A 57,671-nucleotide genomic window follows, 5' to 3' on the forward strand; every position below is an offset into this window, starting at 1 on the left:
GGACCAGTCGACGGTCGTGATGTCGCCCAGGTTGGGCACCCCGGGCCAGTGCCGGGCCAGGATGCGCGAGGCGCCCGGATCGACCTCCGCGTGCCAGGCCAGGCTGCCGCCGAGCACGGACTGCACCCCGAGGTCCAGCCCGCCGTACCCGGAGCAGAGCGAGCCGATCAACGGCGGGCGCACGCTGCTGGTCCCCATGTCACCGCCCCCGCACGATCCGGCCCGGTGCAGCCGCTGTCGGCGTGGCAGGGGGAGGCGCGGGTTGGGGAGCGGGAGCTGTGGTCGTGGACCGGCTACGGGCGGCTCGGAGCCGTACGGACGGAGGCGAAACCGTCGCCGATGCGGCGTGAAGGGAGTCGGCGGCTTCGCGCAGGGCCGTGTCCGCCGAACCGAGAGCGTCTTCCATCACCCGCACTGCTGCCTCCCGGGCCTCCTGTGCGTCGGGCCGGTTACGGAGATGCTCGGTCTGGTTCAGGAAGGCGAGCTGGTGAGCCGTCTCCCCGAGGGCGGATGCCGCCTCGCCAGCAGGTCGCGCAGCGGCAGCGAAGCCCGCGATGACCCGGGCCGTGTGAACTTCGTGGTCCTGGGCCGCGGCACGGAGGAAGACCTCATTGCCCAGGTCGGTGATCAGCTCGCCGAGTTCGGATATCTGCCCGGCGACGGCGACGATGCCGGGCAAGCGGCGGTAGTTCCCAGCGACCGGGAGCTTGCCGCGCTGGGCGTCGAAGGCCGAGGCCATGGCACTCAGGGCAGAGATGTCAGAGCTGGGAGTGTTGTTCACGGTGAATCCCAAAGGAGAGGACGAACAGAGGACGGGGGCTTTCAGCTGTGGCCGCGCGAGGGAGACCGCACGGCAGCAGGGCCGGGCGCAGAGCGAGTTCGGGCCGAGGACGGCGACACCGGGTGTGGCGTGCTGCGAGCGAGAGCGGCGTGCACCCGCGCAGGAGGAGGTCCGTTCGACGAAGAAGCCGGGGCCGGCGACAGCGGAGAGTGACCGTTCGCCGTCCGGCAGCGGGTACGTACGTCGTCGAGTGGACCGAGCGTGTGCAGGGCGTGATTGATGAGCTGCCCGGGGGACAGGGACTCGTTCTCCGCCAAGCCTCGAATGGTGCGAGCAGAGGCGACAGCGGTGCGGATGATCGAGGAGCGGATCACCTGCTCACCGAGCCATTCGGCGCTGCCCGGGCCCACGCCGTCACACAGCGCGGTGACCTGATCGCCGGACAGCGTGCCGTCGGCCAGCAGACCGCGCCGCTGCGCCTCCCAGAGCAGGGTGATCTGGTCGATGGGCTCACCCCTGTGGTGCAGCGCGCCGAGGCACCGGTAGAGCTGCCCGTGGGCCGGGTCGGCGAAGTCGACCGGCCGCAGCCAGCCCACCACCTCGTCCATGGCCCTCGGCCGCTCAACAAGGACGGCCAGCAGGAACCGTTCGTCCTCGGCGACCTGACCGGCCCGAACCGGCGGCTGCGCGGAGGGAGCGGTGGCCGGCGGCGTAGCGGGCGGGACCGGGCGCGGTTCGGTACCCCACCGCCGTGCGAGATCGTCGAGAACCCGGGTCAGAACGTCAGCGTGGTGCAGGGCTCCCTCGACCTCGCCCCGCAGGGCGTCGGCGCGAGCCGCCTGGTGAAGGCGGATCGCGTGCGCGGTGACGCTGCGATGGATCGCCCCCTCCAGCACCATGCGGCCGTACGCCGGAGCGTGTTCGGGACGCGGGCAGGCAGAGACCAGGGTGTGGGCGTAGACCGCGCTCAGCCCCCGTACGTGGTGGCCGGCCTCCTCGACCGCATCGGTCACCCACGACAGCGGCACCGATGTATCGGCTGCCAGTCCGGGGTGGCCATCGGCCCGGAGTTTCCGCAGCGCGGCGAACAGCGCCTGGTGGACCGGCCGGTCGAAGTGATCCGGCGCGAGCCAGTCAAGATGCGAGAGCTGGCCCGGGTCGAGCAGCACGGAGCCCAGTACTGCCTGCTCCGCGCGCAGCAGCGGGTTCATCGTCGCCCTCCGGCGTCGGAGGAGGGATGTTCACCCTGCCGGGCGCGGAGATCGGCGACTGCCTGGTCGGCAGCGGCCATCGCCTCGGCGAAGCCGTCCAGCACCCCGGTGAACACAGGGTCGGTGGCTAGGACCGAGCCGGCCCCGCTGACCAGCCACCACCGGCCGTCGCGCAGAACGACCGGCGAGCGTACGAGCCGCCCGGGACGCGGCGTGGGCGCACTCATGCTGACAGTCCGAAGCCGTCACGGCTGTGGGCTTTCGAGAGGGCCCGCTCGGTGATGGCTTTCGTCGCACGCGCCGAGGCTGGGCCGACCACCTTCGCGGACGGCTCCCTGTACCAAGGCCGCAGATCGAGCATCGCCACCCGGATACCCGTGGCCAGGAGCAGCGCCTTGCCCTTGGGCAGGGCACGGATCGCGTCCGGCGGCAGGATCCGCTCGCTGCGCATGCTGATAGAGGTGGACTTGCCGCCGTCGCTGGTGGACACCGACGTGGTCTGCACGTCGTGGTCGCCGACCTGCCGGCTGAGCCGGTCGGCGAAGTCGGCGTCATCGATGCCCGATCCGATGATCTTGATGGTGGCGGCGGACCAGAGTGCGTCCATTCCGGCCTCGCCCCAGCACCGCTGGCCCTGCCGGTAGGACTGCAGGATCGTCATCGGGATGACACCACGACTGCCCAAGTGGCTGTAGAGGTCGGGGAGGTCGGAGATTTTGCAGACGTTCGCGGCCTCGTCCAGGACGCACAGGGCGGGCGGGTCGAGCCGTCCGCCGGATCGCTCGGCGACGATGACGGCCGCCCGCATCACGGCGTCGGCCGCCGCGGCAATGATCGCGGACGCGCTGCCGCCGCCGTCTTTGCTGAGGAGGTACAGAGTGTCGCGGGACGTGGAGAAGGCGAAGGGCTTGAACTCGGGCAGGCCCTTGGCGGGGGTGACCCAGGCGGCGACGTCCGGGTCGAGCAGGCAACTCGCGTACTGCCGCGCTGTCTCGTAGATGCCGTCGCGGGTCTCGGTGGCGCCGGAGACGGTGCCCTGGAGCTGGGCGGCGACCGCGTCGTGGCCGGCATCGGTGAGGAGATCGACCGGGGTCCGGTCGGCGGGGGAGGCGAGCCAGGCCAAGACATCGGTGATCGGCCGCCGGTGGCAGGCGGCGGCGAGGAACAGAGCGCCGAGCGTGTTGGACGCGGCGGTGGACCAGAAGTCGGAGCCTTTCGACTCGTCCACGCTGGCGGCGACGAAGTGCCCGGCAAGACGCTTCGCCCCGGCCAGGTTGCGGGCGTCGGCCAGGATGTCCCACCACATCTCGCGCGGATGGTGGGCGATCTGCTGCGGGTCCAGGGTCCAGATCGTGCCGACCTCGGCACGGGCATCGACCGTCGCGGTGAACATCGTTCGCTGCCTTGTTCGACGTCAGCAACACCGGACCGGGAGCCGCGAGAATTGCGGGGATCGCCAGCCCGGAGGTCTTGCCGCTTCGCGGAGCCATGATCGCGACGATCACGTCCTCCCAGGACGCGCGGACGCGGGCCCGCCCGGGGGAGAGGGTGCCGAGCAGGATGCCGTGGTCAGCAGGGGTGACCTCTTTTACACCCCTGTCGGCTCAGGGACGGCCGCAGGTTCCGGGCCTTGGCGGTGATCTCCTTGCCCAGCAGCGGGGCGAGGTCCGCCTTCCGGGCAAGGCCGTTCTTCGCGCATCCGCGCAGCCGCATCCACAGCGCCAGGCCGAGTATGGCGAGGCAGGAGGACAGCAGGCCGGGGATGATCCGCGCGCTGATGAGCAGGGCGGTGGGGCTCAGGTGCGGCCACAGCACCTCGGGGTGCAGCAACGCGTCGGTGGCCGTATACGGGGCCCAAGGCCCGGTACCGAAGAGGGAGTTGCTGAGGTTGCCGGTCAGCCAGGCCAGTGAACCGAAGGCGAGCGCGATGCCGAGTATGCCGAAGAGGAGATAGAGGAGCGCATCCGACCCGGTGGTGGTCGAGGGCGCGCTGGTACGCGGTGCGGGCATGGTGGGTCCTGGGTGTGAGCGCAGGCGAGTCATGGGGCGGGGCGCGCGGCGCTCTTCTGCTGCTGATCATCGAAGAAGTTCCAGTTCTGGCACACATCGGCGGCCGGAGCTATCGGGTGCGGGGAGCACGCGGCGGGGGTGCTCTTCTGCCTACCGCCTTCGCCCGGCGTACAAGTCGCGGCGGTGTTGCTGGCGCTCTACAGGTGGGGATCACAGTGCCTTCCTTGAAGGGGGGTGGCGAGGAGAGCCCCGGTCTTCGGGCTGTCAGGGAAAGAGAATCCGCAGAATCTGCGATTTGGCGCGGCCGGATATCACTGGTAAACGCCACCGCTCACCCCGGGGCGGCGGAGCCGTGGTCGTAGGTGAAGTTCGCACGGGCGGCGGGCGAAGTAGGCGTCGCTGTGTAAGCCGGCCCAGCGACCGTCCCGGCGGATGACGGTCGCGACGATGTTGAGCCCGCTGGTCTGGTTGCGCCCATCGGCAGTTCTCCGGTTGGAGGCCGGTATAAGCCGCGAACTGGCTACGATTAGCCTGCCGAGGCTGATCGGCGCCTGGTCATAGAGAAGGGGCTCATGCGCGCCGACGAAATCAAGCCCGGCATTCGCCTGACCGGGCTGTCTTCAGGGACGGTTACAGTCGTGGCTGTCACAGAGATCGGTCACGCCCTGCAAGTTACGATCCGGGACGACATCGGGCAGCTGTCCGATCAAGTGCTCTTCCCCAGTGACATTGCTTCGCTGCGGGCAGATGCGCCGAGGTCTCGGTGGTCGTTCGACGCCGACCCCGGGCAGTTCCGTCTGGCCGCCGAGGCGCTGCGCATGCGGCACGCGGGCCTGTCGGACCCGATGCTGGCAGTAGAGACCAGCGACATCGATCCGCTGCCGCACCAGATCCGAGCCGTCTACGGGTCCATGCTGGCCCAGGCCGGCTCCCTGCGCTTCCTGCTCGCGGACGATCCGGGCGCCGGTAAGACGATCATGGCCGGCCTGTACCTCAAGGAGCTGCTGCTGCGCGGCGACGTGCAGCGTTGTCTGATCGTCGCTCCGGGCGGGCTGGTCGAGCAGTGGCAGGCTGAACTCGCGGAGAAGTTCGGGATCGAGATGACGATCTTGACACGCGACCTCGCTGAGGCTGACCGTGACGGCGACCCGTTCCGACACAACCCGATGCTGATCGCGCGCATGGACCAGCTGGCCCGCAACGACGAGTGGCAGTCCATACTCGGCGAGTCGGAATGGGACCTCATCGTCGTGGACGAGGCCCACCGCATGAGCGCATCCTGGTTCGGAAACGAACTCAAGCGCACGCGCCGCTACGAACTGGGCCAGCTGCTCGGCAAGATCACCCGGCACTTCCTGCTCATGACCGCGACACCGCATTCCGGTTCGGAAGCCAACTTCCAGACCTTCCTCGCCCTGCTGGACCCCGACAGGTACGACGGCCAGTACCGCCAGGGCGTGCATTCCACCGACACCACCGGACTGATGCGCCGGATGATCAAGGAGGACCTGCTCACCTTCGAGGGTAAGCCGCTCTTCCCTGAGCGCGTGGCTGAGACCGTCGAGTACACCCTCTCCCCGCAGGAAATGCTTCTGTACGAAGAGGTCACCGAGTACGTACGCACGGAGATGAACAGGGCCGAGCAGGCCGACGGCAAGCGCCGCACGGTCGGCTTCGCCCTCACGGTCATGCAGCGACGTCTCGCATCCAGTCCCGAGGCGATCTACCGGTCGATCCGGCGCCGCATCGCCCGGCTGCGCACCCACCGTGAGCAGACGCTGGCGGGCCCGTTCGTTCCCCCGCCCGAGACCTTGTCGTTCGATCCTGAGGACTTCGACTCCGACGAGCTGGGAGCCGCCGAGCTGGAGCAGCTGGAGAGCGAGGTCCTGGACGCCGCTACCGCCGCGCGCACCGCAGCCGAGCTGGACGCCGAGCTCGCGGTCCTGGCACGTCTGGAGGAGATCGCCCAGCAGGTGCGTGCTTCGGGTGAGGACCGCAAGTGGCAGGAGTTGCGGTCCCTCGTCCTCAAGGCCCGCGAGGATGGCCTGAGCGGCGCCCACCACACGCCGCGCAAGATCATCATCTTCACCGAGCACCGCGACACCCTCGACTACCTCGCAGGCCGCATTACCACCCTGCTGGGCGGCGATGGGGATGCCGTGCGCACGATCCACGGCGGCACCGCGCGACAGGCGCGTCGGGAGATCCGCACCAAGTTCACCAACGACCCGCGCTGCCACGTCCTGATCGCCACCGATGCAGCCGGCGAAGGACTGAACCTTCAGGCCGCGCATCTGATGGTCAACTACGACCTCCCCTGGAACCCCAACCGGATCGAGCAGCGCTTCGGGCGTATTCACCGCATCGGCCAGCGCGAGGTCTGCCGACTGTGGAACCTCGTGGCCTCCCAGACCAGAGAAGGCCAGGTCTTCCAGCGCCTGCTGACCAAGATCGAGCAGCAGCGCCGTGCCTACGGCGGCAAGGTCTTCGACGTCCTGGGGGAGAACGCCTTCGCGGACGAGCCGCTGCGCGACCTGCTCATGCGAGCCATCCGCTACGGCGAGCAGCCCGAGGTCCGGGCCCACCTGGACCGGGTCATCGACAACTCTGTGGCCGACGGGCTGCAAGAGATGATCAAGGAACGTGCCCTGGCCACCCCGGACATCGGGCTGGAAGAGCTGGCCGAACTGCGTCGAAAGATGGACGAGGCCCGCGCCCGGCGTATGCAGCCCCACTTCGTGCAGGCATTCGTCATGGAGTCCCTGCGTGCTTTGGGCGGGCGGGCGTCCAAGAGGGAGAAGGACCGGTTCGAGCTGACCCAAGTGCCCGCTGCCCTGCGCGAAGGTCGGCGTACAGTCAGTCCGCGCTACGCACGCATCACCTTCGAGCCCTCGGCCGTGGTGATACCCGGCCGACCGGACGCCGAGCTCGTAGCGCCCGGTCATCCGCTGATGGACGCGATCATCGCCGAGATCCTGAACAGGTACGGCGACGCCCTGACCCGCGGAGCCACCTTCCTCGACCGGACCATCACCACCCCCCAGCTCGTGTTCGCCCTCCTGGAAGAGCTCTCGGACGGACGCGGCACCGCGATCAGTAAGAGGTTCGAGTACGTCTCCGTGCTGCCAGACGGAACCGCACAGCCGGCAGGCGCCGCCCCGTACCTCGACCTGTCCCTGCCGGCAGGTCTGAACCTCGAGCAGCACACCGCGCTGGCCCTTGCCATCAACTCCGAGCTGTCCACGGCCTGGCTAGCCGAAGGCGTGGAGAAGATCGCCCAGACCTGGGCGATCCAGCACGGTCTCCCCGAGCATCGCGCCGACGTCGCCGCTCGCGTCGTCCCGGCCGTCGAGCGCACACGCAAACTTGTACGTCAGCGGCTGCTGGCGCAGATGAACTACTGGGACGGCGAGTCGATCAAGCTCGCCGAGGCGCAAGCGGCCGGCAAGAAGATCCGCATCTCGCCGGCCACCGCACGTGACCGCGCCCGATCGCTGGAGGCCCGGCTCGATCACCGTCAAGGCGAACTCGACCTCGAAACCCAGGTCAACGTGCATCCGCCACAGATCATCAGCGCTGCGCTCGTCCTGCCCGCTACGGTCATCCCGGGAGCCGACGGCGAACAGCCGACACCTGGCAGCTTCGCTCTGGACACCACCGTCACCGAGCGTCGGGCCGTGGACGTGGTTCTGGCCGCCGAGCGTCGGCTGGGCCGGGACCCTGAGGAGATGGCGCACTCCAACAAGGGCTTCGATATCCGTTCCCTCAAGCCCGACGGCCACCTGGTCTTCATCGAGGTCAAGGGGCGAGTGCTGGGCGCTGACAACTTCACTGTCACCACCAGCGAGGTCGGCTACGCCAAGAATGCCGAGCCCGACTACCGGCTCGCCCTGGTCGCAGTCGACCCTGATACCCCTGACGGGTCGAACGACCGGGTCCGCTACGTGCTCAACCCCTTCGCCGACCTCGTCCTGGACAGGTACGTCGACGACCTGCGCCGTAAGTGGAGAGCCGAGTGGGACCGTGGGGTCGATCCCCTCTGACACACAAGATCCACACGTGTCATCCGCTCGAATGCCACCCGAGGCACGGTTCGAGCGTCTCGGAATCTAAAGTGAGCAGGTGAACACCGTAGTGCAGCCCGGAACGCCGTCAGGTTCTGTCCCCCGACGCAAGCTCATCGAGGTCTCCCTCCCGCTGGAGGACATCAACGCCGAGTCGGCCCGAGAGAAGTCGATTCGACACGGGCATCCCTCCACGCTGCACCTGTGGTGGGCTCGCCGCCCCCTTGCCGCGGCTCGCGCCGTGCTGTTCGCCCAGCTTGTCGACGACCCGTCTTCGCATCCCGAGTTGTTCCCCACAGAGGAGGAACAAAAGCAGGAGCGCGAGCGCCTGCACGGGATCATCCGACGGCTGGTGGTCTGGGAGAACATCAACGACGAGGGCCTGTATCGGGAAGCCCGCGAGGAGATCCTCAAAAGCACGGGAGGGAACCCGCCTGCCATCCTGGACCCGTTTGCAGGCGGTGGAACGATCCCGTTGGAAGCTCAGCGCCTGGGCTTGGAGGCTCACGCCAGCGACCTCAACCCGGTGCCTGTACTGATCAACAAGGCCCTCATTGAGATCCCGCCGAAGTTCGCGGGGGAGCCGCCCGTATTTCCCGGAGCTGCGGAGAGCCAATTGGGGCCTTGGCCGCGGGCTACAGGTCTGGCGGAGGACGTGCGACGCTACGGCGACTGGATGCGCGACCGCGCGCAGGAGCGCATCGGGCACCTGTACCCCAAGGCGCAGGTGCCGGTGCTTGGACTCGACGGCGAGCCCACGGGGAAGACCACCGAAGCCACCGTCATCGCGTGGATCTGGGCCCGGACGGTGACCTGCCCGAACCCTGCGTGCGGCATTCGTATGCCGTTGGTGCGTTCCTGGTGGCTAGGCAAGAAGAAGGGCAAAGAAGCCTACGTCGTCCCCTCGCTGGTGAGCGATGCCGAGGCCCCAGGCGGTCGGCGGGTGACATTCGCGATTGCCCACGACCCGAAGCAAGCACCGACGAGTTCGAACGACGGAACAGTCAGCAAGACCGGAGCAATCTGTGTGGCTTGTGGAGCCACTGCTGAACTTGCATACGTCCGAACAGAGGGAAAGGCGTCGCGCATATCAGCTCAGCTAATGAGTGTGGTGGCCCAGAGGCAGAGGCGACGCATTTATCTCTCACCCACAGCCGAGCATGAGCAGGCCGCCAATATTCCGTTCCCAGATGGTGCGCCCCTGGGGTCACTTCCTGATGCCGCACTCGGGTTCCGCGTGCAAGGCTATGGCATGAGCGAGTGGGCGGACATGTTTACTAACCGACAGCTGGCTGCTCTGACTGCATTCAGCGATCTGGTTGTGGATGCGCGCGAGAGGGTGCTGGCCGACGCCATTGCCTCAGGTCTTCCCAGTGGTGAGCGCCTCGCTAATGGTGGTTCTGGTGCGCAAGCCTATGCGGATGCCGTGGCAACCTATCTAACATTCGCTCTGAGCAAGCTTGCCGCACGCAACAACACGATGTGCACCTGGGAATCTCGAATGGACCGACTTCGCGGGTCGTTCCAGCGTCAGGCTATTCAAATGACTTGGGATTTCGCCGAAGCGCCCCCACTGGAAGCGTATGGTGGAGGATTTACCTCTGTAGTGATGTCCGAAACCGAAGTAATTGATGGTATGACTGCTGCGCGAGTCGCCGGATCGGCACTGCAGGCAGATGCTGCAGGTCGTACTTACGAGGGCCTTCTCATTTCTACGGACCCTCCGTACTACGACAATATCGGCTACTCGGACCTCTCCGACTTCTTTTATGTCTGGCTCCGTCGATCTCTCCGTAGCATTCATCCGAATCTTTTCGAGACGATGCTCGTCCCTAAGGCGGAGGAGCTCGTCGCGAACCCGCACCGACACGGCAATATGGAGAAGGCTGAGAAATTCTTCGAGAGCGGGTTCCGGCACGTATTCGCCCAGGCGCGCCAGACGGCGATTTCCGACTACCCCATTGCTGTCTTCTATGCGTTCAAGCAGGCGGAACTGGAGAAGGAGGGCGTCGCGTCGACTGGGTGGTCGACGTTCCTGGAGGGCATGGTCCAGAGCGGATGGACTATCACCGCAACCTGGCCCATGCGCTCTGAACTTAGTAGCCGCATGCGAGCAGTTGGCTCCAACGCTCTCGCATCCTCCATCGTTCTGGCGCTGCGACCGCGCGAAGCCGCCGCTCCGGCGACAGATCGCACCGGATTCCTTGTCGCGTTGCACTCTGAACTGGAAGAGTCGCTACCGCGGATCCGTGAGGGCGCAATCGCCCCAGCAGACCTGCGGCAGACGATCCTGGGGCCCGGCATGGCGGTGTTCTCCCGCTTCTCCCGGGTGCTGGAGGACGACGGCTCCACCATGTCCGTGAAGACCGCGCTGGCGCTGATCAACCAGACCTTCGATTCTCTGCAGAACGAGCACGACGCCGAACTCGACGCCGACACCCGGTTCTGCCTGGATTGGTTCCGTTCCTACGGCTGGGACACACGCCCCTACGGTGATGCGGAGTCGCTAGCTGTGCCGCTGGGCCTGTCGGTGGACGGGATCGCCCGCGGTGGAACCCTCACCTCCGGCGCCGGCAAGGTCGCGCTGATCAAGCCGCAGGACCTCGACCCCCGGTGGGATCCGGCTCACGACGACCGGCTGTCGCTGTGGGAGGTCACCTGCCACCTGGCGCGCGCGTATGCGACCGAGGGGCGCGAGGAGGCCGCCAGGCTCATGGCTGAGGTGAAGGGGAGGGTGGACATGGACGAGGTCAACCGCCTGGCCACCCGCCTATACGAGCTGATGGAGTCTCAGGACTCCTCGACCGCTGGTCTGTTCAATGGACTCGGTGGTGCGTGGGCCGATGTCTCCGCGACGTCGGCCACGATCCGCCCGGCCGCTGTGGCCGAGATGCTCTTCGGGGAGGAGATCTGATGGCGCTGACGAACAATGAGAAGGTACTGCGCAGCTTCGACCAGCTGCTTGAGGGCATGCGGCCGTGGGTCGACATGCGTATGTCCGCGCAGGCTCCGACCGGCAAGGACTGGATGGAGCTGATCGCCGCTGAGGACGTGGCGAAGTTCGGCACGACCAAGACGTACTCGCGGGACGACGTGCGGTTTCTGCTGCGCATCGTGACGGAGAGATGGAAGGTCTTCGAGAAAGACCTCTCGCGCCCGCAGTCCGCGTTGGCTTCTGAGCTGCGGGAGACTGCAAACGCGGCCCACCATGGGCAGAAGTTCTCCTCGGACGACACCTACCGCGCGCTGGACACGATCGAACGTCTCCTGACGGTGATCGGTGCTGGGGACGAGGTCGATGTGGTCGCGAAGATGCGCATGGAGCACCAGCGGGAGGTCTTCGAAAAGCAGACCCGCAACCGGCTGATGCGTGAGGCGCAGGCGGTCAAGGTCGCCGGCGTGCAGGCTGGTACGACGATCAAGCCGTGGCGTGAGGTCATCCGGCCGCACACCGACGTGATCCGTGGGCAGTTCTCCGCCGCTGAGTTCGCTGCCGACCTGTACGCGGTGGCCCATGGTCACTCCGCAGCGCCGGAGTATCTGAACCCGGCTGAGTTCTTCGCTCGTACCTATCTCACCAGTGGTCTCTCCGACCTGCTGACCCGTGCGCTCAAGCGCCTCTCCGGGGACGCTGGGGCGAGCCCGGTGATAAATCTGCAGACTCAGTTCGGTGGCGGTAAGACGCACTCGATGCTAGCTCTGTACCACCTGTTCTCCGAGGGTCTGGCGGCGAGCGCGCTGTCTCAGACCGTGCAGGATGTCGTGCATGCCTCCCTGCCCACGGCCGACGGCGACCCGCTGAGGTCGCTGGACGTGAAGCGGGTCACGTTGGTGGGCACAAAGCTCTCCCCGAGCCAGCCGATCGTCAAGGACGACGGCACGCAGGTGCGCACGATCTGGGGGGAGCTGGCCTGGCAGCTCGGTGGCCGCAAGGCGTTCGACCGCGTCGCGATGGCGGATGCGACCGGTACTGATCCCGGTGACGCGCTGGACGCCGTCGTACGCGAGGTCGTCGCCGGCGGCGAGAGCGTGCTGATCCTGATCGACGAGTGGGTGGCCTACGCCCGCCAGCTCGTGGGGCGCGACGACCTGCCTGGCGGATCCTTCGCCACGCAGCAAACCTTCGCCCAGCACCTGACCGAGATGGCCAAGTCCATCCCGGGCGTCATGCTCGTGGTCTCTATTCCCGCCTCTGATTCCCTGGACAACGGCGGCGGCGGCTCGGCGCTGGAGGTGGGTGGCCCCAACGGGCACGTCGCTCTGGAGATCCTGCAACACACCATCGGTCGCAACGCCGATGACTGGCGGCCGGCCAACAACATCGAGTCCTTCGAGATCGTGCGCCGGCGCCTGTTCGAAGAACCCGATGCCGTGGCCCTGGCGGACATCTCCGCGGTGGCCAAGCAGTACGTGAAGTACTACCAGGACAACACCGGGTTCTTCCCGCGTGAGACGACCACCGGCGAGTACGAGCAGCGCATCCGGGCGGCGTACCCGATCCACCCGGAGTTGTTCGACCGGCTCTACGAAGACTGGTCGACGCTGCCGAAGTTCCAGCGCACCCGCGGTGTGCTGCGTCTTATGAGCGTGGTCATCAACTCGTTGTGGGCCGCCAATGACACCACGCCGCTCATCACGCCCGGCGCGGTGCCCGTCCACGACACTCAGGTCTTCAGCGAGATCACCAAGTATCTCGACGACAACTGGAAGCCGGTCGTGGACAAGGACGTCGACGGCGAGGGCGCCACACCGGTTCAGATCGACCGTGAGCGTCCGTCGTTCGGGCAGCGAGCGCTCACCAGGCGTGTCGCCCGGTCGGTGTTCATCGCGACCGTTCCGACGCTGCGCTCGGCGCACAAGGGTGTGGACATCCAGCAGCTCCGCCTGGGCGCTGCGGTACCCGGCGACGTCCTTAACCACATCGGTGACGCCCGTGCACTGCTGGGGCAGCGTGCCACGTACTTCTACGAAGACGGCGACCGCTCCTGGTACGACCTCGCGGCGTCGGTCTCCCGAGTGGCAGCCGACCGGGCCGCCGGCTACAGCGAGGCCGACGTGCACGCCACGATCGTCGAACGCCTCAAGGCTGCGGGGAAGGCGCTCAAGGCTTCCTTCGGTGCCGTGCATGCTGCGCCTCTCGACACCGGGGACATCCCCGATTCCGAGGTCCTCAAGCTCGTGGTCATGCACCCGAAGTTCACCTGGGGCAAGGACGCCTCCACAGCCATGGCCTTTGCCGAGCGTCTCCTGCGAGAGGCCGGTAACGGGCAGCGACAGCGGCGCAACATGATGGTCATGGTCGCCGCCGATCGCGAAACCTACCCCGAGCTCGACGGCGTAGTACGCGAGTATCGGGCCTGGCAGTCCATCGCCGACGAGGCCGACGAGCTCGAGCTCAGCGCCCAGCAACGCAAGCAGTCCATCACCCGCGCCCGCCAGTTGGACGCGGCCGTTGACGACCGTGTCCGTGCCGCCTTCACCGCAGCGCTGATTCCGACCGAGCTGCCCGGTCAGAAGCCGACCATCTCCTTCACCCGTGTCGCCAAGGACGGCGGTTCCCTGGCCGAGCGCGTCACCGCGGCGCTCAAGGCCAAGGGCTGGATCACTCCCGTCCTGGGAGCCACGCTCGTACGCATGGCTCTCGAAGGCGCTCTGGCCAACGCCTGGAGCAAGGGGCACGTGCGGTTCGGTGACCTTTGGTCCTGGTACACCCAGTACCCGTACCTGAAGCGCCTGCCCAACCGGCAGGTGCTTGAACAGGCCGTACTCAGTGCCGCCGATGTGCTCCTGTGGCAGCAGGATGCCTTCGCCCTCGCCGATGGCTACGACGAAGCGACCGACGAATACCAGAACCTATGGATCCACGGTGACAAGCCCGAGCCCGGGTTCGCCAGCGACGACATGCTCCTCGTCCAGCCGGGACGAGCGGTCGCCCAGCGTGCACGGGTCGTCGCCACCCTGTCGGCTGAGCCGGAGATCCCGGCAGAAGATGCCAGCAGCAGCGAAGACAGCACCCCGCAGCCCAGCATCGTCACCCCTCTCCCGGGCGCCGACTCTCAGCCTTCGACGCCGATGGCCAGGAAGGTCGTGCGGAGGTTCTGGGGCGTCAAGACTCTTAACCCCAACCGCCCTGCCGCCGACTTCGCCAACGTTCAGCAGGAAGTCCTCGCACACCTTGAGGCTGCCGACGGCGTCCGACTCGAGGTCCGCATCGAGATCACCGCAACCACCACTGACGGTTTCACCGAGCAGCAGGTGCGAACGGTCCGTGAGAATGCTGTTCAACTGAGGTTCGAGGACAGTGGGTTCGAGGAAAGCTGAACGGCGCACGCGCCGGGTCATAGATCTCACAAGCGACGGGTCCCCCCTTCGATACGGGGTGAGGTAACCGCCTCATCCCGAGCTCAGGAGACCAGGATGTATGCCGTCGTTGACCGGGAACGAGAGCGTAGGAGTGAGGTAGGTCGAGCTTCCGAAGCGACTTGATCGGTAGCCCCCGGCCAGGGCCTACGGTGAGCGGCTCTTCGGCTGGGCGATCCAGCTACTCACGCGACCGTTCCTATGTTGGACTCCTTGGGCGCTCGCTACGGGAGGTGGGGTCAGCGGTTGAGGGCGAAGGCGATGCGAGGGTCGACCGGCCGGGTCGCCGGAGCGGAGGCGGTGGGAGCGGGAACCGGCACCATGGCCGGGAGGCCGTCGCGGACTGGGCTGACCGCGAGAGCGGCGGCGCTGACGCGGGAGGCACAGGTAAAGCCTCGGTCGTGGTGGGGGCGCGCGGTTGCTGTGGGCGTAGGAGGGCGGCGAGCCGCTACGTCCTGGGCGAGGGAGGGCTGGACCGCGACCTGGAGATCGGATCGATGCATCGACAGCGTGGCGCCGGCGACCTTCCCCAGGGCTTCGCTGCGGTCGATGGTGAGGGGCAGCGTGTAGATGTCCAGGTCCGGGATATGGTGCCAGCCGTGTTCCTCCAGGATGAGGCGGCCGCCGAGCGCGGAGGAGTGGTCATCGGTGGCCGCGATGATGCCGAGCTGCGAATGTTCGGCGAACGCGACGTCGGGAACTGCGCCCGGAGACCGGCCACGGACGGAGCCCGCTTCGGAGGCCAGTGATGGGTCGAACGCGGCATCTACGTCGACCTGGTAGCCGGCGTTGCGCAGCAGTGTGACAGCCCGGGTGACGCGGCCCTGTCCGTCACGTTGCTGGTCGGCCAGTGCGTACAGCGTCGGCTGGTCCGGGACGGGGTGGAAGTCGAAGCCCTTCAGCATCCATGCGCTGGCTGGGAGGTGTTTCGGGTTCGCGGCGACGATGCCGTAGGCGGGGTGGTGGCCGATCGCGACGTCGGGAAGCGAGTCGTAGTGGGTGGGCATGGCTGATCCATCCGATGCAGGCTCGGGGAGCGCGGTGGTCGAGGGCCGGAATGGTTCTGCTGGCGAGGGGCACGGGGTACTCCGAGGCGGAAAGCGGTCAGCGACCGGGCGCGGACGGGACACGGGCAGGCGGCGGTACGGGGCGTACGGCCGAAGCCGCAGACCTCGGTGCCGCGGGCGTGTACTGGGCCGTCGGTGAGAGTGCGCGGGCGGCACTCACTCGCGACGAGGCGGCGTCCGGTCGTGGAGGAAGACCGAGCTGATCGAGGTGCCCGTCGATGGCGTCCAGCAGGCTGACCGCGCTGCCGCCGTGCCGGGCATGGGGGCCGCCTGGCTCCGAGTCGTAGATCACTTCATGGACTGTGTAGTCGTCGGGATGCCCGCGGGTCACCAGCCAGCTTTCGGGGCGCCCGGGTGGGTGGTCGGTCGGCGGTTCCTGGGGCGGCGAGATGCTCAGCGAGCTGCCGTCTGGGAGGGCGATGCGGACGATGTAGTCGCTGAGCCCGTACTCGACAGTGCACTCCCGGCCGCGCTGCCGGAGGGGCGCGGCGAGGTGGCCGTACCCGTGCGCAGGTCCCGGCATGTCGGCAGTCGCCTGTTGGGGGAGCAGTTCGCTGGGGTGAGCGGTGATGGGCGGGTCCTCCTGCTGGAGTGGAACCAGGGGTGGATCGGAATGCATAGGGCTTCTCCCCGGCTGGGTGCCCCGGCGGCCGACGGCGCGAGCCGCAGGCACGTGCAGCTGGTAGGGGCGAGGGGCGAGGGGCGTGGCGTTCCACGAGGATGCGGCGATCGGCCGGTTGGTCCCGCCGGAACTCGGTGCTATCGACGTCAGCGGGAATGACGTGGGGGCTTCGGGTGCGACGCCGGTGGTGCGGGAGGCGAAGCGGGCGAGGCCTCGCGGTTGCCGAGAGCGGAGCGAGCGAGGGCCACCTGGGCTCGGTCGTTCTGCGAGGGCCGATCGGGATCCGCCTGCTCGGCCAAGTAGCTGGCAGCCCGAGCGAGTGCCGGGCCTTGAAGGGACAACTCGTCGGCGTAGTGCCAGCCTTCGGAGTTGCGGATCTCCTGCGCATGGCTTGCATAGATCTCCCGTGAGTCAGGGAGCGAGTCGTCCATGAGCGCCATGACCTGGTCCCACTCGTGCCGGACCTGGCCTGCCCGTTCCAGAGTGGTGTCGATCCCGCGCAGCTGCCGGAGGTCCTCGCTGACCGGCCCCTCGACGTAGTCGGCACCGTGGGCGGTGGCACGGACTCCCGCCAGGACCTCGGGGCCGTAGGTGAGGAAGACCTCGACGTGTTTCCAGGCCTCTGCGTCACGGGTCACCTTGCCGTCCGCGTAGCCCTTCTCGTCGATGGACCAGCCGTCCTCGTCGCAGAAGGAGTCCGAGACCGCGTCCCAGGCGTCGGATGCCTGCCTGATGCCGGCGGCGGCGGAGGCGAGCGCCGGGATGTGCTGCCTCCATGCCAGTTGATCGGTGGCCGTCAGGGGCTGGCCTTCATGAGAAGCGGGATAAATGGGCATGATTGGTCCTCGTTCTTGTGCTGGCGCCTGCCGGGAGGGTGTTAGCGAGCAGACGAACCCACGGGCTTATGCCGACATGCGGGCGTCGGTGTCGAAGAGTTCGCGCTCGGCCGGGTGCAGGATGTGCTGCGTGATGAAGGAGCGGCCTGCGACTTTCCACAGGCCTCGGCCCTTGGTCAGGGCGGAGACTGCCTGGGTCTCGACGCCGGTCAGACCGAGCAGTGAAGCGGCTGCGGCGAGTTGGTCGGGTTCCTGGCGGTAGATGATGCGGGTGGAGCAGTCGGCGAGGAGGCCCTCCGCCAGCACCCGGCCGCGTGAGCCGGCATCGCCTGCCGAGAGCAGATCCGACAACCGGTGGATGACCATGAGGTTGGCGATGCCGAGGCCGCGGGAGAGTTTCCACTGGGACTGCATGCGTTCCAGCAGGCCGACGTGCCGCATCACGCGCCACGCTTCGTCGTAGATCATCCAGCGTCGGCCACCGTTAGGGTCGGCGAGTGCGGATTCCATCCACGCCGAGGCGCAGGTCATGGCCAGGACCAGGGCGGTGTCGTCGCCGGAGCCGCTGAGGCGGGAGAGGTCGATGGACAGCATCGGGGTGGCCGGGTCGAAGGTCACGGTCGAGGGGGCGTCGAACATGCCGCTCAGGTCGCCGTGCACCAGGCGGCGCAGGGCGTGTGCGAGGTCCTGTGCGGCGGGTCCCATGTGTCCGGCCTGGTCGCCTAGGGCCCGGTCGAGGCGCTCGGGCGAGCCGAGGGCGTGCGCGATCTCGCCGAGCAGCGGCACCGTGCCGACGGCGTTGGCCTCGGCGACGACCAGGTCGAGCGCGAGGTCCAGGGCCGTGTGCTCCATGGGCAGGAGGTCGCGCATGAGGACGGTGCGGGCGAGGCTGGCCAGGAGCAGGAGGCGGCGCTTTCGGACCTCGGTTACCCAGTCGCTCTCGCTCACTGAGACGGGCCGGGCCGGGGCATCCAGCGGGTTCAGCCTGCCGGGGAGGCCCGGCCCCAGCGCGATGCTGTAGCCGCCGAGAGCCTGTGAGACGGCCGTCCACTCGCCCTTGGGGTCGCAGGGGACGTAGACCCGGTAGCCGTGGGCGATCGCCCGGGTGGCTATCGACTTGGCCAGCGCACTCTTGCCCATGCCGATGATCCCGGCCAGGACGGCGTTCGGGTTGGTGAAGCCCTCGATCCTGCCGCTGCTGTACAGCGAGAACGGGTCGTAACAGAAAGCTGCTTCGGCGTGTACGTCGCGGCCGATGAAGATGCCCTCCGCGCCCAGGCCGCCCTCCGCGAGGAAGGGGTAGGCCCCGGACACGGTGGCGGTGGTCATCCGGTGGGCGGGCAGGCGCAGTTTGCCGCCCCGAGCCGAGGAGGAGCCGGGGCGCCCGGACGACGGGAAGACCGGGCGCAGCTCCGGATCGAGGAATTCCGCGGCACGGTGCTTGGGCGCGGCGCCGGCCAGGCGCGCCTGACGACGGGCCTCGGCGAAACCGCTTCGGGCGGCCCGCTGCTCGGCACGGGTCGCCTTGCGGGGGACGAACAGGTGGGAGGCGCAGGCGCGGGTGCGGGGCATGAACGTTCTCCAAGTGGAAGGCGGGGTCAGTGGCGTACGAGGCCGGTGAACGGTGCGTGCAGGTCGGCAGGGGTGGTGCGGCGGCGCACGATGCGCGCGGTGCGCTGGTGGCGCTGGCAGACGGTCAGCTCGGGCGCCCCTTCGGGCAGGGCGGCCCGGCACGCCTCGGGTTCGGTCACTTCGCCGGAGTCCGGCCGGGGCGCCGCGTGGTAGGCGGTGTGGATGTGGTCGGCGGCCTGCCAGGCCCTGGTGCGGGCGGCACGGAGGGCGTCGCCCTCGACAGGGACGAGCTGTCCCGTGCGGGAGGCGTGGGCGTCGAGCAGTTCGTACAGCGAGACGAGATGGGCGTGCAGGGCGTCCAGCTCGGGTCGGGTGGTGACGAGCGGACCGCCCGGGATGTTGAGCGCGCGGTGGAAGTCGAGCGCGGCGGTGGCGAAGGGCACGAAGTCCTGCGCGGTCGTACTGGCGGTGCGGGACATGCGGGCGCTCTTTCACAGGAGAGAAGGGGACGAAGGCCGGTTTCAGACGGTGCGGGCGAGCGGCATGGCGGCGGCGGTGAACGCCTCGGCCTGCTGCCAGGTGAGCGGCCGCAGATCGAGCTGCGCGCCGACGGCTGCGGTTTCCACGACCGCGCAGGCGGAACGCAGTTCCTCCTCGGAGTCGGCCGAGACGGTCAGCAGCCCGGTCAACGCGACGTCCGCGTGCCCCGCGATGAGCTGGCGTTCACGGGACTTGATGTCCTGGTACTCGATCGAGTCCGCCTCGGAGTCGACCTGCCCACGCCGCGTCCGTTCCGCAGCATCCGCGATCACGCTGGCCTTCCTGCGCTGGACGTCACGCAGAGCGGCGTCCAGACCCTTCGGCTCGTACGACAGCGACAGCGTGCGCCGTACCCCGGCGGTGAACAGGAGCTGGTGCAGGAAGCCGGCCGAGGTTTCGGTGCGGGGCCAGTTCTCTATCCAGTACGTGGCGTGGACGGCCGAGTCGGTAGCGATGTGGTCCGCCTTCTCGACGACCACGACCGGGCCGGCGGCAGCGGGCTCTGCCTCGGGGCGGCCGCTGACCGACCAACGGGCCAGTGCGGAGAGCGCCTTGGGATCGTACGCGGTTCGAACGACAGCCGCGATCTCGCGAGCGGTGAGCCAACCCGTGGGGTTGAGCCCGGCGGTCCGTGCGGCCTGGTCGAACGTCGAGGTCAGTTGGCCCAGGACGTTGAAGGATCCGGTGAGGCCGCCTCCGGCCTGGTTGATCAGGCGGCGTGCGGCCTTGGCGTCCAGCGACACGGCGACGTACGCCTCGTGCGGTGCCGCGGCCGGGCCCGCGCTCCGGATCAGTTCGCCATAGATCGCACCGGCCATGGGGGTGTCGGGCCGGCCGTTCTCCTCCCAGTACCGGCGCAGCGCGTCGCCGGAGTCCGGGACGGTGCGCTCGATCACCTGGATCCTGGCTACCTGGCCGGTACGGGCCAGAGCGGCAAGGGCGCGTCCCCAGCCGCTGACGTTGGCGTTCTGCGTACCGGGGTCGAGCAGAGCGTAGGCGCGGGAGGAGACCTTGACGACGGCGGTCAGCGTGCCCGTGTGCGGGTCGTGGACCGCGCCGTAGCGGCGGTCGGGTGCGGTGACGACACGCAGACTGGCCGCTGTGCCGGGCAGGTGGAGGAGCCCTTCGCGGACCGGGCGGTGCGAGGGGCGGGTGAGCCAGACCAACTGCTTGCGCAGCCGGCGGACCACGTATCGGGTGACGATCGGAGTCCAGTCGGCCAGGGCACGGCCTCGGTGGCGGACGAAGACGAGAAGGGCGACGGCGGCCCATACCGGAATGAGTTCGAGAGCGCCGACCACTCCGCGGGCGAGGATCACGGCGAGCAGGAGCAGACCGGCGAGGCCGACGATGATCAGCTGCGGGGCGGTCAGGCCGAGCAGGATGCCGCGCCTGCTGCGGTGCGGGAACTTCACGGTGGCCGTGGTGGTTTCGGCCGGGGGTTTGACGGACATGGCGGTTCCAGACGGTGGGAGCGGACTGAGGGCGAGGTGTGCGGTGCTCTTCTACTGGAGGACACGGCGAGGCTCCGTTTCTCCTGGCCGGTGGTGCGAGGGGAGCGGGGGCGGGCTGTGAGTGCAGCCCGCCCCCGGTTGTGGTTGGTCAGGAACCCGAGGGCGGCCAGGTGGGTTGCTGTATCCAGCTCGTCGGCGTCGGGGAACCGGTCGCCGACGGCTCCGTCGAGGACGGTGGCGGTGAGGCAGGGCTGCTCGGTCCCTCCCCGGGCGCAGGGCCGGCGGGGGACGCGGCACCGGCACGGACGACGCTGCTGACCGGAGCCGACGTGCCGGCGAACCGCGCACCCGGGGCGCATCCTTCGCCCCCCTCCGTTTCACCCTCGCTGGGCCGGGTGATGAGCGGCGGGATGCCGGAGCGCTGGATCAGGGCGCGGCCCTTGTCGCCGGTGGCGTTCGGGTCCTCGCCGTAGCGGAAGCTGGTCTGCGGCTTGGGCGGGCCGGAGTCGATGCCCTCCTTGCTGAGGTTGCCACCGGCGGGGTTGATGCCGGAGGCGACACCGTCGGTGCCTGCGCCCGGTACCTGGCTCGGACCCTGCGGCGAAGGGGCGCCTGCGCCGACCCGCATCGCCATGCTGCCCGCGGTCTTCGCGGCCCCCGCGGCGACCGCCATGCCGGCGACGCCGGTGCGGTGCAGGTCGTCATGGCCGCCGCCGTCGCTCGCCCAGTGGACGAACTTGTACGTCGCGTACGGGCACAGCAGGACCAGGACCATCACGACGATGCCGGCCATCGCGTCGGACAGGGCGGCCATCCCGTCGTGGGGGTCCGACTTGCCCATCGCCGAGACGCCGATGAGGAAGACCACGGTCATCAGTAGCTTCGAGACGACCAGGGTGGCGGTGGCCTCGATCCAGCCACGCCGCCACCGCTTGGCGACCTCCCAGCCTCCGCCGGCTCCGGCGAAGACGGCGAGGGAGACCATGACGAGGACGCCGACCTTGCGGGCGACCATGACGCCCCAGTACAGGAACGCGCCGATCGCGCATCCGAGGGCGACCAGGGATGGGACTCCCCAGCCGAGGCCATACATCGCCCCCAGCTCGGTGACCTTCACCACTCGGCGGATCGCGTCGTCGACCGAGCTGTTGGCCGCTTGGAACAGGCCGTCGGACAAGGCGTCGACCACGGTGATGGCGACGGAGGTGAAGGCGATGGCACAGAAGCTGAACAGAACACCGGTCATGGTGCCGATCGCTGCCTGGGCCAAGGCTCGATCGTCGCGTCGCCAGGCCGCGAGCATCAACTGGATGCAGAACGTGCCGACGGTCAGCGCGAGCCCGATGGGCAGCAGCAGTTCGTAGTTCTCCCGGAACCACGACGCGTTGAGGTCGATGGCGGTGGTCGCGTTGACGGTCCTGGCGGCGAGATCAGCCGCGCTGGCGGCCAGTTCACCCATGGACTTCGCGATCCATGCCCCGATGCCGTCGGTGACGGCCCCGGCGGGGTTGGTGGCGAAGTCGACAGCGCCGCAGACCTTGTCCATCAGCGGAAGGTCGCAGACTCCCATGGTGGTACCTCCTTTCCGGGCTGGGGATCAGGGCGCGACGGACGGCATGACGCCGGCCAGGGCGCAGGGACGGTCGGGCCGGCACTGGACCGCGAGGGTGGTGACGCGGTTCTCCGCACCACCGGCGGGCGAGCCGTTCCAGGCGATCGACTGCTTGCCGGAGACGGTCACCGCGTAGACGTACGCCTGCGTGATCGTCCCGGGGGCCGCCTGAAGGGCCTGGGTGAACGCGTCCGGGAAGTGCCCCTCGTTCACGGTCGCAGTGGCGAACTGGCCGTTGACGGCCATGTTCTTCCACAGCACGGGCGAGGGAACGACCGCGTCGACCGAGTCGCGGTCGGCGTACTTGCTCTCGGTGGTCAGCCACCCGTGCAGAGAGGTCAGCAACTCCGCCTGGGAGTACGCGCGGGTGTCGTAGGACCACAGAGCTGTGGCGGCTGCCTTCCCGAACGCGATCGGATCGTGCGTGTCCGGTGGGACCGGGAGGGCGGCGGAGCTTGTGATCGGCGACGGCGACCCGGCCGGCGAAACGGCCGGGACAGAGGGGGAGACCGAAGTTGCCTGAGTTGCAGGGGGCTTGGCGGGTTCCCTGCCGTCGCGGGTGAGGTAGGCGGCCAGACCGGCCAGGGCGACGAGCACCACCAGGACGGCGGTGCCGAGCAGCGCCCGGCGGCGCACGCTCGATGCGCCGCCGGGGTTCGAGGAGCGGGAGGACATCAGCGGACCTGCGTCCCCAGCGTGCTGAAGAACGCCACCACACCATTCGCGGCACCCAACAGGAGCGCCGCACCGGCGCTGACCAGCACACCCTTCTTGCCGTTGGCCTCGGCCTGGTGGCCGCCGGAGTGATGGCCCCACGCCCACACGCCCGCACTGACGGCGAGCGCGCCGACCACGGCGATGATGCCGAAGAGGTTGATGGAGCCCATCACCTGCTTGAGGACGGCGAGGCCGGGCAGCCCGCCCTCGTTCGGCTTGATCCCGGGGTCGTAGGCGAGCTGGACGACCTTGTCCGCGAGATACATGTAAGAACTCCAGTTCGATTCAATACGCGTCAAAGCCCGAGCGGGCGGAGCGACGGTGCGAGAGCGGAAGGGGGGTGGAGGAAGGGCAGATCAGGCGACTCGGCGGGCCGCGAGGATCTGCGGCTTCCAGGACGCGAGGGTCGTGATGCGAACCACGTCACCGGTGTGGGGGGCGTGAATGATCAGGCCCTGGCCGATGAACATGCCGACGTGCTCAGGAGTGCTGACCGACCCCTCGGTGAAGAGGAGGTCTCCTGGCCGGAGAGCATCGGCCGATATCGACTTGCCGTCCTTGACCTGCGTGTACGTCGTCCGAGTCAGGGTGACCCCGGCAGCCTTGTACGCCTGCTGCATCAGCGAGGAGCAGTCGCACCGGCCCATGGGGTCCGGCCCATGGGCGTCGGTGCAGCTGCCGCCCCACTGATACGGGGTGTCGAGCTGGCCGAGTGCCCAGCGGATCGCTGTCTGGACCTCGCGCGGAGCGTCCGCGGGAATCTCGTACCCGTCAGGCACCGCGCCCGCCGGAATGGTCCCGAAGCCGGTGCCGTCCCCGTCCGTCGTGCAGCCGCCCGCAAGGCCGGTGGGACTAGCCGAACCGGACGGCGAAGGAGCCGTTGATGCTCCGTCGGCCTTCGGCAGCAGGGGCTCGATCGCCTGCTGCAACGCGGTGGCCAGTGGCTCCCACTTGGCGTAAGCCTCCGGGAAGCCGGACCTCTGCACCGCCTGAGCGGCCTGGGTGACAGAGAGGGACTGCCAGCCCGAGACCTTCTTCAGCCCCTCGTAGAACTTGGTCGAGGCGTGCACCGGGTCGAGGATCTCGTTCGCGGTGCCCCACCCCTGCGACGGACGCTGCTGGAACAGTCCCAGCGAATCGCGGTCGCCGTAGGTCAGGTTCCGCAGTCCGCTCTCCTGCAAGGCCGTCGCCAGGGCCACGACCTGCCCACGGGCCGGAACGTTCATCGCGACGCCGGTGGCCTGGATCGTCTTGGCGTTGGGCACCTGCTCCGCCGGATCACCCAGTCCCGGCACGGAGACCGCTTCCTTTCCGCTGCCGTCCAGGATCGCCTTCACCTGAGCGGCGACGGCCGAGGTAGCCACAGGCGGTGTACCGCCTGCAGAGCAGGAGGCCGAAGCCGCCCCAGCGCCGAGGGCGAGGATCGGAACCGCCAGCAGTAGCGGACCGGCCGCGAAGAGACCGACGACGGCTCCGGTGGTCTTCTTCATCGGAGACACCGCTCACCGAGACGGTGATACCGGCCGGACAGCGTTGTTGGGTCGGGACGCGGGGGTATCAGTCCATGCTGCATCGCAGCGGCTCCTCGATGTTCGTAGGAGGCGTGGTGCCGGCTTCTCGTGCAAAGCCGCCGGCACCACGCCGATGTGAATCCGCCTCACAGGGCAGGCCCAGGCCACAGGAGTTGGTAGCTCCCGGATGCTGGTCGCAATTGATGGGCGGCAGCCGGCCGCGCTCGTAATCTCAGGCGGTACACCGGATCTCCTCACGGCTTCAGGAAAGAAGGGCCAACGGGATTGCCACGTTGCTCGCCCGAACGAGACAACACGGATAAGCGCAGGTCAACGGGTGCGAAACGAGGTTCCGACCTGGTGATGTGGCGAGACAGTAGACCGGGATTCCGGCCGCACCAAACGGCTCCCGGGCCCGACCCAGGTGCGTGAAGCGGCTCGTTAGGTGCGGCCGGAACTCGCGGTTAACCTCCGGCGCAACCCCGCTCGAAGCGACTGCTGTTGAACGCCGTCCGGAGCGGGCGCAGTCCCGCCGCGCACTGAAAGAGGTCCCGCACATGAGCTACACGCTGCACCGAGGCGACGCCCTCACCGTGCTGAAGTCCCTCCCGGACGAGAGCGTCGACGCCGTCATCACCGACCCGCCGTACAACTCCGGCGGACGCACCAGCTCTGACCGCACCGGCCGCACCGCCCGGGCGAAGTACGTCACCAGCGGATCCGCGCACGACCTGCAGAACTTCCCTGGCGAGAACCGGGACCAGCGGAGCTATCGGAGTTGGCTCACCGCCCTGCTCACCGAGGCATACCGGGCCTCCACCGAGCACTCGGTGGCCCTCGTCTTCTCGGACTGGCGCCAGGAGCCGACCACATCCGACGCTCTCCAGATGGCGGGCTGGACATGGAGCGGAACGATCCCGTGGATCAAGCCCGCCAGCCGGCCACGCAAGGGTGGGTTCAAGCAGTCGGCCGAGTTCATCACGTGGGGCGTCAAGGGCAGCCTGGCCAAGGATCGGGACCTCTACCTGCCCGGCCACTTCGTCGCCTCCCAGCCACGCAAGGACCGGGTGCACATTACTCAGAAGCCCGTGGAGATCATGCAGCAGCTCGTACAGATCTGCCCCGAGGGTGGCACTGTCCTCGACCCCTTCACCGGCAGCGGCTCTACTGGCATCGCCGCCCTGCGCGAGGGACGGCAGTTCGTTGGCGTCGAGCTGTCCGCGCACTACGCCGACGTAGCTGAGCAGCGGCTCCGCGCGGAGCTGACCAAGAGCGACTTCACTCTGGCCGGACCGGAGGCCTGAACATGAGAGCGAAGAGAGCCCTGGGCTGGCGGGACGCAGAGGCCGAAGGGCGGCTGGAGCATCGAGGAAGCGATGCTCCAGCTGCCCTTCTTGTTCAGTGCGTTGTGGCAAAGGGAGTCCCTGCTCATGTGCGACATCCCGCGAGTTCCCCTGAGCCCCGTTGAGTCCCCAACCTCGTGGCCAGGGGGTTCGTCCTCTCTCTGATGGCTCCTCGCGCCCTGACGTAATCTCGGGATTCCTGAAGCGTTCTCACTGTGTCTGACCGCTCGACGGTTAGCGTGAAGCGAGGGGTCTTCGGACTCGACGAGAAGACCGCGATGCGCTGCGCGGACTCTGCACCGGCGCTGCTGGAACAGGCCGCCGAACAAACCCGCGAGAGCCGACAACGCCCATCTGCCATTCTGCTTGCCATGTCCGCACGAAATCGAAGACTGCCCCGGCACCGTGCCTGGCCCCTGACCACCACCGACATCAACGAGTGTCTCGGCCCTTACATGAGCCGCGTCACGGACCTGCGGTTCCTCACGGGGCATGACCGCGGGACCATTGTCCTGGGAGCAGAATGGATCGCTCCGATGCTCCGCAACTACGGCCGCAGCATGCACCCGGACATGGTCGGCTTCCGCATAGACGTCCACCCCGTCGATGCCACTGAACGTGCTGCCACCCGCGCTGTTCTACGGGCGCAGGCCCTCCCGCAACTCCACGAATGGATCACGCAGGCAATCACCGCCGACGAGACCTGGCAACTGACTCCTCACCAGCACTACTGGCGGCTCACCGACGGCCACCTCACTCACCGCGACGAAGCGTGAAACCGGGCCCGCACGACACGCACACCCCCACATCAGCGAGTTCACGCGGGCGGGTTCACAACGAATTCAAGGGTCGTACCCGGGGACCGGGACACCCCACCCGCGGGTTCCCGCCGAAAAACCTTCAGTTCCCTTGAACTCACGGGACTCTTGGCCCGGTTCTCGTATAGCTTCGGCAGACAGGCATGTAGCGAAGAGTGACAGGGCATCCGGACCTATCGCGATAAATGCGTACATCTCACCAGCGGAAACGTGTGCCGGCGGCCATGTCTTAAAACGTGTACCTGACAGCCTGGATCGCGCAGCCTATTCTCTTGGCCACGTCTACTTAGAGGGGGAAGTAATGCGACGTCGTGTCACTGCGATTGTGACGGCCGCTGCTGCTGCGTGCGGTGCGATCATGGCAGCAGCTCCATCTGCTTCGGCATCGTCGATGGACATACTCCAAGTGTATGAGTACAGCCTTGGCAACGACAAGTTCGGCTACGGCGAGGCCACACTCAACTTCCCTTACAGCTATCTTGACGTATGTGACAGGGGAGCACCGGACGGCCGTCGGGCCGTAGCCCGAGTAAGCTGGACTGGAATGGTGGGTTCCCCTATCGAAGTCCAGGACGCGAATGGATCCAATAATGGCTGCAGCGGAGACGTGACCTTCCCTGGCCCTGCGAGAGGAACCGCCTATACCTTCCAGGTCTGCTTGCGCGACGGAACGGGTCCACTCCAGCAATGCGGCGACCTCCATAAGGGTTCCTGGTTTATCAGCTGAGGTCTGTGCAGCTTCGGCTGGTGAACCCGGGGCTGACACGCACACTGCTCAGTCCACCCTGCGCGCGTGCCCCGACCGGACAGCGCCAGGTTCATTGGCCGGATTGAGGTCAGCGGCCCACGTCGCTCGGCACCTGCCTGCCATGCATGGACGGTGCGGGCCTCGCCGCCTGATCAACACCGGAGCCCCTCGCCATCCGGCGGGGGGGCTCTTGTCGTTTCCGGGCTCGGACCGGTGCGACTCGAGGCGTGAAGAAGGTGGGCGTATCTCCTCCGCCCACCAGGTGTGTGCGACATCCCGTGAGTTCTCCTGAGTCTCACTGAGCGCCTGTCCTCGTGGCCAGGGCGTTCTTCCTCATTGGGGTGCTCTTCCATCTTGTGACGTAACTTCGGGATTTTTGAAGCGTTCTCATCTCGTCCGACCGTCTCGCAGTCGGGGTGAAGGTGAGGAGGCTCGGGTTGGCGCTGGCAGCCGTACGCGACCTACGCGAGTTCCGCGATCCGGTCTCAGCGGAGGAACTGGAGCAGTTCGAGACCGACGTGCTGGCCGGCTTCGTGCTCGCGCGGGCCTTTGCGGGGCTGACGGACGGCACGATCCGCGGTGATGTCGGGCACCTGGATCAGATGCGAGCCTGGTTCGGCCGACCGCTGTGGGAGATGGAGCCGGCCGACGCCGACACGTACTTTGGGAAGATGCTGCGGGGCTCGCCCAGCGGCACCCGGCTGGCCCGTGCACAGTCTCTGACCACGTATTTCCTGTTCTTGGAGTTGCGGCACAAGGTCGAGATCCACCGGATGACCGGACGGGTGGTCGAGTGCCCGATCGACGAGATGAACCGGCCGCGCGGATCCAAGGACGCGGCTCTGCGGATCCCGCCGACCGAGCCGGAGATCAAGACGTTGTTCACCGGCTGGGGCGGCGAGCTGGCGAGTTGCCGCAAGTTCGCCCCGACCGCGCGGAACTACACCGCGGCCAAGCTGATGTCCCAGGTCGGACTGCGGGTGAGCGAGGCATGCAAGCTCGACCTGGCCGACATCAAGTGGGACCTGGGCCGCTTCGGCAAGCTCCACGTCCGCCACGGCAAGGGCGCCCGCGGCTCGGGGCCGCGCGAGCGGATGGTGCCGCTGATCAACGGCGCCGACCGCACACTGCGGTGGTTCATCGAGGATGTCTGGGGCCAGTTCGACGACGATCACACCCGTCCCGGTGCCTCGCTGTTCCCCTCCGAGCGCAAGAACACCGACGGCTCCTCGCGCCGGGTCGGCGACGACGCACTGCGCAACGGCCTGGCGGCCGCAGCAAACGCCCACCTGCCCGGCTGGGCCGACACGCTCACACCGCACGTCCTGCGGCACTTCTGCGCATCCGAGCTCTACCTCGGCGGTCTTGATCTGCTCGCGATCCAGGAGGTCCTCGGTCACTCCTGGATCGCCACCACGATGCGGTACATCCACGTCCAGCAGACCCGGGTCGAGGACGCCTGGGCGGCCGGGCAGCAGCGGGCCGCGAAGCGGCTGGAAGGACTCCTGCGATGAAGTGGAACCTGCGGCTGACTGCCGCGAACAGAGGTATCTGGAAGGCGTCCGAGCTCCAGCGGAGCCTGGCCGAACACGGCATGGTGATCTCGGCCGGGAAGATGTCCGGCCTGTGGTCCGGGCACCCGGTCTCCCTCAAGCTGGAGGACCTGGACGTCATCTGCGTCGTGCTCGGGTGCGCGATCGGTGACCTGCTGATCCCTGAGCCCGAGAAGGTCAAACGCCCGGACCAGGAGGCGAGTGTCCAGGAGGCCACGACCGGCTCGGCGGTGACCCCGGCCGTGGTGCCCAAGCGGCGCGACGGTCGCTCGCTGCCCCCGATGTGACCAAGCCGTCATCACGATGGGGAAGATCAGCAACAACAAGCCGGCGACCTCCTGCACAGGTTGCTTCGCCTGGGGTCAGCTGCCGGGCCGGTACTGCCGCGGCTGCTACACCTACGGTCAACAACATGTCGTCGCGGAATGCCTCGGCTGCCGGCGGCAGGTCCCGGTCGATGACAAGTACGGCTACTGCCGCCTCTGCCGGGCCCAGGCATCCTGGGCGATCAAGGCCAGCGGCAAGGCATCGGTGATCGAACCGTATCTGCGGCAGGTGACCTGCCAGCAGCTGTTCTTCGCGAACCTCCAGCGGCCCAAGAACGGCGGGTCGCCGGTCGGCAAGGCAGGACGACGAGTACTGGAGCAACCGCCGCCTCCCGAACCGCCTCACGTGATCACCGGATGGGTGCAGCTGCCGCTGTTCACCCTTCCCCGCGACTTCCGCCGGTTCGACCGGGAACGGCACGAGGACCTGGCCAATCCCTGGCTGATCCGGGCCCGGCAGACCGCTCGGGCCCTGGGCGAGGTTCGCGGCTGGAGCCGTTGGATCGTCAGCGACGTCGACCGGGCGCTGATCATCGTGCTGTCCGGCTATCGCGAGGGCGAGTCGATCCGGTACTCCGAGCTCTTCCCGGCCCTGCGCGTCCGGGGGCTTCCGGTCGTGCGGACCGCCGAAGTACTCGACCGCCTTGGGCTGTTCAGCGACGACCGTGCCCCCACGGCCGACCGGTGGCTGGGACGCAAGCTCTGCGGAATGTCCCCGGGCATCCGTCGGGACGTTGAAGCCTGGGCACGGACTCTCCTCGACGGCGGCCCGCGGTCCGAGCCTCGCGCCCGGCAGACGGCATGGAACTACCTCAACGAGATCCAGCCGGTGCTGTTGGAGTGGTCCGGCCGCTATGACCACCTGCGAGAGGTCACCCGACAGGACATCATCGCGGCCCGGGACGCCGCCACCGGCAAACAGCGCGAGAGCCGGATCGTCGCACTGCGGTCACTGTTCCGGCAGGCGAAGAAGAACGGGCAGATCTTCCGCAACCCCACGATCCGCATCCGTGTCCCCCGGCAGACCGGCGGCGTCCTCCAGACTCTCGTCCAGGCGGACGTCGACGAGGCCATCGCCACCGCCACCACCCCGGACCTCCGGCTCATCATCGCCCTGGCCGCCGTCCACGCGGCAAGGCCCAAGATGATCCGCACCATGCAGTTGGAGGACGTCGACCTGGGCAACCGGCGTATCACTGTCGGCGGTCACATCCGCCCGCTCGACGACCTCACCCGCCGTGCTGTGATGGACTGGCTCGACCACCGGCGCAGCCGCTGGCCGACCACGGCCAACCCACACCTGCTGATCACTCAGAAGACCGCCGTCGAACTCGGCCCGGCCGGCAAGCTCTGGACCACCCGGGCCACCCGCAACCTTACCGCCACCCTCGAACGGCTCCGCGTCGACCGCCAGCTCGAAGAGGCCCTCACCCACGGCGCCGACCCACTCCACCTCGCCCTCGTCTTCGGCATCGACGAGAAGACCGCCATCCGCTACGCGGACTCGGCTCGCCGCACTTCTGGGAGAGACCGCCGAGCAGGCATCACAGTGACGAAATCGGCTCGCTCTGGCTCACCCTGTGACGAGATCATGGACAGATGCCGTCGACCGAATCAGCAGCCCGCGCGCTTCAGGACCATGCCGTGCTCTGGAGCATCGGCGAGAGCCGTGCCATTGACGTCGTCAACGCTGCCTGTGATGCACTCGTTGCCAGCCTCGACGGTCCCGCCCTGCGGATCCTGGCCGCTTGCACACGCGCGGAGGCGGATTACGACGTCCCCGAACTCCTTCCCCCAGCACTCGACGAACTGGGCCTCACCTTCTATCCGCCCGGCAGCGTTGGCGGCCAGGAAGCCGCCGCACGAGCACTTGCCGCCCGGATGGTGGCCGGCGAGCTGACCCCACGAGAGTTGGCCTTCCGGATCCACCAGCGCTTCGGACACGAGCTGCCGCTGGCCGAACGGCTCGCTGAACTCGATGACGAGTACGACACCCTTGAGTACAGCGACAGAACACCGGCGCAGGTCGACGCAGATGTCACGGCCGTAGCCCTCCGGCTCGCTCAGCATCCTCGTGTTCCAACCGAACCTACGGATGCACAGGCCTAAAGCACACCGTTGGACCCGTGGGTTCGCGCTGAATAGTCCTCGGTTTCTTTGAACCCACGGGGATCTCGAGCAGGGACTCCCTTTGCCACAACGCACTGAAAAGTTCCTGTGGTCAAGACCAGTTTGGCGCCTTGCTCTCCTGAGCCCGGATCCGCCAGCATCCCGACGGTGGATCCGGGCTCAAGCAACCTACCTCTTCAGGGAATTGTCAGTGGCATGGATGATGATGACTGCCGTCGTACTGATTGACCTGTGGGGGGACATGGTGCACCTGAGTCGCATTGCGGTCAGCGGCTTCCGGGCAAGCGCGGAGGGGGCAATAGCCTGCGACCTCCCCGGTCGTTTCAGTGTGCTGATCGGAGCGAACGGCGCCGGTAAGACGACCCTCACGGACGCGCTCTATCTGGCTCACCCCACCAGCCGCTTCCCGGTCCTGCCGAGATACGGTTCCGCCGCGCTCGCGCCGGAGAGGTCCACACGCGCCATCGAGGTCGCCTACGAACTGGGCGACAGCCTCGACGAGGAAGGGCATCTCGGTCGCCGACTGCACCAGGTCGACCATCGGCCTCTCGGTCAAGTCGCCCAGAGCTGGGACGTCAGGCTGGACCGTCGGCTCGGCGGTGTCGTCCCGAAGGTCGTCAGCGCGCACGGCAGGACGCTGGATCTGGACCCGTACAAGTTGATCTATCTGCCGGCCTGGCGCCACCCACTGGACGAGCTGGCGCGCCGCGAGGCACGGATCCTGGTGGAGTTGCTCCGTGCCGAACAGCAGCGCCTGAACGGTACCCGGAACCTGGTGGGACTCCGGGCGCGCGCCTCCCAACTGCTCGAGGAGCTGGCCAAGGAGAGCATCATCGACGCCGTCGAGAAGAGGATCGGCGGATACCTCACGGATCTGTCGGCCGGGGTGGACCGCCAGTGGTCGTATATACGCGGCCAGGTCATCGACGACACCTACCTGGCCCGCGTACTGGAGGTCATGCTCGCCGTCATGGAGGGACGCAGGTTTGCCCGGCCCCTCGAAGTCTCCGGGCTGGGATACGTCAACCTGCTGCACTTCGCCGTGACCCTGGCGGCGATACCGGACTCTGCCGAAGCTCCGCGGGGGGATGCCTGGCCTCCCCCGGACGCTCATGATCGGCCACCTCTCACCGAGGAGGAGCAGATCCAGCAGGCGACCCTGAACCTCGAACAGGCACAGGCCGATGCCGATGCGGAGGAGGACTCCTTCTTCGGTATGAAGCCCTTCCACGCGACGGTCGTCATCGAGGAACCCGAAGCCCACCTCCATCCGCAGCTGCAGCACGCTCTCGCCCGCTACCTGCGCAGGACCGTCAAGAAGCGCCCCGAACTGCAGGTCATTCTCTCCACCCACGCGCCGGACGTCATCACGGCCTGTGCCCCGGAGGAACTCGTCGTCGTGCGCCGGACGGCGAGGGGAAGGGTCTGCCGCGCAGTTGCCGACGTCGTACCGGAGAAGGACCGCGCCGTCACGCTGCGGAAGACACGGCTCCACCTGGACACGAGCCGGTCCGCCGCGCTCTTCGCCGAACGTCTGGTGCTGGTCGAAGGCGTCACCGATGCCGCCGTCGTGCGGGAGTTCGGCAGGACGTGGGCCGGCGCGGATGCGCGCAAGCACTCCTTCGTCGACGCGCTCAGCATCGTGCACATGGGCTGGAAGGTCGGACAGTGGCCGGTGCATCTGCTGGCGACCCAGGGCAGTGAACTCTGCACCAGGCTGGCGGTCCTCGTCGACAGCGATCTTCCCTTCGAGAGCGAAGACCGCAAGAAGCCGAAGTGGCTCTCCGAGCACGACCCGTCAGTCGTCGACGCCTTCGTCAGCCACCCGACCCTGGAACCGTCCATCACCGAAGGCAACAAGCACTTGATCGAGGCTGCCCTGGAGGAGGTCGGACTGGAGGTGCCGGAGGTGACGCCCCAGACCGTGCACGAGCTGTTCCGCAGCGCTCGGACGGCCAAGGGCGAGCAGCCCGCTATCCCGGCGGGGCCAGGCGCCAGGAAGAAGGGCGACTTCGCGCTGGCTTTCGCCGGTCTCCTCGCAGAGGCCAACGAGGTGGACCCCGAACAGGCGTCGAACATCCCAACCGTGCCCGAGCACATGCGGCAGCTGTTCGAGTTCCTCTACATGCCTGACGCGACTGGTGAGGGCGATTCTGGGTCGGAGAACGACCCCTTGGCTCCCCTCGACGAGCCGGACTGGCTCGCGGTGGTGAAGGAGGAGCGGGAAAGGGACGGTCACCCCGCCGAGGACATCGAGGACTTCCTTTGGCCCGACGAGGAGGAGAAGGAGGATGGCGACTGGGCGAACGAGTACGCACCAGAACCGGACGCACCGCCCTGGGAGGAGCTCCTTCTCCAGCGCACTCCCCGTCGGGGGGCCTGGCCTACGGCCGCACCTCGAACGACGGCCTTCGATGAGTAGCCGTCGGCCCGGTAAACTCGTCCTCACGCCGGAGCAGCTCGTCGTCGCGGCGAACCCTCGCCGTCTCCTCTACATAGAGGCGTTCCCGGGCTCAGGGAAGACGACCGTCTCGCACCAGCGCTTCGGTCTGCACCGCTTTGCGCGCACGACTGATCACCGGGCGGTCGTGGCGGTCAGCTTCACCCGCTCGGCCACCGAGGAGTTGCGCAGCCGGGTGTCCCGGCAGTGGGGGCCGTCGGCGCTGACCTGGCCCCATCGCATCGTTACCCTCGACTCCGTCCTGAACGACCTGCTCACCCACCTCCTGCGGTCCCGGATCCTCCAGTGGCCGGGCGGCCATGAGGAACTGGAGGTGCTGGACACATGGCCGACCCACCTGCCCACCACCCCAACGAAAGCGAAGCCGGTCCTTCGCCTCGCGGGCACCCGCGTCGTTACCACCTACCAGCAGGAAGAGGAACCGAAGTACCACATCAAGCCGGTGGACTTCTCCTCCGCGATCGTGGACGGGCGGTGCACCCACGAGAATGTGCGTGAGGTCCTGCGCGACACCCTCGATGCCGAGGACATCCGCGCCCGCGTCACGGCCTACTTCGCCACGGCGATCAGGTCCCTGCTCGTCGACGAGGTCTACGACGCGAACGACCTGGACGTGGAGATCATCCGTGTGGCGGCGGACGCGGGACTGGCCGTCACCCTGGTGGGAGACCCCTGGCAGGCGCTTTACGCCTTTCGCGGCGCCCGCCCGGAGAGCGTGCGCCGACTCCTCGGACTGCTGGAGTTCGAACGCGGCGAACTCCGGACCACGTTCCGATGGCGCGACAGCGCGACCCAGACGTCACTGACACAGGGCCTGCGCCTTGGGGAGAGCACGATCCTCCCCGAGGGAACGGCGAAAGACGTCAATGTAGTGCTCGCGCGAAAGTGGCAGTCGCTGTGGGACTGCGACCCTCAGGTCCTCCCCTTGGCCACTGCCAAGTGGAGGATGGGGCCGCTCCAGAAAGCCTTGTGCACCTTGCTTCTGAACGAACTCATCCAGACGACCCTCGGCCTGTCGGCCTTGTTCCTCCCAGAAGCCTGGACCACCCTGGGCATCAAAGAGGCCGAAACGTTCGAGGAGCTGCGTCCGAACCTGCAAAGCACACTCCAACGCCTGGCGGGCCAGGACAGTCTTGCCGAGATCTGGACCGCCTTGGTGCGTACCGTGGTTGCTACAGGGCACGTCGAGCCGCCGGAAGGGTACAAGCAGACAACACCGCGAAAGGCTCTCGGTCACCTGCGTACGCGCCTGAACGTCGAGCACGATTGCCTGGTACTCGGGCTGACCTGTCACCAGGCGAAGGGCAGGGAATGGGACAGGGTCGGAGTGCGGCTGGAGGAGACCGACGTGGCCGCCCTCCGCGAGGGCCTCGACTCTGGCGACGAGACCCACCGCGCGCTCTACGTCGCACTCACCAGAGCACGACACCTCAGTGTCAAAGTGTGAGGTTTCTTGAGCCCCGGGCTGGCCCCTGTTCGTTCGCCTCTCCGATCTGCGCGGGTGTATGTCCTGTATCGGCTGACCCTGCATAAGTCAGATTGACCTTGCATCTGGACCTGCACAGGCCCGTTGGATCTTGCATGTGGTGCGGCGATTAGGACGGCTCAGCAGGGATCGGTGCCGCCGCGAACCTGCGCGTCGCATGGCGGTGATTCCCTGCCCGACGGTCTGTCATCATCGAGCACGGAGTAGCCCCAGAAGAGGCCGACCACACCGACAATCAGTACCCAGCTCCACAACACTTGGCGCTTGCTTGAGGGTCTGTAGACCCCGTCGCTGTCACTCATGCCGCTAACCACCTCGGATCGTTCACGCCCCGCTCAGACTATGCCTGTGCTACACGGTCATCGATGATGGAAGGTCAAGCTGACCAAGCGGGGCACCGTCATGCGGCCTGCCCTTTCATCCAGCCGGTCACGAATGCCGACCGATGCAGTCCTCGACAGGATCGGACAGTGTACAGCCGATGGCCAGAGCCTATCGGCGGACGGCATGGCAGCAGGTGGCATCCCGTGATGTAGCTGAGGGTGTCGCCTGCTGCCATGAACTGCGGGAATGATGCCGAGGGGTACGTGTTGACAGTGATCGTCACCAGTACGTCAGCCCTTGTAGTTCATAGGCTCTTGAAGGGGCATCAGGTGTCGCTCAAGCGCTGATCAACTGTAGACCGCGATGGGACGGAGAGCGGCCTCCCATGGCAGCCTGCACGGCCGCACTGATGTCTGAGTCGAGCGACCTGACCAGGTGCCCGTAGCGGTCGATCGTCGTCTGGATCGACTCGTGGCCCAGCCGGGCTTGGATCGCCGGCAGAGGGATGTTCGCGGCCACCAGCCAGGCGACGTGGCTGTGCCGAAGGTCGTGGATCCGAGGTCGGCGGGGGAGACCGGTCTCCATCGCGGCAGCGACGGCGGGTATCCATTTCCGGTTGTAAAAGTTGGAGTGCCTCCACGCTTTGCCCGTCGGCGTGCGGAAGAGGAACGCCTCCGGGGACACCCCCTGCGTCAGCCTCCGGGCAAGGTCCACCTGCGTCGGGGCGAGCGCGACCAAACGGCGTGCCTTCCTCGTCTTCGGGGGCCCGAGGAAGAACGAGGACTGCGCACCCCTGGGCGACCTCTTCCAGGCCCTCTGGACGTTGACTGTCGGCCCGGGGCCGCCCAGCCGAAGATCTTGTACCTGGAGGGCCGTGGCTTCGCCCCACCGCATGCCGGTACCGATCAACCAGTCGGCGAGGTCTCGTGCCGCAGGGTCGGTGAGGTGCTTGCGGAGGAGTTGATATTCCTCCTGCTCCAGGAAGACCATCTCCTCGGACGTCCCGTCGTCGACACGAGGAAGGCGGGTGTTCGCGCAGCAATTCTTGGTGCGCAGTGGGGGATCGGCATCGATCGCCGCCTGCACGATGCACCACAGCAGGCCGTGCCGATTGGCCGTGGACTTCGGCGAGGCCGGTCGACGGAGCCACAGCCCCGCCTTCGCGCCCGGCTGGCCTGCTTCCTGAAGCCGGACCCAGTCCTGGACGTCGTCAGCGGTGATGTTGCCGATCGTGGCCGGCATCACCAGTCCCGATCGGGTGGTGTGCACCATGAGGGAGATGTGCCGGTCCACCTCGCGCCGATAGTCGTCCCGGGTCCGCGGGTCGATACCGGTGAGCCGGTCGACGTAGCGCCGAGCCCAGTCGGTCAGGGGCACGTCGTCCGGGTCCTGCTCGGGCTCGACGAAGCCCTGGCCGGGAACCCACCCGTAGGGCCACTGCTGCTTGTGGGCGTCGACGAGCTTCCTGAACGTGTCCGCCTGCTCGGGGTCCTCGAACCTCTCGGCTTCCCAGGTGCCGCCGCGCCCTCCCTGAAGCCAGCGGACCTGGAAACTCGCCGTCCCGTCCTTGCGGACCCGCTCCCTGATCGTTGCCATGGCGCAGACGGTAGGTCGAAAATCCGGCCGCGTTTGGCCGTGGTTTGGCCAGCCCGGGACACGAAGAAGCCCCTGACCTGCGTTTCCGCAGGTCAGGGGCTTCCCCTTCAAGGGTGAGTAACGGGACTTGAACCCGCGACATCCTGGACCACAACCAGGTGCTCTGCCAGCTGAGCTATACCCACCATGTCGTCCGGTCGTTTCCGACCGGCCGAGAAAAAGTGTACAGGGTCCGGGAGGGTGCTCGCGCACTCCTTTTCCCAGGGCCGGCCCGGCGCCCCCGGGAGGCCCCGAAAAGGGCCGTGACCAGGGGCGTCGCCGCTACTGTGCGGCGAGGCCGGTGTGGCGCGCCGCGATCTCCTTGGCGCGGGCCGAGTCCGGGCCGGGCTGCGGCACGAAGACCGCCTCCCGGTAGTAGCGCAGCTCCGTGATGGAGTCACGGATGTCCGCGAGCGCCCGGTGGTTCCCGTTCTTGTCCGGACTGTTGAAGTACGCCCTGGGGTACCAGCGGCGTGCCAGCTCCTTGACGGAGGACACATCGACGATCCGGTAGTGGAGGTAGCCCTCCAGCGACGGCATGTCCCGCGACAGGAAGCCGCGGTCGGTGCCGACCGAATTCCCGCACAGCGGGGCCTTGCCCGGCTCCTTCACGTGTTCGCGTACGTAGGCCAGGACCCGCTCCTCCGCGTCGGCCAGGGTCGTGCCCCCGGCCAGCTCGTCGAGGAGGCCCGAGGCGGTGTGCATCTGCCGCACCACCTCGGGCATGGTCTCCAGGGCCGCGTCCGGCGGGCGGATCACGATGTCCACCCCTTCGCCGAGCACGTTCAGTTCCGAGTCGGTGACCAGTGCGGCCACCTCGATGAGTGCGTCGTCCGTCAGTGAGAGCCCGGTCATCTCGCAGTCGATCCACACCATGCGGTCGTTCATGGGCCCCACCCTACGGGGCACTCCGTTGCCCCGGCAGGGTCGGGCGCCCGGGAACGTACGCCTCGGCACCCGTCCTGAGGTGCTCCGCCGCGCCACCGGAGGTTGCTGCCACGGAGGCCGGGGACAAGCCGGGGGAGGCCGCCGCGGCGGCCCGCCGGCTCGATGCCGTGTCCTGGACGGGCACGGACGCCTCGATCATCGTGGTGGCACCCTCCAGCCCCCCGCCCTGCGGACGACGGGCCCGATAGGCGGCCCGGTACGCGGCGGGGGAGGAGCCCAGCTGGCGGCGGAAGTGCCCGCGCAGCGCGACCGGCGAGCGGAAGCCGCAGCGGCCCGCGACCTCGTCGACCGAATAGTCGGAGGTCTCGAGCAGACGCTGCGCCTGCAGCACGCGCTGGGTGATGAGCCACTGGAGCGGTGCGCTGCCCGTGAGCGAACGGAACCTGCGGTCGAAGGTCCGCCTGCTCATGTAGGCACGCGCGGCCAGCGTCTCCACGTCGAACTGCTCGTGGAGATGCTCCAGCGCCCAGGCCACGACCTCGGCGAGCGGATCGGAGCCGATCTCTTCAGGTAAAGACCTGTCCAGGTAGCGCTCCTGACCGCCACTGCGCCGCGGCGGTACGACGAGCCGGCGAGCCAGCGCGCCGGCCGCCTCCGTGCCGTGGTCGGTACGGACTATGTGGAGGCACAGATCGATTCCGGCCGCGGTCCCGGCCGAGGTGAGCACATCGCCGTCGTCGACGAACAGCTCACGCGGATCGACGTGCACCGACGGGTAGCGCTTGGCCAGCGTCGGTGCGTACATCCAGTGCGTGGTGGCCGGGCGGCCGTCCAGCAGACCGGCCGCCGCGAGCACGAAGGCCCCCGTGCACAGTCCGACGATGCGCGCGCCCTCCTCGTGGGCACGCCGCAGCGCGTCCAGCGCTTCGGCGGGCGGCGGCGAGGTGATGGACCGCCAGGCGGGTACCACCACCGTGCCGGCCCTGCTGATGGCCTCCAGGCCGTACGGCGCGCTGAGTTCGAGCCCGCCGGTGGTGCGCAGCGGCCCATCCTCGCCGCCGCAGACCAGCAGGCGGTAGCGCGGAACTCCCGCGTCCTGCCGGTCGATTCCGAAAACGGAGAGCGGGATGGAGCTCTCGAAGATAGGGCCGCCACTGAACAGCAGTACGGCTACGACTTCCCGGCGTCGCCGCCCGGTCAGTTTCCGTGCGGCCTCCGTTGCGGTGGCGGAGTCCTGGCTCATGACGCTAAGCCCCCCTCGGTGTTCGCGTCTCCCTGGTCCCTACGGGCCTGTCGCTCCTGCACGTTTCCCCTCGGTCTCGCACGCGTCCCCAGTCTTCGATACTCATGATCGAATCTACTGCGTTCCGTGGTGCCGACGTGACACGTTCCCCCACCGGCACTATGTCGACAAGGCAACTTGGCGCGAAGCATTCGATCACGAAGCGTTCCACTCGCGAGCCCCCCAGGGAAGTGCGCCTGACGATCATGGCCCGTCCGCGTTGGTTCAAAGCGTACCGCGCGGTCTATTCCTGCCTGCTGGCACGTGGGTTGGTCGGCCAGAACACCAGGAATCGGGGCCCTGTAGGAAGTTGGCTGAAAACCAGGGGTTGTGTGCGCGTATTCCAGTCATGCCACCGGCGCACCACCCCGATGACGGACAGCTTCCACGCGCCCCTTCGGCCTCTGCGGGCCATCCTGCCCCGGGACGGGTGCGAAGAGGAGTCGTCCGATGGCGCGGTGTGACGGTGGGGCCGGTGGGGCCTGTGATGCTTTCGGCCGCCGGGCCCGGATCCGGCCGTGGGCGCCGGGAGGGCCGAGCGCGGTGGCGGCCGGCGCTCCACGAGCTGGATGTACGACACAACCGGCATTGCCATACGGGGCGGTGTCCGGCATGCTCCCTCCATTACCGCAAGCGCTTTGCGAGGGCCGGGCGGTGAAGGAGTGGCGCCGTACCCTTGGGGGTAGGACGTTGGGAAGACGCTTCCCGGACACAGCTTCATCGCTCGCAGGCACACCTCCACACCGCTCTCTCCTCACGAGGACTCTCTTCGCCGAGACATCGATGGCCGGTCACGAAATCCCTGAACCCGCAGACCGCAAGCAGGTAGCCGACCCACGGTCGGACCCCCGGACGGTCGAAGAGTCGCGCCCATCCTGCGATCCCGCCTTCCGCCATGGAGTCGTGGTCGGTTTCGACGGTTCCATGTCCAGCGAACGAGCCCTCGCGTACGCCATCGGCATGGCGAGCAGGCTGGGCTCCGGGCTGATCATCGTCCATGTCGCCAACCGGCTGCCGACCACCGTCTGGGCGGGCTGCGAGCCCCCCGTCTTCGTCGACGTGCCCGATCACCGCACCGAGGTCCTCGGCCTTGAGCTGGCTTGCGCGGACTATCTGGCCGAGGTGCCGTGGGTGCTCGTCGAGCGCGGCGGGGACATCTGCCACGAGCTGGAGGAGGTCGGCCGGGAGTATTCGGCCGACGCCATCGTGGTGGGCTCCACGCACGGCATCGTGGGCCGGATCTTCGGCTCGGTGGCCGGCCGGCTCGCCCGTCGGGCCCAGCGCCCCGTCATCGTCATCCCCTGAGCCTGCGCCCCGCACCCGTGCCCCTGAGCCTGCGCCGGTGCCCCTGGGCGGGCGCCCGGCCCGTGCGGCTGTCCCGGCGGGCCCCCCGGTCACCGTACGGCTCCTGAGGCGCCGTCAAGCGGCCCTGTGGGGCGCTGAGTCGGGCCCCCACGGACGGAGAACGGCCCCCGCATCCGCGATGGCGTGATGCGAGGGCCGCTCCCCGGCGCGGACCGCGGGTCTACTCGACGGTGACCGACTTGGCCAGGTTGCGCGGCTTGTCGATGTCACGGCCCATGGCCAGCGCCGTGTGGTAGGCGAACAGCTGCAGCGGGATGCCCATCAGGATCGGGTCCAGCTCGTTCTCGTTCTTCGGGACGAGGATCGTGTGGTCGGCCTTCTCCTGCTCGCGGTGCGCCACGGCGAGGATGCGGCCGCTGCGGGCCTTGATCTCCTCCAGTGCCGCACGGTTCTTCTCCAGCAGGTCGTCGTCCGGGACGATCGCGACCGTGGGGAGCGCCGGCTCGATGAGCGCGAGCGGACCGTGCTTGAGCTCCGAGGCGGGGTAGGCCTCGGCGTGGATGTACGAGATCTCCTTGAGCTTCAGGGAGGCCTCCAGCGCGACGGGGTAGCCCCGGACTCGGCCGATGAACATCATCGACTGCGCGCCCGCGTACTCCTCGGCCAGCTTCTTGATCTCGTCCTCCGACTCGAGGATCTGACCGATCTGCTCGGGCAGCTTGCGCAGCCCCTCGATGATCCGCTTGCCGTCGGCGACCGACAGGTCGCGGATGCGGCCCAGGTGCAGGGCGAGCAGCGCGAAGGCGACCACGGTGTTGGTGAAGCACTTGGTGGAGACGACACACACCTCGGGGCCCGCGTGGACGTACATGCCGCCGTCGGCCTCACGGGCGATCGCCGAGCCGACGACGTTCACGACGCCCAGGACACGGGCGCCCTTGCGCTTCAGCTCCTGGACGGCGGCCAGCACGTCGTAGGTCTCACCGGACTGGGAGACGGCGACGTACAGGGTGTCGGGGTCCACGACCGGGTTGCGGTAGCGGAACTCGGAGGCGGGCTCGGCGTCCGCGGGGATGCGGGCCAGCTCCTCGATGAGGCCGGCGCCGATCATGCCCGCGTGGTACGAGGTGCCGCAGCCCAGGATCTTGATCCGGCGGACCCCGCGTGCCTCGCGGGCGTCCAGGTTCAGACCGCCCAGGTGCACGGTGGAGAAACGGTCGTCGATGCGGCCGCGCAGCACGCGGTCCACGGCGTCGGCCTGCTCGGAGATCTCCTTGTGCATGTACGTGTCGTGGCCGCCCATGTCGTACGACTCGGCCTCCCACTCCACGGTCGTGGGCGTGGCCGTCGTGGTCGAGCCCTCGGTGGTGTACGTACGGAAGTCGTCGGCCTTGAGGGTGGCCATCTCGCCGTCGTCGAGCGTGACGATCTGGCGGGTGTGCGTGACGAGGGCCGCCACGTCGGAGGCGACGAACATCTCCTTCTCGCCGATGCCGAGCACGACCGGGGAGCCGTTGCGGGCGACGACGATGCGGTCGTTGAAGTCTGCGTGCAGGACGGCGATGCCGTACGTGCCCTCGACGGACTTCAGCGCCTCGCGGACCTTCTCCTCCAGGGTGACGGCCTGCGAGCGGGAGATCAGGTGGACCAGCACCTCGGTGTCGGTCTCGGAGAGGAAGACGATGCCGTCGGCGACCAGCTTCGCGCGGAGCTCCGAGGCGTTGTCGATGATGCCGTTGTGGACGACGGCGACCTTGTTCTCCGCGTCCAGGTGCGGGTGCGCGTTCTCGTCGCTCGGGGCGCCGTGGGTGGCCCAGCGGGTGTGGGCGATCCCGGTGGTGCCTGCGAACCGCTTGGGTACGCGGGCCTCCAGCTCACGGACCCGGCCCTTGGCCTTGACCGTCTTCAGGGTGCCCGGCTTGCCCGCGGCGGCCTTGCCCGTGATGACGATGCCCGCCGAGTCGTACCCCCGGTACTCCAGCCGCTGCAGACCTTCCAGCAGCAGTGGAGCCACGTCACGCTTTCCGATGTAACCGACGATTCCGCACATAGAGTCTCTGCCCCTCCATCGACGTACACAATGAGTGCTCGGCCCGCCACGGCCCGGCTCAGCCGTAGACGATGCGGCGCAACTGCCGGAGCGAGAGCTCCTGCGGCGCCACAGCGCGGTGCGGCAGCTCGGCCGTGATCCGCTCGAAGATCTCCGTGTTCACCAGGCCGCCGGACTGCAGTTCGCGGTGGCGGCGGCGGACGAAGTCCTCGGTCGTCTCGTCGAAGTACGCCAGGACATCGAGGATCACCCTGGCGGCCTCGCCGCGCTGGAGCGCGGTGGAGCGTACGAGGTGGTCGATGAGGTCGTCGTGCGACGGGCGGCGTTCGAGCACTCGTCGATATTGCGTGGCGCGGGCGCGCAGTGCAAGAATCCTGCCCGATATCGGGCAGGAGTCACAGAAATACGCCACCGATCCACCCGATCCGCTCAGGGGCGCTTGAGGACGGCCTGCTTCGCGGCGCTGATACGGGTCGGAGGCGTCCTTGAGCCTGCCGCCCGCCGCCCGCCGCGCGCGGCACCGGGCACGCCCCGGTGCGCAGCCGCGGTCGAAGCCGGCCGCCCTCGCGGTCCGGCTCGAACGAGATCCCGGCCGGCGCCCGCGGCGGGACGGCGAACTCAGCCAGGTTCAGGTCCTGCCGTACGGGGTGGACCTTGCTGCCCGGCACGACACGTACCGCGTCCCCGTCGAAGCTCCACTGCCCGTCCCGCGTGATGACGTGCGCCGTACGGCGGATTCTGCCGGCCACGCCCATCGGCCGACCTCGCCCGCGTGCCCACGGGACCGCCACGCTCGGCCCGCTGACGGCCAGGGGCGTGTCCGGGCCGTTGCCCGCGGTCAAAGTGGCTCGATCACCCCGGCCGGTCGCCCGGACCGGCCGGATCCCGGCCGCGACCCGGGGCCTCCACGGTGTTCGTCCACCGCGAAACCCGGCCGACCGTGGTTGGCGACGAAGTGCGGGTGCCCCTCGGCCGTACCCGTCCCGACGGACCTGGATCCGGCCGTGACAGTTCGGTCGCGGTGGTCGGTTTCCTGGTCGGCCCGCAGGCGGTTTTGGCCAGCGGTGACGCGATCCGCTCCCGCGCCTTCGCCGGCCCCGTCGTGGTTAACCGACCGAACGGTCCGGTTGGATCCGACCGTTCTGCGGGGCCACGGACCGGTGGCGCCCGATGCTCCTACGCGGCGGTCCGGGAGGCCTGCTCCCTCAGCTGCTCCTCGCTGAGCCCGCGTCGCCAGTAGCCGACGAACGTGACCCGCTTGCGGTCCATCCGCCGCTCCTGGACGAGATGGCGGCGCAGCGCCCGCACCTCGGACGACTCGCCCGCGATCCAGACGTACGGCGTGCCCTCGGGCAGCTCCGCCGCGCGCACGGCCTCCACGGCCGACGGCGCGCCCTCCTCCCGTACGAGCCAGTCGATCCGGGCGTCGGCCGTCGTGCGGAGCTCCAGGCGGTCCTGGGTGTGCGGGACGTCCAGCCAGACCCTTGCCCTCGTCCCGGCGGGCATCCACTCCAGCGCGGCGGAGGCGGCCGGCAGGGCCGTCTCGTCGGCCCAGATCAGCACCCAGTCGGTGTCCCGCGGCGGATGGAAGCGGATCCCGTTGTTGTCCTCGACGGCCGGACCGAGGGCCGTGAGCTGATCGCCGGGGGCGGCGGCCTCCGCCCAGCGGCAGGCCGGCCCGCCGTCCTCGTGCAGCGCGAAGTCGATGTCGATCTCGGTCGTGCCGTCCTCCGCGCGGCGCTGGGCGCGCACGGTGTACGAGCGCATGATCGCCCGCACGTCCTCGGGGAGCGCCCGCCAGGCGGCGAACCACTCGCCGTTCTCGTCGACCGGGACGACTATCTCGGTCCGGCCCGGATGCGGCAGGAACAGCGAGAGGCTCTGGTCGCGGCCCCCGGAGGCGAAGCGGTCCAGCCCCGGTCCGCCGAAGGTGATCCGGCGCAGGGACGGGCTCAGCCGGCCGGTCCGCAGGACCGTCAGGCCGAAGAACCGGTAGGGGGCGTCGGCGGGGGAGACGGAAGTGGTCATGCGGGGGCTCCTCCCCGGAGCAGGGAACAAAGGCCGCGGCCCGGCCCGGAGTCGCTCCGGGCCGGGCCGATTCGTCAGCTGACCTTCTTGGCCTTCTCGATGGCCTCGGCGAGGTCCTCGAGGATCGGCGCGCACTTGTCGTACGAGTAGATGGGCTCCGTCGTACGCGGGATGACCTGCCCGGCCTTGACGGCGGGCAGCTGGGCCCACGTCGGCTTGGACGTCAGGGCGTCGGGCTGCAGGGCCGAGGAGCGGTTGTCCATCATGATGATGTCGGCCTCGTACTTGTCCACGTTCTCCCAGCTCAGCTCCTCGAAGAAGCCGGCCGCGTTGACCTTGGGCTCGACGAACTGCACGCCGAGCTCCTGGAAGTACAGGGTGTCCGCGGAGGTCTTGGCGAGCGAGACGTAGAAGAGGTCCTGGCTGGCCGAGCCGACCATGACCTTGACGTTCGGCTGGGACTTGGCCGCGGCGCGGAGCCGGGCGGCAGCCGTCTCGAAGCGGGTCTTCGCCTCGGTTATCTTCGTGGCCTTGACGTCCGCGCCGAGGGAGGCCGCGAGGTCCTCGTGGCGCTGGATCGCCTTCGGGACGGTGGTCTGGGCCGCCCACAGGGCCACGCTCGGGGCCATCTTGAGGATCTTGTCCTTCGACTCGTCCGGCACGTACCACAGGGCGTCCTTCTCCCACATGGCGGTGACGAGCAGCTCCGGCGCGAGCCCGGTGTACTTCTCGACGTTGAACTCGCCCCAGACGTTGCCCAGCACCTCGACCTTGTTGATGTCGAGGTCGCCGGCCTGAACATCGGCCTTGCCGTCGGCGGTCTTCGTCGGGCCGAACACACCCCTGCACTCGATGCCGTAGTCGTGGAGGGCGGCGGCGACACCGATGAACGCGACGACGTTCTTCGGGGTGGAGTCCGCCTTAACGGTCAGACCGCGGTCGTCCTTGAAGGTCCAGGGACCGGAGTCGGAGGCGCCGGACGGCTCCTTGGCGGAGTCGCTGTCGCCGTCTCCGCAGGCGGCGAGCACCGCGCCGAGGCCGACGGCTCCGCCCGCGGCCAGCAGGCCGCGGCGGGAAAGGGAGAGGGTCCGGACGTTGGGCATGGGCTGTCTGCTTTCCTGCGGGGTCATGGCTGGCCGCCGACGATTCGAAAGGTAGGTTAGCCTAACCTCAGATGACAGGGTGCCGGGGGTGGGAAAGGCCGCCCCTCCCGTTACCGGAATGAGAGCGGCCTGTCCGCCGGACAGCCGGGCCCGGGACGGCGCGTGACGGTGCGGCGGGCAACCGTGGACCGTCAGGCCTGCATCCCCAACTCCCGTGCGATCAGCATCCGCTGGACCTCACTCGTGCCCTCGCCGATCTCCAGGATCTTGGAGTCGCGCCACATCCGGGCCACCGGGTACTCGTTCATGAAGCCGTAGCCGCCGTGGATCTGCGTCGCCTCCCGCGCGTTGTCCACCGCCACCGTCGACGAGTACAGCTTCGCGATCGCCGCCTCCTTCTTGAACGGCTCGCCCGCCAGCAGTCTCGAGGCCGCGTCCCGCCAGCCGATCCGGGCCATGTGCGCCCGCATCTCCATGTCGGCGATCTTGAACTGGATCGCCTGGTTGGCGCCGATCGGCCGCCCGAAGGCGTGCCGCTCCCGCGCGTACTTCACCGACTCGTCCACACAGCCCTGCGCCAGGCCCGTCGACAGGGCCGAGATCGCGATCCTGCCCTCGTCCAGGATCCGCAGGAACTGCGCGTACCCGCGGCCCTCCTCGCCCAGCAGGTTCGCCGCCGGGACGCGCACGTCGGAGAAGGACAGCTCACGGGTGTCCGAGGCGTTCCAGCCGACCTTGGAGTACGGGGCGGCGACCGTGAAACCCGGGGTGCCCGACGGGACGATGATCGAGGAGATGCGCGGGGCGCCGTTCTCCTTGCGGCCGGTCACCGCCGTGACCGTGACCAGATCGGTGATGTCCGTACCGGAGTTGGTGATGAAGCACTTGGATCCGTTGATTACCCACTCGCCCGTGGCCTCGTCCAGCACCGCCGTCGTCCGGGTGCCGCCCGCGTCCGACCCGCAGTCCGGCTCCGTCAGCCCGAACGCGCCCAGCGCCTCGCCCGCGCAGAGCCTCGGCAGCCACCGCTGCTTCTGCTCCTCCGTGCCGAAACGGAAGACCGGCATCGCGCCCAGCGACACCCCGGCCTCCAGGGTGATCGCCACCGAGGAGTCGACCCGGGCCAGCTCCTCCAGGGCGATCCCGAGGGCGAGGTAGTCCCCGCCCATCCCGCCGTACTCCTCCGGGAACGGCAGGCCGAACAGGCCCATCCGCCCCATCTCCCGCACGATCTCGTACGGGAACTCATGGCGCTCGTAGAAGTCGCCGATCTTCGGCGCGACGACGTCGTGGGCGAACTCCTCGACGGTACGGCGCAGTTCCTCGTGCTCGGTGGTCAGCCGGTGGTCCAGGGACATGGGACGTCACTCCTTGTGGGACGGCGCTTGTGACGCCGAGAGCGCTCTGACGGTTCGGGACGGGCTGGGCCGGCCCAGTTGTTCGGCCATCCACACGCTCGTGGCGGTGAGTGCGCCGAGATCGACCCCGGTTTCGACACCGAGGCCGTCGAGCATCCACACGAGATCCTCGGTGGCGAGATTTCCGGTCGCGCTCTTCGCGTACGGGCAGCCGCCGAGGCCGCCCGCGGAGGCGTCCACCGTCGTCACCCCCTGCTGGAGCGCGGCCAGGGTGTTGGAGAGCGCCTGGCCGTACGTGTCGTGGAAGTGCACCCCGATCATGTCGGTGGGCACCCCCGCCGCGTTCAGCCCGGCGAGCAGGGCCACCACATGACCCGGGGTGGCGACACCGATCGTGTCCCCGAGGGAGAGCTCGTCACAGCCGAGGTCCCGCAGGGCCCGCGCGACCCGGACCACCTGGGCGAGCGGCACGGCGCCCTCCCACGGGTCCCCGAAGCACATCGACAGATAGCCCCGGACCTGGATCTTCTCCGCCTTCGCCCGGGCCACGACCGGCTCGAACATCGCGAGCGACTCGTCCACCGTGCGGTTGAGATTGCGGGCGGCGAACGTCTCCGTCGCCGACCCGAACACCGCCACGGACCGGACGCCGAGCGCCAGCGCCCGGTCCAGACCGCGTTCGTTGGGGACGAGGACGGGCAGCGCCACGTCCCCGACGTCCGCGATCTCCCCCAGCAGCGGGAACAGCCGCTCCGCGTCGGCGAGCTGGGGCACCCACTCGGGGTGCACGAAGCTGGTCGCCTCGATCGTGGCGAGCCCGGCTACGGCCAGCCGGCGGATGAACTCCGCCTTCACCTCCGTCGGCACCACGGTCCTCTCGTTCTGCAGCCCGTCGCGGGCCCCGACCTCATGGATACGGACCCGGCCGGGCAGCCCCGGAGCGGGCACCGTCATGGGCAGTGGTGTGTCGGTCACGATTCCTCCCTCGGGGCCACCACGGCCAGGATCTGGTCCATGGCGACCGTGGCGCCGGCGGTCACGTCCAGTTCGGTGACCGTGCCGGCGTGCGGGGCGGAGATGACGTGCTCCATCTTCATCGCCTCCACGACCAGCAGGCTCTGCCCGGCCGCGACCTCGTCCCCGACCGCGACCTTCACCACCGTGACCGTCCCGGGCATGGGCGCCGCGAGCGTGTCGGCCCCGGACCGGGCGGCGCCGCTGAGGGAGGCCTCCACCGGGTCGTGGTCCTGGACGTGCCAGGTGTCCCCGTCCCGGCCGAGCCAGACGCCCTCCGAGGAGGCCGCGCGGCTGAACGTATGGGTCAGGCCGTCCAGCTCGACGGTGATGTGCCGGCCGGACACCGCGACCGCGCGGGAGGCCTGCGCACCGGGCAGCGAGGGCACCGGCCCGCACGCGTCGGTCCGCTCGTCCCGGTCCCCGGCGTGGCCGAACGCCAGCTCGGCCGTGCCCTCCGCGGCCGTGCGCAGGCTCACCCGCACCGGATCGTGGCCCGGTACGCGGAAGTGGTGGAAGGTCGCGGCGGGCGTGCCGCCGAGGCGCCAGCCGTCGGCCACGGAGAACGGATCGACCCAGCCGGAGGTGCTCCCGGACCTCGGCTGCCGCAGCAGCGCCGCCGCCGCGTACACCTCCTCCGGCACCCCGTCCGGCACCAGACCGTCTACCTCGCGCTCCACCAGCCCGGTGTCCAGATCACCCGCGACCACCGCCGGATGGGCCAGCAGCCGCCGCAGGAAGCCCGCGTTCGTCGGGACGCCCAGCACCACCGTGCCCGCCAGCGCCGCCCGCAGCCGGCGCAGTGCCGTGGCGCGGTCGGGGCCGTACGCGATGACCTTCGACAGCATCGGGTCGTACGTGCTGCCGACGGGGACGCCCTCGCTGAGCCCCGAGTCCGTGCGCACCCCGCCACCCTGCGGCTCGTCCAGGGCGAGCACCGTCCCACCGGACGGCAGGAAACCGCGCGCCGGGTCCTCCGCGCAGATCCGGGCCTCGATCGCGTGCCCCGTCAGTGTGATGTCGTCCTGGGTGTGCGCGAGCCGCTCACCCGAGGCGACCCGCAGCTGCCACTCCACCAGGTCGAGGCCGGTGATCAGCTCGGTGACGGGGTGCTCGACCTGGAGGCGGGTGTTCATCTCCATGAAGTAGTACGAGGCGGGATCGCTGCCCGGGACGATGAACTCCACCGTGCCCGCGCCCACGTACCCGCAGGACCGGGCCGCCTGGACCGCCGCCTCGCCCATCGCCGCCCGGGTCCGCCCGTCGAGCAGGACCGAGGGCGCCTCCTCGATGATCTTCTGGTGGCGGCGCTGCAGCGAGCACTCGCGCTCACCGAGATGCACCACGTTGCCGTGCCCGTCGGCCAGGACCTGGATCTCGATGTGGCGCGGCCGATCGATCCACCGCTCCACCAGGAGCGTGTCGTCACCGAACGAGGCGCGCGCCTCGCGCCGGGCCGCCGCGATCTCGTCCGCGAGCAGCGCCGCCTCGCGCACCAGCCGCATCCCCTTGCCGCCACCGCCCGCCGACGGTTTCAGCAGGACGGGCATCTGGATCTCCCGGGCGGCCTCGGCCAGTTGCCCGTCCGTGAGCCCGCTGCCGGACGAACCCGGAACCACCGGGACGCCGGCCGCCGCGACCGTCTCCTTGGCGCGGATCTTGTCGCCCATCAGCGAGATCGCCGAGGCGGGCGGGCCGATGAAGACGAGCCCGGCGTCCGCGCAGGCCTGCGCGAAATGGGCGTTCTCCGCGAGGAAGCCGTATCCCGGATGGACGGCCTCGGCCCCGGTGCGGCGAGCCGCGTCCAGGAGCCGTTCCACGGAGAGATAACTCATCGAGGCGGGCGCGGGCCCGATCCGTACCGCCGTGTCGGCCTCCCGGACATGCCGGGCGTCCGCGTCCGCGTCGCTGAAGACGGCGACCGACCGCACGCCGAGCTCGCGCAGGGTCCGGATGACCCGGACCGCGATCTCGCCACGGTTGGCGACCAGAACAGTGCTGAACATGGAAGTCCTCACATCACATCCGGAAGACGCCGAAGCCCGGGCCGTTGGGATCCTTCTGGGGCAGCGGGGCGTTGGCACAGGCCGTCAGGGCGAGCCCCAGCACCTGGCGGGTCTCCATCGGGTCGATCACACCGTCGTCCCAGAGCCGGGCGGTGGCGTAGTAGGCGCTGCCCTGCTGCTCGTACTGCGCGCGGACCGGATCCTTGAAGGCCTCCTCGTCCTCGGCGGGCCACTGCTCGCCGCGCCCCTCGATCTGGTCCCGCTTGACCGTGGCCAGCACCGAGGCCGCCTGCTCGCCGCCCATGACGGAGATCTTGGCGTTGGGCCACATCCACAGGAAGCGCGGTGAATAGGCCCGGCCGCACATGGAGTAGTTGCCCGCGCCGTACGAACCGCCGACGACGACGGTCAGCTTCGGCACCCGGGTGCAGGCCACGGCCGTCACCATCTTGGCGCCGTGCTTGGCGATGCCACCCGCCTCGTAGTCCCGGCCGACCATGAAGCCGGAGATGTTCTGCAGGAACACCAGGGGGATGCCGCGCTGGTCGCACAGCTCGATGAAGTGGGCGCCCTTCTGGGCGGACTCGGAGAACAGGATCCCGTTGTTGGCGACGATGCCGACCGGATGCCCGTGGATCCGCGCGAAGCCCGTGATCAGCGTCTGGCCGTACTCCGCCTTGAACTCGGCGAACCGCGAGCCGTCCACCACACGGGCGATCACCTCGCGCACGTCGTACGGTGTCCGCGAATCGACGGGCACCGCCCCGTACAGCCCGGCGGGATCGGCCTTCGGCTCGTCCACCGGCTCCACGGACCAGGGGAGCGCCCCGCGGTCCGGGAGCGTCGCCACGATGTTCCGGACGATCCGCAGCGCGTGCGCGTCGTCCTCGGCGAGGTGGTCGGTGACCCCGGAGGTACGCGAGTGGACCTCGCCGCCGCCGAGCTCCTCCGCCGTGACGACCTCACCGGTGGCGGCCTTCACCAGCGGCGGGCCGCCCAGGAAGATCGTCCCCTGGTTCCGGACGATGACCGCCTCGTCGCTCATCGCCGGGACGTACGCCCCACCGGCCGTGCAGGAACCCAGCACCGCCGCGATCTGCGGGACACCCGCCCCGGACATCCGCGCCTGGTTGTAGAAGATGCGCCCGAAGTGGTCCCGGTCGGGGAACACCTCGTCCTGCATCGGCAGGAACGCGCCCCCGGAGTCCACCAGGTACAGACAGGGCAGCCGGTTCTCCAGGGCCACCTCCTGGGCGCGCAGGTGCTTCTTCACCGTCATCGGGTAGTACGTGCCGCCCTTGACGGTCGCGTCATTGGCGACGATCACGCACTCGCGCCCACTGACCCGTCCGATTCCGGCGATCACCCCGGCAGCCGGGGCGGCGCCCCCGTACAGCCCCTCGGCCGCCAGCGGGGCGAGCTCCAGGAAGGGCGAACCCGGGTCCAGCAGCGTGTCCACCCGCTCCCTGGGCAGCAGCTTGCCGCGCGCCACATGCCGGGCGCGGGCCTTCTCACCCCCGCCGAGCCGTGCCGTGGCGAGCCGCGTACGCAGCTCCTCGGCGAGCGCGTGATGCGCCGCCTCGTTGGCCTGCCAGGCCTCCGAGGCGGGATCGGCCGCGCTCACCAGGACCGGTGCCTGCTGCATCCTGTCGAGCCCCCTTGCCCGTACCGCATGAGTCACGGTGTCCTCCGCGACGGAGCGCGGGCTTCGGATGTCCCGCTCCTCCGCTTGTGGCATCGTCGCGGGGGACACCGTTAATGAGCGTTAACACATTGCGACCAGGTTAACGAGCGCTAACCCGCCTGTCTAGAATGAATCTTCATGAGCACCAATGCCGTCGACCGCAACGCAGCCCGTGCCGTCTCCCGTGTCGCGGCTCCCACCCGCCGTGAGCAGATCCTCCGGGAGGCCGCACGGCTCTTCGCCGAGCGTGGCTTCCACGGGGTCGGGGTCGACGAGATAGGGGCGGCGGTCGGCATCAGCGGCCCCGGCCTCTACCGCCATTTCCCCGGCAAGGACGCGATGCTGGCCGAGCTGCTCGTCGGAATCAGCGAGCGGCTGCTCGAGGGCGGCCGGCTCCGCGTCACCGAGGACGCCGACTCCCCGGCCAGCTCCCCCCAGGCCCTCCTGGACGCCCTCATCGAGGGCCACATCGACTTCGCCCTGGACGACCGCCCCCTGATCACCCTCCACGACCGTGAGCTGGACCGCCTGCGCGACACCGACCGCAAGCGGGTCCGCAGGCTCCAGCGGGAGTACGTCGAGGTCTGGGTCGAGGTCGTCCGCGCCCGCTACCCGGCCCTCGCGGAGAACGAGGCCCGGGTCACCGTGCACGCCGTCTTCGGTCTGCTCAACTCGACCCCGCACCTCGCCCGCCCCGAAGCCCTCCCCGGCCGCGAGGCCACGGCCGCCCTGCTCCACCGCCTCGCCCGCGGCGCCTTCGACGCGGCGGCCGCCCCCAACTGACCTGGGCTGTTGGGTGCTGGGAGCCTGCGGACCGAAAAGTGGGTGATATGCCCGTTTTTCGCGTCGCCGGCCTCCCAGCGACCGTCCTTACAGCGGGAACAGCCTTCCACGAGCTCGAACCCGTGCTGGAGCGGAGCCTCGGCCCGGACTGGAAGCGGTACCTCGACGACATCGACACCGAACGCCCGCTCGGCACGGCATCGGTGGCGCAGGTGTACCGCGTCACCCTGCACGACGGGTCACCGGGCGCGATCAAGGTGCAGCGGCCCCGGAATCCGCGAGACCGTCCTCTCGGACACGGCACTGCTGCGCCGTGCGGCCTGCCGGCCCTCGGGGCCATGGCGGTGTACCTCGACCACCGCCGCAGGCGCTGATCCCGGTACGGTCCACGTCCGGCGGGCCGTCGGCGGGCACGACCCCGCGGCAGGTACGGGGGGCATCCGGCGGGCCCTGGTGGTGGCCGGCGGATCCGGGGGGGGGTGTCCGACGGTCAAGACCACCGGCACACTGCGCGTTCCTCACGGCACAATGGGTTCATGCCGATACCCAGCCGCGCCGCACTCGTCGAGCACCTCGTCCGCACACGTATCGCGGGCGATGTCGCCACTCCCCGCGACAACAACCTCTCGCACTACCGCAAGCTCGCCAACGGTGACCGCCACTACTGGCTGGGGCTGGAGCTCGGTGACCGCTGGCGCGACGAGCAGGACGTGCTCGCCGTGATGGCCGAGCGGTGCGGGGTCAACGACGACCCGGAGCACCGGCAAGGGCAGGACACCATCGACCCGGAGCTGACGGTCGACGCCCTGGACCGGATGGCGGCCCGGCTGCGGAAGGCCGCGGCGGACGGGGAGCGGGTGCTGTTCGCGACCGGGCACCCGGGCGGGCTGCTCGACGTGCACCGGCAGACGGCCGACGCGCTGCGGAGGGCCGGGTGCGAGATCGTCCGGATCCCCGGGGGCCTCATGGCGGACGAGGGAATGGTCTTCCAGTTCGCGGACGTGGCCGTGCTGGAGCGGGGCGCGACCCTGTGGCACACGCACTCGCCGGTGCCGATGGCCGCGATCCTGGACGGCCTGGAGCGTGAGGGCCGGCCGCAGCCGGACCTGGTCGTGGCGGACCACGGGTGGGCCGGGTGCGCCGGGCAGCGCGGGCTCGACTCCATCGGCTACGCGGACTGCAACGACCCCGCGCTGTTCCTGGGCGAGGCGGAGGGCACCCTCCAGGTCACCGTGCCGCTGGACGACCACGTCACCGACCCCCGGTTCTACGACCCGATGACGGACTACCTGCTGGACGCGGCCGGACTGCTCTGACCCGCCCTCACCGCCTGCACGGCTGACCGCTCTGACCCGACCTGCCGGCTGGACACCGCCCCACCGCTTTGATCCGTCGGCCCGCCGGACGCCGCCGGACCGCTCTGACCCGATCTACCCGCCGGACGCCGCCGGACCGCTCTGATCCGTGGACCGGGCGTAGCGGGCCGCCAGTCCCGCAGGTGGGCGACGAGTTCGGGCGGCTCGGTCACGGTGAAGTCGAAGCCGAGCATGCCCAGATGCACGGCGAGGCTGTCCAGCGAGCCGGCCCCGGTGTCCAGTACGCACGTCGCCCCGTCGACAGCCTCCACCGAACCCACCGCGGGATGACGCGCTCCAGCACCGCGTCCGCGGGCACCGTCACCCCTGCCCGGTGGCGCCAGGCCGCGGCCGACGCCTTGCCCGCGACGTCCGCGGCCGCGTCGCCCTGCGGGTCCGCGCGCGGGGCGACGCGGGGGCCCGCGCGCGGGGCGACGCGGGGGCCCGCAGGGGTGCGCGGCGTTATCCGGTCCGTGCGGAAGGTCCGCCAGTCGTCCCGGTCGACGTCAAGGAGTGGACGGACACCGCGAGCGAACTCCCCGAGGACGCGGTGGACCCCGCGACACCCTGCTGACCAACATCAGCGTGTACTGGTTCACCGGTACGGCGGGCTCCTCGGCCCACCTCTACCACGAGACGGCCCACGACCCGAGCACCTGGGCACCCAGGGAACGCGGCACCGTACCCACCGCGGTCGCCGTCGCCCTGCCCTCCGACGTGGCGATCCGCCGCTTCGCCTAGCGCGACCACCACGTGGTGCGCTGGACCGAGTTCGAGCGCGGCGGCAACTTCCTCTCCCTGGAGCAGCCGGAGCTTCTGATCGGTGACGTACGGGAGCTCTTCGCGAGCCTGAACTGACTTCCCGCGGTACGTGGAGGGGGCCGGCTAGTCACCCGCGGCCCGGCGCCGTTGGCCGAGGCCCGGTGTCGGGTCGAGGTAGACCCGGCGGATCGAGGGGTAGCGCTCCCGCAGCTGCTGCTCGGCCTCCTCGCACGCCCACTCGACCTGCTCCGCGCTCGCCACGTCCCGGAAGTCGATCTTCGCCGCGATCAGGGTCTCGGCCGGGCCCTGGATGAGCGTCGTCAGCTCCAGTACGCCGATGATGTGAGGGACGGAGAGCAGCTCCTCACGCACCCCGGCCCGCATCGCCTCCGGCAGCGGGCGTCCGATCAGGAGCTGGGCGTTGGACCGGCCGAGCACCCAGGCCACGTACACCAGCAGGACCCCGATGAGGACGGAAGCGATGCCGTCCCACACCCCGGAACCGGACAGCTGACCGCCGAGCAGTCCGCCGGTGGCCAGCAGCAGTCCGATGAGGGCGGCCGAGTCCTCCATCACCACGGCCTTGACGGCGGTGTCGGAGGTGCGGCGCAGATAGAGCGGCGCACCCACGCCCAGCCCGGCCGCCGCGCGCCGCACCTGCCGGACCCCCGTGCGCAGCGAGTAGCCCTCCAGCAGGAACGCGACACCGAGCACGAGGTACGAGACGAGCGGGTCGCCGAGTTCCTCCCCCCGCGTCAGGGTGTGGATTCCGTCGTACAGCGAGAAGACCGCGCCGCCGACGAAGGTCGCGACGGAGGCGAGCATCGCCCAGATGTACCGCTCGGCGCCGTACCCGAGGGGGTGCTCCTCGTCGGCGGGTTTCCCGCTGCGTCTGAGCGCGGTCAGCAGCATGACCTCGGTGACGGTGTCGGCGACCGAGTGCGCGGCCTCCGAGAGCATCGCGCTCGAACCGCTGATCAGGCCCGCCACCAGCTTCGCCGCGGCGATGCCGAGGTTGGCGGCGGCGGCGACGACGACGGTGAACGTGGACTCCCCGCCCGTGCTCTTCTCGTCACTCATGGTGGGGAGTATGTCCGTATACGGGGCTTCAGTCCCGCGGGACGCGGACCACACCCTCCTGGATGACCGTGATGGCCAGCTGTCCGTCCGCCGTGTAGATCCTCGCCTGGCCGAGACCGCGCCCGCCCGACGCCGAGGGTGACTCCTGGTCGTACAGCAGCCATTCGTCCGCCCGGAAGGGCCGGTGGAACCACATCGCGTGGTCCAGGCTGGCCCCCACCACGTCACCGACGGCCCAGCCGCCGCGCCCGTGGGCGAGCAGCACGGAGTCCAGCAGGGTCATGTCGGAGACGTACGTCGCCATGCACACGTGCAGCAGCGGGTCGTCCGCCAGCTTGCCGTGCGTCCGGAACCAGACCTGGGAGCGCGGCTCGCGCGGTTCACCGGCGGTGGCGAACGGCGGGGCGTCCACGTACCGCAGATCGACGGCGGCCCGCGCCTCCAGCAGCCGGTCCACCATGCGCGGATCGGCGAAGCGGTCCGCGTACCTGGGCAGCATCTCCGCGGCGGTGGGCAGCGTCTCCGGGTCCGGGGCGTACGGCATGGGCGCCTGGTGGTCCATGCCCTCCTCGTGCACCTGGAAGGACGCCGAGAGGTGGAAGATCGGCTTGCCGTGCTGGACCGCGACGACCCGGCGGGTGGTGAAGGACCGCCCGTCCCGGATGCGGTCCACGGTGTAGACGATCGGCGCGCCGGGGTCCCCGGGGCGCAGGAAGTACGCGTGCAGGGAGTGGGCCGACGGCGTCTGCCCGGCCCCGGGTGCTCCGGACGCGCCGGGGGCTGAGGACGGGACCGTGCGGCCCGCGGCGACCAGGGCCTGTGCCGCGACCTGGCCGCCGAAGACCCGGGGCACGACCGCGCTGCGGCTCATGCCCCGGAAGATGTCCTGCTCGATCCGCTCCAGGTCGAGCAGATCGAGCAGGGATTCAAGTGCTGCGCTCATGGAGGAGAACGTAGCCGCTCTTACAGGCCCATGGACTTGGCGATGATCGACTTCATGACCTCGCTGGTGCCGCCGTAGATGCGGTTGACCCGGTTGTCCGTGTAGAGACGGGCGATCGGGTACTCGTTCATGAAGCCGTAGCCGCCGTGCAGCTGGAGGCAGCGGTCGATCACGCGGTGCGCGACCTCGGTGCAGAACAGCTTCGCGGAGGCGGCCTCGGCGGGGGTGAGCTCACCGGCGTCCAGGGCCTCGATCGCGCGGTCGCAGACGGCCTCGGCCGCGTCGACCTCGGCCTTGCAGGCGGCCAGCTCGAACTTGGTGTTCTGGAAGGACGCGACGGTCTTGCCGAAGACCGTGCGGTCCTGCGTGTACTGCTGGGCGAACCGCACGGCGGCGGCGGCCTGCGCGTACGCGCCGACGGCGATGCCCAGGCGCTCCTGCGGGAGGTTCTGGCCGAGGTAGGAGAAGCCCTTGTTCTCCTCGCCCAGCAGGTCGTCGACGGGCACCTTGACGTCGACGAAGGCCAGCTCGGCGGTGTCGGAGACCTTCAGGCCCAGCTTGTCGAGCTTGCGGCCGACCGAGTAGCCCTCGGACTTGGTGTCGACGACCAGGAGCGAGATGCCGTGGCGGCGGTCGTCGGCCTTGGGGGCGTCGGTACGGGCGCAGACGATGACCTTGTCGGCGTGCACACCACCGGTGATGAACGTCTTCGCGCCGTTGAGGACGTAGTGCGTGCCGTCCTCGGAGAGCTTGGCCGTCGTCTTCATGCCGGCCAGGTCCGAACCGGTGCCCGGCTCGGTCATGGCTATCGCGTACATGCTCTTGCCGCTCACGAAGTCGGGCAGCCAG

General features: G+C 69.0%; 44 protein-coding genes, 1 tRNA gene and 3 pseudogenes (1 of these 48 running past the window's edge). 16 read left to right on the forward strand and 32 right to left on the reverse strand.

Features of this window, described 5'->3' with window-relative positions; all coding sequences use genetic code 11:
• Positions 1 to 15 precede the first annotated feature (15 nt).
• The 5 genes and pseudogenes from ACFWVP_RS16540 to ACFWVP_RS16560 form a co-directional block, all read right to left on the reverse strand.
• Positions 16 to 198, reverse strand: a pseudogene (locus ACFWVP_RS16540) (hypothetical protein); the annotation flags it as partial.
• A gap of 1 nt (position 199) precedes the next feature.
• Positions 200 to 781 (reverse strand): hypothetical protein, encoded by a 582-nt coding sequence (locus tag ACFWVP_RS16545; RefSeq protein WP_384497227.1) that lies wholly within the window; start codon positions 779 to 781, stop codon positions 200 to 202.
• A 41-nt stretch (positions 782 to 822) separates the two neighbouring features.
• A complete protein-coding gene (locus tag ACFWVP_RS16550) occupies positions 823 to 1,992 on the reverse strand; it encodes a DnaB-like helicase N-terminal domain-containing protein (RefSeq protein ID WP_384497229.1) in 1,170 nt (389 codons plus the stop codon).
• Entirely contained in the window at positions 1,989 to 2,219 is a 231-nt protein-coding gene (locus ACFWVP_RS16555; protein WP_384497231.1) for a hypothetical protein, read from the reverse strand. The genes ACFWVP_RS16550 and ACFWVP_RS16555 overlap by 4 nt, the downstream gene beginning before the upstream one ends.
• Positions 2,216 to 4,002 (reverse strand): annotated as a pseudogene (locus ACFWVP_RS16560) (type IV secretory system conjugative DNA transfer family protein). Before ACFWVP_RS16560 ends, ACFWVP_RS16555 begins: the two are co-directional and overlap by 4 nt.
• Positions 4,003 to 4,640: 638 nt before the next feature.
• On the opposite strand from ACFWVP_RS16560, the gene ACFWVP_RS16565 reads away from it, so the two are divergent.
• From ACFWVP_RS16565 to ACFWVP_RS16575, 3 genes are all read left to right on the forward strand, one after another.
• Positions 4,641 to 8,045 (forward strand): helicase-related protein, encoded by a 3,405-nt coding sequence (locus ACFWVP_RS16565; RefSeq protein WP_384497233.1) that lies wholly within the window; start codon positions 4,641 to 4,643, stop codon positions 8,043 to 8,045.
• Between the two features lie 79 nt (positions 8,046 to 8,124).
• Positions 8,125 to 10,980, forward strand: coding sequence for a DUF1156 domain-containing protein (locus tag ACFWVP_RS16570; RefSeq protein WP_384497235.1), 2,856 nt, complete (start codon positions 8,125 to 8,127; stop codon positions 10,978 to 10,980).
• Complete coding sequence (locus ACFWVP_RS16575) at positions 10,980 to 14,387, forward strand: Swt1 family HEPN domain-containing protein (RefSeq protein WP_384497237.1); 3,408 nt, start codon at positions 10,980 to 10,982, stop codon at positions 14,385 to 14,387. The genes ACFWVP_RS16570 and ACFWVP_RS16575 overlap by 1 nt, the downstream gene beginning before the upstream one ends.
• A 278-nt stretch (positions 14,388 to 14,665) precedes the next feature.
• Here ACFWVP_RS16575 and ACFWVP_RS16580 read toward each other — a convergent pair whose 3' ends face one another.
• The 10 genes from ACFWVP_RS16580 to ACFWVP_RS16625 all read right to left on the reverse strand — a co-directional run bounded on the left by ACFWVP_RS16580 (position 14,666) and on the right by ACFWVP_RS16625 (position 24,336).
• Positions 14,666 to 15,433: a hypothetical protein gene (locus ACFWVP_RS16580; RefSeq protein ID WP_384497239.1), complete on the reverse strand. Its 768-nt coding sequence runs from the start codon at positions 15,431 to 15,433 to the stop codon at positions 14,666 to 14,668.
• A gap of 97 nt (positions 15,434 to 15,530) precedes the next feature.
• Positions 15,531 to 16,112, reverse strand: a complete 582-nt coding sequence (locus ACFWVP_RS16585; RefSeq protein ID WP_384497241.1) for a hypothetical protein — start codon at positions 16,110 to 16,112, stop codon at positions 15,531 to 15,533.
• 149 nt (positions 16,113 to 16,261) lie between these two features.
• A complete protein-coding gene (locus ACFWVP_RS16590) occupies positions 16,262 to 16,951 on the reverse strand; it encodes a hypothetical protein (RefSeq protein ID WP_384497243.1) in 690 nt (229 codons plus the stop codon).
• Between the two features lie 66 nt (positions 16,952 to 17,017).
• Positions 17,018 to 18,523 (reverse strand): ATP-binding protein, encoded by a 1,506-nt coding sequence (locus ACFWVP_RS16595; RefSeq protein ID WP_384497245.1) that lies wholly within the window; start codon positions 18,521 to 18,523, stop codon positions 17,018 to 17,020.
• 26 nt (positions 18,524 to 18,549) lie between these two features.
• A complete protein-coding gene (locus ACFWVP_RS16600; protein ID WP_384497246.1) occupies positions 18,550 to 19,002 on the reverse strand; it encodes a DUF6238 family protein in 453 nt (150 codons plus the stop codon).
• Positions 19,003 to 19,044: 42 nt separating this feature from the next.
• Positions 19,045 to 20,517, reverse strand: a complete 1,473-nt coding sequence (locus tag ACFWVP_RS16605) for an SCO6880 family protein (protein WP_384497248.1) — start codon at positions 20,515 to 20,517, stop codon at positions 19,045 to 19,047.
• A 148-nt stretch (positions 20,518 to 20,665) separates the two neighbouring features.
• Positions 20,666 to 22,087: an ATP-binding protein gene (locus ACFWVP_RS16610; protein ID WP_384497250.1), complete on the reverse strand. Its 1,422-nt coding sequence runs from the start codon at positions 22,085 to 22,087 to the stop codon at positions 20,666 to 20,668.
• A gap of 27 nt (positions 22,088 to 22,114) precedes the next feature.
• On the reverse strand, positions 22,115 to 22,804 hold the full coding sequence (locus ACFWVP_RS16615; RefSeq protein WP_384497251.1) for a hypothetical protein: 690 nt from the start codon (positions 22,802 to 22,804) through the stop codon (positions 22,115 to 22,117).
• On the reverse strand, positions 22,804 to 23,112 hold the full coding sequence (locus ACFWVP_RS16620) for a DUF6112 family protein (RefSeq protein ID WP_266621993.1): 309 nt from the start codon (positions 23,110 to 23,112) through the stop codon (positions 22,804 to 22,806). The genes ACFWVP_RS16615 and ACFWVP_RS16620 overlap by 1 nt, the downstream gene beginning before the upstream one ends.
• A 90-nt stretch (positions 23,113 to 23,202) precedes the next feature.
• Entirely contained in the window at positions 23,203 to 24,336 is a 1,134-nt protein-coding gene (locus tag ACFWVP_RS16625) for a C40 family peptidase (RefSeq protein ID WP_384497253.1), read from the reverse strand.
• A 578-nt stretch (positions 24,337 to 24,914) separates the two neighbouring features.
• Here ACFWVP_RS16625 and ACFWVP_RS16630 point away from each other — a divergent pair.
• From ACFWVP_RS16630 to ACFWVP_RS16660, 7 genes are all read left to right on the forward strand, one after another.
• The gene (locus ACFWVP_RS16630) at positions 24,915 to 25,661 is read left to right on the forward strand and encodes a DNA-methyltransferase (protein WP_384497255.1); all 747 of its coding nucleotides are present in this window, start codon (positions 24,915 to 24,917) and stop codon (positions 25,659 to 25,661) included.
• A 254-nt stretch (positions 25,662 to 25,915) separates the two neighbouring features.
• Entirely contained in the window at positions 25,916 to 26,476 is a 561-nt protein-coding gene (locus ACFWVP_RS16635) for a hypothetical protein (protein ID WP_384497257.1), read from the forward strand.
• Between the two features lie 1,227 nt (positions 26,477 to 27,703).
• The gene (locus ACFWVP_RS16640; RefSeq protein WP_384497258.1) at positions 27,704 to 28,780 is read left to right on the forward strand and encodes a tyrosine-type recombinase/integrase; all 1,077 of its coding nucleotides are present in this window, start codon (positions 27,704 to 27,706) and stop codon (positions 28,778 to 28,780) included.
• The gene (locus tag ACFWVP_RS16645) at positions 28,777 to 29,106 is read left to right on the forward strand and encodes a helix-turn-helix domain-containing protein (protein ID WP_384497260.1); all 330 of its coding nucleotides are present in this window, start codon (positions 28,777 to 28,779) and stop codon (positions 29,104 to 29,106) included. Before ACFWVP_RS16640 ends, ACFWVP_RS16645 begins: the two co-directional genes overlap by 4 nt.
• 16 nt (positions 29,107 to 29,122) lie before the next feature.
• Positions 29,123 to 31,045, forward strand: coding sequence for a hypothetical protein (locus tag ACFWVP_RS16650; protein ID WP_384497262.1), 1,923 nt, complete (start codon positions 29,123 to 29,125; stop codon positions 31,043 to 31,045).
• A 558-nt stretch (positions 31,046 to 31,603) separates the two neighbouring features.
• Positions 31,604 to 33,697 carry an ATP-dependent endonuclease gene (locus ACFWVP_RS16655; protein ID WP_384497264.1) on the forward strand — a complete coding sequence of 698 codons (2,094 nt, stop codon included), beginning with the start codon at positions 31,604 to 31,606 and terminating at the stop codon, positions 33,695 to 33,697.
• Positions 33,690 to 35,183: a UvrD-helicase domain-containing protein gene (locus ACFWVP_RS16660; RefSeq protein WP_384497266.1), complete on the forward strand. Its 1,494-nt coding sequence runs from the start codon at positions 33,690 to 33,692 to the stop codon at positions 35,181 to 35,183. Before ACFWVP_RS16655 ends, ACFWVP_RS16660 begins: the two co-directional genes overlap by 8 nt.
• Positions 35,184 to 35,341: 158 nt before the next feature.
• On the opposite strand, the gene ACFWVP_RS16665 is transcribed toward ACFWVP_RS16660, so the two are convergent.
• The 5 genes from ACFWVP_RS16665 to ACFWVP_RS16685 form a co-directional block, all read right to left on the reverse strand.
• The gene (locus ACFWVP_RS16665) at positions 35,342 to 35,524 is read right to left on the reverse strand and encodes a hypothetical protein (protein ID WP_384497268.1); all 183 of its coding nucleotides are present in this window, start codon (positions 35,522 to 35,524) and stop codon (positions 35,342 to 35,344) included.
• A 358-nt stretch (positions 35,525 to 35,882) separates the two neighbouring features.
• Entirely contained in the window at positions 35,883 to 37,142 is a 1,260-nt protein-coding gene (locus tag ACFWVP_RS16670) for a tyrosine-type recombinase/integrase (RefSeq protein WP_384497269.1), read from the reverse strand.
• A gap of 112 nt (positions 37,143 to 37,254) precedes the next feature.
• A tRNA-His gene (locus ACFWVP_RS16675) sits at positions 37,255 to 37,327 on the reverse strand.
• Positions 37,328 to 37,463: 136 nt separating this feature from the next.
• Entirely contained in the window at positions 37,464 to 38,069 is a 606-nt protein-coding gene (gene orn, locus ACFWVP_RS16680) for an oligoribonuclease (RefSeq protein WP_384497271.1), read from the reverse strand.
• A gap of 10 nt (positions 38,070 to 38,079) precedes the next feature.
• Positions 38,080 to 39,312 (reverse strand): helix-turn-helix domain-containing protein, encoded by a 1,233-nt coding sequence (locus ACFWVP_RS16685; protein WP_384497273.1) that lies wholly within the window; start codon positions 39,310 to 39,312, stop codon positions 38,080 to 38,082.
• An 822-nt stretch (positions 39,313 to 40,134) separates the two neighbouring features.
• Between ACFWVP_RS16685 and ACFWVP_RS16690 the strand changes: the two genes are divergently transcribed.
• The gene (locus tag ACFWVP_RS16690) at positions 40,135 to 40,656 is read left to right on the forward strand and encodes a universal stress protein (protein ID WP_384497275.1); all 522 of its coding nucleotides are present in this window, start codon (positions 40,135 to 40,137) and stop codon (positions 40,654 to 40,656) included.
• 220 nt (positions 40,657 to 40,876) lie between these two features.
• On the opposite strand, the gene glmS is transcribed toward ACFWVP_RS16690, so the two are convergent.
• The 9 genes and pseudogenes from glmS to ACFWVP_RS16735 form a co-directional block, all read right to left on the reverse strand.
• Complete coding sequence (glmS, locus tag ACFWVP_RS16695; protein ID WP_384497277.1) at positions 40,877 to 42,706, reverse strand: glutamine--fructose-6-phosphate transaminase (isomerizing); 1,830 nt, start codon at positions 42,704 to 42,706, stop codon at positions 40,877 to 40,879.
• Between the two features lie 58 nt (positions 42,707 to 42,764).
• Complete coding sequence (locus ACFWVP_RS16700; RefSeq protein WP_384497403.1) at positions 42,765 to 43,040, reverse strand: hypothetical protein; 276 nt, start codon at positions 43,038 to 43,040, stop codon at positions 42,765 to 42,767.
• A 132-nt stretch (positions 43,041 to 43,172) separates the two neighbouring features.
• A pseudogene (locus tag ACFWVP_RS16705) lies at positions 43,173 to 43,461 on the reverse strand (DUF4429 domain-containing protein); the annotation flags it as partial.
• Positions 43,462 to 43,882: 421 nt separating this feature from the next.
• Positions 43,883 to 44,734: a siderophore-interacting protein gene (locus ACFWVP_RS16710; protein WP_384497279.1), complete on the reverse strand. Its 852-nt coding sequence runs from the start codon at positions 44,732 to 44,734 to the stop codon at positions 43,883 to 43,885.
• Positions 44,735 to 44,808: 74 nt separating this feature from the next.
• Positions 44,809 to 45,837 carry an ABC transporter substrate-binding protein gene (locus ACFWVP_RS16715; protein WP_384497281.1) on the reverse strand — a complete coding sequence of 343 codons (1,029 nt, stop codon included), beginning with the start codon at positions 45,835 to 45,837 and terminating at the stop codon, positions 44,809 to 44,811.
• 191 nt (positions 45,838 to 46,028) lie between these two features.
• Positions 46,029 to 47,195, reverse strand: coding sequence for an acyl-CoA dehydrogenase family protein (locus ACFWVP_RS16720; protein WP_384497282.1), 1,167 nt, complete (start codon positions 47,193 to 47,195; stop codon positions 46,029 to 46,031).
• A gap of 6 nt (positions 47,196 to 47,201) precedes the next feature.
• The gene (locus ACFWVP_RS16725) at positions 47,202 to 48,149 is read right to left on the reverse strand and encodes a hydroxymethylglutaryl-CoA lyase (protein WP_384497405.1); all 948 of its coding nucleotides are present in this window, start codon (positions 48,147 to 48,149) and stop codon (positions 47,202 to 47,204) included.
• Between the two features lie 17 nt (positions 48,150 to 48,166).
• Complete coding sequence (locus tag ACFWVP_RS16730) at positions 48,167 to 50,215, reverse strand: biotin carboxylase N-terminal domain-containing protein (RefSeq protein WP_384497284.1); 2,049 nt, start codon at positions 50,213 to 50,215, stop codon at positions 48,167 to 48,169.
• A 13-nt stretch (positions 50,216 to 50,228) separates the two neighbouring features.
• Positions 50,229 to 51,860: a carboxyl transferase domain-containing protein gene (locus ACFWVP_RS16735; protein WP_384497285.1), complete on the reverse strand. Its 1,632-nt coding sequence runs from the start codon at positions 51,858 to 51,860 to the stop codon at positions 50,229 to 50,231.
• Between the two features lie 177 nt (positions 51,861 to 52,037).
• On the opposite strand from ACFWVP_RS16735, the gene ACFWVP_RS16740 reads away from it, so the two are divergent.
• The 5 genes from ACFWVP_RS16740 to ACFWVP_RS16760 all read left to right on the forward strand — a co-directional run bounded on the left by ACFWVP_RS16740 (position 52,038) and on the right by ACFWVP_RS16760 (position 54,778).
• The gene (locus ACFWVP_RS16740; RefSeq protein ID WP_384497287.1) at positions 52,038 to 52,682 is read left to right on the forward strand and encodes a TetR/AcrR family transcriptional regulator; all 645 of its coding nucleotides are present in this window, start codon (positions 52,038 to 52,040) and stop codon (positions 52,680 to 52,682) included.
• 47 nt (positions 52,683 to 52,729) lie between these two features.
• Positions 52,730 to 53,056: an AarF/UbiB family protein gene (locus ACFWVP_RS16745; protein ID WP_384497289.1), complete on the forward strand. Its 327-nt coding sequence runs from the start codon at positions 52,730 to 52,732 to the stop codon at positions 53,054 to 53,056.
• A 162-nt stretch (positions 53,057 to 53,218) separates the two neighbouring features.
• Positions 53,219 to 53,998, forward strand: a complete 780-nt coding sequence (locus ACFWVP_RS16750; protein ID WP_384497290.1) for a phosphatase — start codon at positions 53,219 to 53,221, stop codon at positions 53,996 to 53,998.
• Positions 53,999 to 54,371: 373 nt separating this feature from the next.
• On the forward strand, positions 54,372 to 54,611 hold the full coding sequence (locus ACFWVP_RS16755; protein WP_384497292.1) for a hypothetical protein: 240 nt from the start codon (positions 54,372 to 54,374) through the stop codon (positions 54,609 to 54,611).
• An 11-nt stretch (positions 54,612 to 54,622) separates the two neighbouring features.
• Positions 54,623 to 54,778, forward strand: a complete 156-nt coding sequence (locus ACFWVP_RS16760; RefSeq protein ID WP_384497294.1) for a hypothetical protein — start codon at positions 54,623 to 54,625, stop codon at positions 54,776 to 54,778.
• 144 nt (positions 54,779 to 54,922) lie between these two features.
• On the opposite strand, the gene ACFWVP_RS16765 is transcribed toward ACFWVP_RS16760, so the two are convergent.
• The 3 genes in view from ACFWVP_RS16765 to ACFWVP_RS16775 are tightly spaced (at most 28 nt apart) and all read right to left on the reverse strand, a layout consistent with a single transcriptional unit that may run on beyond the window.
• Positions 54,923 to 55,879: a cation diffusion facilitator family transporter gene (locus ACFWVP_RS16765; protein WP_384497295.1), complete on the reverse strand. Its 957-nt coding sequence runs from the start codon at positions 55,877 to 55,879 to the stop codon at positions 54,923 to 54,925.
• Positions 55,880 to 55,907: 28 nt separating this feature from the next.
• Positions 55,908 to 56,822, reverse strand: a complete 915-nt coding sequence (locus tag ACFWVP_RS16770) for an acyl-CoA thioesterase (protein ID WP_384497297.1) — start codon at positions 56,820 to 56,822, stop codon at positions 55,908 to 55,910.
• Positions 56,823 to 56,842: 20 nt separating this feature from the next.
• On the reverse strand, positions 56,843 to 57,671 hold the 3' portion of the coding sequence (locus ACFWVP_RS16775) for an acyl-CoA dehydrogenase family protein (protein WP_031092198.1). Its footprint extends 329 nt past the window's final position; only the last 829 of its 1,158 coding nucleotides appear in the window; the start codon falls outside the window, past its right edge; its stop codon occupies positions 56,843 to 56,845.

The sequence above is a fragment of the Streptomyces sp. NPDC058637 genome (assembly GCF_042717325.1).
Lineage (GTDB): Bacteria > Actinomycetota > Actinomycetes > Streptomycetales > Streptomycetaceae > Streptomyces.

Bases quoted from the DNA above. Each gene is read 5' to 3' on its own strand.
- ACFWVP_RS16550 (WP_384497229.1), bottom strand. From the start codon at position 1,992: ATGAACCCGCTGCTGCGCGCGGAGCAGGCAGTACTGGGCTCCGTGCTG.
- ACFWVP_RS16555 (WP_384497231.1), bottom strand. From the start codon at position 2,219: ATGAGTGCGCCCACGCCGCGTCCCGGGCGGCTCGTACGCTCGCCGGTC.
- ACFWVP_RS16575 (WP_384497237.1), top strand. From the start codon at position 10,980: ATGGCGCTGACGAACAATGAGAAGGTACTGCGCAGCTTCGACCAGCTG.
- ACFWVP_RS16580 (WP_384497239.1), bottom strand. From the start codon at position 15,433: ATGCCCACCCACTACGACTCGCTTCCCGACGTCGCGATCGGCCACCAC.
- ACFWVP_RS16585 (WP_384497241.1), bottom strand. From the start codon at position 16,112: ATGCATTCCGATCCACCCCTGGTTCCACTCCAGCAGGAGGACCCGCCC.
- ACFWVP_RS16590 (WP_384497243.1), bottom strand. From the start codon at position 16,951: ATGCCCATTTATCCCGCTTCTCATGAAGGCCAGCCCCTGACGGCCACC.
- ACFWVP_RS16595 (WP_384497245.1), bottom strand. From the start codon at position 18,523: ATGCCCCGCACCCGCGCCTGCGCCTCCCACCTGTTCGTCCCCCGCAAG.
- ACFWVP_RS16600 (WP_384497246.1), bottom strand. From the start codon at position 19,002: ATGTCCCGCACCGCCAGTACGACCGCGCAGGACTTCGTGCCCTTCGCC.
- ACFWVP_RS16605 (WP_384497248.1), bottom strand. From the start codon at position 20,517: ATGTCCGTCAAACCCCCGGCCGAAACCACCACGGCCACCGTGAAGTTC.
- ACFWVP_RS16610 (WP_384497250.1), bottom strand. From the start codon at position 22,087: ATGGGAGTCTGCGACCTTCCGCTGATGGACAAGGTCTGCGGCGCTGTC.
- ACFWVP_RS16615 (WP_384497251.1), bottom strand. From the start codon at position 22,804: ATGTCCTCCCGCTCCTCGAACCCCGGCGGCGCATCGAGCGTGCGCCGC.
- ACFWVP_RS16620 (WP_266621993.1), bottom strand. From the start codon at position 23,112: ATGTATCTCGCGGACAAGGTCGTCCAGCTCGCCTACGACCCCGGGATC.
- ACFWVP_RS16625 (WP_384497253.1), bottom strand. From the start codon at position 24,336: ATGAAGAAGACCACCGGAGCCGTCGTCGGTCTCTTCGCGGCCGGTCCG.
- ACFWVP_RS16630 (WP_384497255.1), top strand. From the start codon at position 24,915: ATGAGCTACACGCTGCACCGAGGCGACGCCCTCACCGTGCTGAAGTCC.
- ACFWVP_RS16645 (WP_384497260.1), top strand. From the start codon at position 28,777: ATGAAGTGGAACCTGCGGCTGACTGCCGCGAACAGAGGTATCTGGAAG.
- ACFWVP_RS16650 (WP_384497262.1), top strand. From the start codon at position 29,123: ATGGGGAAGATCAGCAACAACAAGCCGGCGACCTCCTGCACAGGTTGC.
- ACFWVP_RS16660 (WP_384497266.1), top strand. From the start codon at position 33,690: ATGAGTAGCCGTCGGCCCGGTAAACTCGTCCTCACGCCGGAGCAGCTC.
- ACFWVP_RS16665 (WP_384497268.1), bottom strand. From the start codon at position 35,524: ATGAGTGACAGCGACGGGGTCTACAGACCCTCAAGCAAGCGCCAAGTG.
- ACFWVP_RS16670 (WP_384497269.1), bottom strand. From the start codon at position 37,142: ATGGCAACGATCAGGGAGCGGGTCCGCAAGGACGGGACGGCGAGTTTC.
- orn (WP_384497271.1), bottom strand. From the start codon at position 38,069: ATGAACGACCGCATGGTGTGGATCGACTGCGAGATGACCGGGCTCTCA.
- ACFWVP_RS16685 (WP_384497273.1), bottom strand. From the start codon at position 39,312: ATGAGCCAGGACTCCGCCACCGCAACGGAGGCCGCACGGAAACTGACC.
- ACFWVP_RS16690 (WP_384497275.1), top strand. From the start codon at position 40,135: ATGGCCGGTCACGAAATCCCTGAACCCGCAGACCGCAAGCAGGTAGCC.
- glmS (WP_384497277.1), bottom strand. From the start codon at position 42,706: ATGTGCGGAATCGTCGGTTACATCGGAAAGCGTGACGTGGCTCCACTG.
- ACFWVP_RS16710 (WP_384497279.1), bottom strand. From the start codon at position 44,734: ATGACCACTTCCGTCTCCCCCGCCGACGCCCCCTACCGGTTCTTCGGC.
- ACFWVP_RS16715 (WP_384497281.1), bottom strand. From the start codon at position 45,837: ATGCCCAACGTCCGGACCCTCTCCCTTTCCCGCCGCGGCCTGCTGGCC.
- ACFWVP_RS16720 (WP_384497282.1), bottom strand. From the start codon at position 47,195: ATGTCCCTGGACCACCGGCTGACCACCGAGCACGAGGAACTGCGCCGT.
- ACFWVP_RS16725 (WP_384497405.1), bottom strand. From the start codon at position 48,149: ATGACGGTGCCCGCTCCGGGGCTGCCCGGCCGGGTCCGTATCCATGAG.
- ACFWVP_RS16730 (WP_384497284.1), bottom strand. From the start codon at position 50,215: ATGTTCAGCACTGTTCTGGTCGCCAACCGTGGCGAGATCGCGGTCCGG.
- ACFWVP_RS16735 (WP_384497285.1), bottom strand. From the start codon at position 51,860: ATGCAGCAGGCACCGGTCCTGGTGAGCGCGGCCGATCCCGCCTCGGAG.
- ACFWVP_RS16740 (WP_384497287.1), top strand. From the start codon at position 52,038: ATGAGCACCAATGCCGTCGACCGCAACGCAGCCCGTGCCGTCTCCCGT.
- ACFWVP_RS16745 (WP_384497289.1), top strand. From the start codon at position 52,730: ATGCCCGTTTTTCGCGTCGCCGGCCTCCCAGCGACCGTCCTTACAGCG.
- ACFWVP_RS16750 (WP_384497290.1), top strand. From the start codon at position 53,219: ATGCCGATACCCAGCCGCGCCGCACTCGTCGAGCACCTCGTCCGCACA.
- ACFWVP_RS16765 (WP_384497295.1), bottom strand. From the start codon at position 55,879: ATGAGTGACGAGAAGAGCACGGGCGGGGAGTCCACGTTCACCGTCGTC.
- ACFWVP_RS16770 (WP_384497297.1), bottom strand. From the start codon at position 56,822: ATGAGCGCAGCACTTGAATCCCTGCTCGATCTGCTCGACCTGGAGCGG.